The following is a 54638-nucleotide window of genomic DNA, read 5'->3' as shown; positions in this document are numbered from 1 at the left end:
TTTCATTCAACGGTAGTGTCTGCAACTAGGCACGGCAATTCGACGGACGGAAGACGAAAATGGTCGTCAGTCGTCCCTCATCGTCATACCAGCGAAAGCTGGCATCTCAGGCAGGCGAGCGCCCCGTTAACAGATAGCGCAAGGTGGCCCGCCTCCTTCTACTATCGCCTGAGACCCCAGCCTTCGCTGGGGTGACGGCTATGGGGCAGGTGGGAAGGGCCTTTGAAAGGCCGCTTCTGGTCGTTAGCGGGCTGTCTGCATCTTTGCGTCAGTGAACGCAAAGCAAGTTTTGATATGATACCTTTATTTTCGAGCGGGAGCCTCTACATCATGGCGTCATGCGCCGGGTCTAGGCCGGGCGCGCTGTGATGAAGAGGTATTCGATGCTGATCGACCGTTTGAACTGGCGCTATGCCACCAAGAAGATGAACCCGGACAAGGCCGTGCCCGAAGACAAGGTGGAGCGCATCCTGGAAGCGGTACGGCTGGCGCCGACGTCGAGCGGGTTGCAGCAGTTCGAGGTGATCGTCGTCACCAACAAGGATGTGCGCGAGAAGATCAAGACGATCGCCTGGAATCAGGAACAGGTGACGGACGCGTCGCACCTGATCGTCTTTGCCGCGTGGGACAATTATACGCCCGAGCGGATCAACCATATGTTCGATCTGGTCAATGACGAGCGCGGCTTCAGGAATGAGGGCTGGGAAGCCTATCGCCAGATGCTGCTGGGCACCTATCCGCAGCGCGACGCGGAGACGAATTTCGAACATGCCGCGCGGCAGGCCTATGTGGGGTTGGGTATCGCGCTGACGGCGGCGGCTTTCGAAGAGGTGGATGCGACGCCGATGGAGGGATTCGACCCCGCGGCGCTGGACGAGATACTGGATTTACGGGCGCGCGGATTGCGCTCTGTGGCGATCATGCCTGTGGGCTATCGCGCGGATGAGGGCGACTGGCTGGTGAACCTGAAGAAGGTGCGGCGGCCGGTCGAGCAGTTCATTACGCGGGTGGACTGAGGAGAAGCCGGCCCGGTGCCTGACGGATAGGGGGTTTCGCGGGGGGAGGCAGCGCCTTTCCCCTGCCTACGGGCCATAGGTGCCCAACTTGTCGGTTTCCGGCGGGCGGCAAGGCCCGCTTTGTCTCTGTCGACCTCCCCGGAAACGGGGAGGTTTTTTCATATCGGCATCCTGTGGTCCCGTCCGTGCGCATGTGCGCGGTCGACGACGGCGCACGCCTTGATCGGGCGGGTCGGGGGCGGCCGATGATGACCCTGTTTACCCCCGCGGCTGGCGACCAATGTGTCGTCCAGCCGCTTTTTCCAAGGAGCGATGATGCCCAATATTACCATCTATAATACGCGCGACGATTTCAAAAATGCGCTTCCGGGATCACATGTTGCTGGCAACCGCGTGATCGCCGGGGGCTTCGAATATGTCTATGTCGGAACGTCTATGACGTTGATTTCCGACCTTCCCGGCTGGACAGCTGTGCGACCGTCCTTCGCGCATTTCGGGGGTGACACCACCGGCGCCAGCGACGTGTCCAGTACCATCAACCAATGCCTGGCCGCCTATAAGGAATGTTATATCCCGGCCGATAATGTACAGCACAAGATCATCGCGGGCGTGACCCAGGCGGGCTGGATTCGCGGCACCCAGGGCAAGAGCCGGCTGAAGGCGGCCGGGACGGGTATCCCGATCCAGATGTCGGGCGAATGGCTCGGCGACATTTCGCAGAGGCGTAATTTTACGCAAGGGTTGGCGCCAGGGGACAAAACATTCACCATATCAGGTAGCATAGCGGGTTTGCAGGTCGGCAAATGGATATTGATCCATGGTGGCAACCCGCCCATCCCCAATCTCAACGGCGCGCGAACCGGCGAAATCGTCCAGATCGAAAAGATCGTCGGTAATGAGATCACGCTGATGCAGGGGGTCGCCTTTGCCTACCCGACCGGGCAGGATCGATACGTAACGCTGGTAAATTGGGCCAGGAATTGCGGCGTCGAAGGCGTGGAGATGGAGGGCAATGTGAATGCCTGGGTATCGGGCACGGTGCCCGAGCTTCCCATGATCCATTTCAAATTCTGCGAAGCGCCGGTGGCGCAATCCAACGAATTGCATCACCATAATTATACGGCGGTCAAGTTCACCGCATGTCATAGCCATATCGCCACGAACAATTACATCCATGATCTGAATTCGGCTGACGATGATGTCAATGGCGGCTTCGGTTATGGCATAGAAGAAGCAGCCGTCAATCTGGGCGGCATCATCTCCCACAATCGCGTCGAACGTTGTCGCAATGGTTACACCACAGGCGCAGGCCCGGCGGGCACGGCCAACTTCAACTTTGGCGTGCCGATGAACACGCTGGTTTCGTCCAATACCATGCAGAGCATGTTCCAGTCCGGCATTTCCAGCCATGAAGCGGGCTATTATCTCAACTTCATCGGCAATACGATCAATGGCTGTCGCGGCAACGGCATCGTCATCCGCGCGGTCGGCCATGTGGTGCAGGGCAATGTCATCAGCAACACCGTCGGCGCGGGCATCTCCGTCGTGTCGTCGCCGACCGGCGATGTGCGCGACACGACCGTCAACGGCAATACGCTGATGCGCACCAATTTGGGGGTGGTGCCGCAGGGCGGCGAAAACAACGCCAATCTGGGCGCGATCAATTCGACCGGGCCCAACCCGATCATCACCAACAATGTCATCCTCTATTCGGGCGGTCCCGCCGTCCGGGTCAATTATGTCGCGAACGGCATGGTGTGCGGCAACCGGGCCTATAATCCCTGTCAATTGACGAGCGTGGCCGAAAATCGCTTCGCCTTCGGTGCGGTCGCGACCAGCGGCACGGACGGTTATTGCATCGTCAGCGGCAACAGCCTGATCTGTACCGATGGCAAGACGGTCGACATGATCCGCAAGCCTGTGGGCGTCTATTTCGAAGGCGGCGACAATGTCGGGCGTGGATATACCGGGCTGGCGCTGGTCGGGGAGACGGCCGGCAACTATGCGCTGGAAGGCATGGGCGTGAACAAGGTCAATCTGGGCTGGCGCATCACGTCGGTCCAGTTAACCACCGGCGGTGTGCTCAAGCTGGACCAGGGAACCGCCAATATCAACAGCGGTATCCTGTCGGTGAGCAGCGAAACCGGATCGGCGGATACGGTGGAGACGATCCAGAACGGATTGGATGGCACCATGCTGGTGATCCGGCCGATCGGCGGTCAGACGCTGACCATCAAGCATGGCACGGGCAGCACAACCGACAATATCCGGCTGCGCGGCGGGGTCAATGCGGTGCTGAGGGACGCGACCAAGGTTGTCACGTTAATCCGCATCAGCGGTCTGTGGGTCCAGCCGCAATAAGGCGGAGCGATGATCGGGCGGCGCGGGTATCCGACCCGCGTCGTCCCCCTCTCGGATGAATTTCACTATCCTCTCCTCCCTGTGGGGAGAGGGTTTTTGCGTTTGGGGATGGTCTTATGAAATGGTTCGGGACGAAGGCGGCCCAAGGGGCTGTGCAGGATGCGCGGCCGGTGCTGGCGCGGGCCTGGGGTTCGGGCGCGGTGGCGTTGGGGGAGTGGCCGGCCAGCTATGAGGCGCAGTTGCGCGCGGGCGTGATGGGCAATGCGGTGGCCCAGCGGGCGATGCGGCTGGTGTCCGAAGGGGCGGGGGCCTGTGCGCTGAAGGTGCGGGGGGTGGACGATGCGGCGCTGGCGATCGTGGCCGCGCTGGTCGGGCGGGCTTCGGCGGGGCAGGGGCTGGTGGAGACTTTGGCCTGCCATCTGCTGCTGCACGGCAATGCCTATGTGCAGCTGATTGCCGGGGCGGAGGGCTTGCCGGCGGAACTTTATGCGCTGCGGCCGGAGCGGGTAAGCGTGGAGGCGGATGCGCGGGGGTGGCCGGCGGCGTACCTGTATCGGGTGGGGGAGAGCGTAACGCGCCTGTCGCCGCAGGATGGCGCGGGGCGGACGGGCGTGCTGCATATCAAGGCGCTGCATCCGCTGGACGATCATTATGGGCTGGGCTGTACCGGGGCGGCGGCGGGCGCGGTGGCGATTCATAATGCGGCAAGTGTCTGGAACAAGGCGTTGCTGGACAATGCGGCGCGGCCCAGCGGCGCGATGGTTTATGATCCGGGCGACGGGTCGGTGCTCAGCCCCGAACAGTTCGAGCGGGTGAAGCGGGAGATGGAGGCGGCCTTTGCCGGCGCGGCCAATGCGGGGCGGCCGATGCTGCTGGAGGGTGGGCTGAGCTGGAAGGCGATGAGCCTGACGCCGGCGGAGATGGATTTTGTGGGGCTGAAGGGGGCGGCGGCGCGGGAGATATCGCTGGCGTTCGGGGTGCCGCCGATGCTGATGGGGCTGCCGGGCGACAACGCCTATGCCAATTATCGCGAGGCGAACAAGGCGCTGTGGCGGCAGACGATCCTGCCTTTGGTGGCGAAGATTTGCGGCGGGTTGCGCCAAGGGCTGGACGATTGGTGGCCGAGGCTGGTGATCGAGCCGGATCTGGATGCGGTGCCGGCGCTGTCGGACGAGCGCGCGGCGCTGTGGGAGCGGGTGGCGGCGGCGGATTTCCTGACGCCTGAAGAGAAGAAGGCGATGTTGGGGCTATGACTTGTCCGGTCGTGATTTTCGAGCCGTGAAATGTTTCATTTCACTCAAAATCACTTTGTTTGCCGTGATTTTCGAGCCGTGAAACATTCCATTTCACGGCTCGAAAATCACTCAGGGCGCGTCGGGCGCGCGGGCGGGCAGGGAATCGAGGCGGCAAAAGCCGTTGTCCCAGTTCCAGCTGCCGCCCTGCACCACGCAGTCGCCGGCGCGGAACAGGCCGAAATGCCAGGCGAGAGCGGCGAGGATCACGAGGGCGAGGATGATCAGGACTTTGCGAGGGGCGCGTTTCATGGGCGCGCAGATAGGCATTGCGCGGCGCGAAGGGAAGGAGGGCGGGACATGAAAGAGGAGATGCTGGCGCGGCTGGTGGCGCAGGCGGAGGGGCGGCCGATGGATATCGTGACCGTGCGCGCGCTGATCGAGGAGGCGAGCGATCTGGGCGCGGGGCGGGCGCTGGAGCGGCTGGGTCTGGCGGATCGGCGCGCCGAAGGTGACATGCGGGAATTGCGCGAATTGCTGTCCGCCTGGCGCGACGCGAAGAAGGCGGCGCGCGGGGCGGTGATCGGCTGGGTCGTGCGGATCGCGATGGCGATGGTCCTGCTGGGGATTGCGGTGAAAGTGGGGCTGGTCGGGCTGGTGCGGGGGTGAGCGATGGAAGGCGATGTGCGCTTTGCCGGCTATGCGGCGATATTCGACCGGGTGGACCGGGGCGGGGACGTGGTGCGGGCGGGCGCCTTTGGCGCGATCGACCCGGCGGGGGTGCCGCTGTTGTGGCAGCATGGGCCGGGGCAGGTGATCGGCGTGGTGGAAAAGGCGCTGGAGGATAAGCGGGGGCTGCGCGTGATCGGCCGGGTGTCGCGGCGCACGGCGGCGGGACGCGAGGCGGCGGCGGCTTTGGCGCGGGGCGCGCTGGACGGGCTGAGCTTTGGCTATCGGGTGAAGGCTGCGCGCGGGGCGCGGCCGCGGGAGTTGCTGGGGCTGGAGCTGGTGGAGGTCAGTCTGGTGACGCATCCGATGCAGGATCTGGCGCGGGTGGTGGCGGTGGAGGGGTAGTATTTTCCCCCTCATCCAACTTCGCCTAAGGCCCTGCGGGCCAAGGCTGCGTATCCTTCTCCCCCGTGGGGAGAAGGCTTTTTATGTGACGCCCAGCCATTCGAGCGCGCCGGGGAGCGGATCGGCGCTATAGTCGAGTTGCAGGACGCGGCGGTGGCGCGGGGTGGTGGCGGCGTCGGAGGCGTGGAGGATCGGCGTGGCGTAGAGCCAGATGTCGCCGCGTTCTGCGAGGCAGGCATGGGTGCCGTGCCGGGCGACATGGGCGGCGACATCGCTTTCCGGGATGCGGCCATGGCGGTGGGTGCCCGGCGCGATCAGGAGCGGGGCATTGTCCGCGTCCACGGGGTCGAGATGGAGGCGCAGGGTCAGCATGCGGTCGAGCAGCGATTGCGGCGGGGCGACATGCTGGATGCCGGACTTGACGGTCCAGGGGCCAAAGCCCGGTGCGGCGTGGCGGTCCGTCACGGCGATGGTGCGGTCCTGATGCCAGCCGAGCGACCAGTTGGTCGTGGCGCTCTTGTCGAACAGGATGGCGCGGACCGGGCGGGTTTCCTGCCCCTGATGCGCGGCGGCGTGGCGGCCGATCGCGCCGCTGGGGGCGAGGATGGCGGCGAGGGCGGGCAGGCTGGCAAGGCGCAGGCCGGGATGGTCGGACGGCAGATCGGCGAGGGCGGCTTCGATCGTCGCGAGCGTGGTGGCGTTGAGCGCGGCGGGGATGTGCTGCGCGCCGTGGGTAGCGAGGGTGAGGGACATGGGAGGCTTATGGGCAAAGGGGTGAGTGGCGGCAAGGGCGCTGCTCCCCTCTCCAACTGCGTCTAGGCGGCTGTGCCGCCAAGACTTCGTATCCTCTCCCCCAAAGGGGCGAGGAAGATATGGGCGGTCCATCTGGGCCGCCCTTTTTTGTGGAGACGGGCATGACGGATCAGGTGACGGATGGCTTGGAAGCCAGCTTCGATGCGGTGTTGCAGGGGGAGCGGATCGATGGGCTGGAGGGGGAGATTGCGGCGCTGAAGGGGGCGTTGCTTGCCGCACAGCGGCCGGCGCTGGATGGTGTGAAGGGCGGCAGCGTCGATCCGGCGCGGGCGGCCTTTGTCGATCGATACCTGCGGCAGGGACATGAGGCGGGCGTGGAGCTGAAAAGCTTTTCCGGGGCGAGCGGCGCGGCGGGCGGATATGCGGTGCCGCGCGAGATCGACCAGCTGATCGGCACGACGCTGAAGGCGATTTCGCCGATCCGGTCGATCGCCAATGTCGTGCGCACCGGCACGGCGGGCTATCGCAAGCTGGTCACTTCGGGCGGTATCGTGTCGGGATGGGCGAGCGAGACGGGGGCGCGGGCCGAGACGGGGACACCGAGTTTCAACGAGATCGCGCCTCCCGGTGGTGAGTTGTTCGCCAATCCGGCGGCGTCGCAGGCCATGCTGGACGATGCGCAGTTCGATGTCGAAGCCTGGCTGGCGGGCGAGATTGCGCGGGAATTTGCGGTGGCGGAGGGGGCGGCCTTCGTCAGCGGCAATGGCACCAACAAGCCCAAGGGCTTCCTGACCTATACGACCACCAATGAGGCGGACAGCGTGCGGGCGTTCGGGTCGCTGCAATATGTGGCGGCAGGCGCGGCGGGCGGTTTTGCGGCGTCCAATCCGCAGGACAAGCTGATCGACCTGGTCCAGAGCCTGCGCGCGCCGTACCGGCAGGGGGCGAGCTTCGTCATGAACAGCGCCACGCTGGCGGTGATCCGCAAGATGAAGACGACCGACGGCGCCTTCATCTGGCAACCGGGGCTGAGCGCGGCGCAGCCGGCGACGCTGCTGGGCTATCCGGTGGTCGAGGCCGAGGACATGCCGGACATCGCGGCCAACAGCCTGTCGATCGCGTTCGGCAATTTCCAGATGGGCTATGTCATCGCCGAACGCAGCGAGACGAGTATCCTGCGCGATCCGTTCACCAACAAGCCGTTCGTGCATTTCTATGCCGTCAAGCGGATCGGCGGCGCGGTGGCGAATTCGGAGGCGATTAAGTTGATGAAGTTCGCCGCTTCCTGATGATGCGGGGGCGGTGCGCTGCCCCCTCATCCAACTGCGCCTAGCCAGCAAGCTGGCAAGGCTTCGTATCCTTCTCCCCCGTGGGGAGAAGGTTTGGGAGGGAGGCTTATAGGCTTCCTTCCCTTTTTGTTTTCGGGGGAGCGGCTGTGGCGATCACACATTGGGAGATGGCGGATCTGGTGCGGGAGGTCTGCATGGATGGCGGCGGCGGGCCGCTGATGCTGGGCGGGCCGTTGCCGGGCTATCGTGGCTTTGCCGAGGCGCTGAGCGCTGGGGCGACCTTTCCCTATGTCATTCAGGGCGTGGCCGATCCGGGGCAGTGGGAGGCGGGGCGCGGGACGATCGACGCGGGCGGGCGGCTGGTGCGGGTACCGCATGCGTCGTCGGCGGGCGGCGCTGCGGTCGATTTCGTCGCGGGCGAGAAGCATGTCGGGCTGGTGCTGCATGCCGACTGGGTGGCGCGGGTCGAGGGACATGGCCATGGCATCGGCGCGATCGACGGGCTGACGAGCGCGCTGGCGGACAAGCAGCCGGCCAGCGGCGAACTGAGCGCGATCGCGGCGCTGGCGACGAGCGGATATGGGCGCGGATTGCTGACCCGTGGGGATGGCGCGGGCGTGCGGGCCTATGTGGGCGCGCTGGGCAGCAGCGGCGATGTGCAGATTGCGAACGGGACGCTGACCGTCAATGCGACCGGCGCGGCCTTCACGTCGCTGTCGACCGAGACGATCACGGCCTATCGCAACGATGCCGCAGCGATCGTTACCGTGCGGGGTGACGGGGTTGCGGCGTCATTGCGCGCCTACGCCTATGGCACGAGTTCTGCGTCGATGCGCCTGTATCGCGCGCAAGGGACGCAGGCGGTGCCGGCCAATCTGGAGAGCGGCGCGGTGATCGGCGATGTCGCGTCCTTCGGCTATATCGGCGGCACGTTCGAGGAAGTGACGCGGATGCGCGCCACTTTGGTGTCGGCTACGCCCGGCAGTGCCAACAAGCAGGTGATGTTTTCCTGGCACGCGACGCGGGATGGATCGAGCGGCGCGCCGGCCACGCTGATGCGGCTGCAATATGGGACGATGGATTTTGCCGGCCATGTGCTGCCGCTGACCGACAATCTCTATGCGCTGGGCGGGGCGTCGACGCGCTGGAGCCTGGTCTATGCCGCGAGCGGGACGATCAATACGTCCGACGCGCGGGCCAAATGCGATCTGGGCGCAGCGGAGGAGGCGTTGATTGATGCCTGGGGCGCGGTGCAATGGCAGCGCTATCGTTTTGTCGAGGCGGTGGCGGAAAAGGGCGACAATGCGCGCTGGCATATGGGGCTGGTGGCGCAGCAGGTGCGCGACGCGATCGACCAGCAAATGGGCGAGGGGGCGGCGGTCCGATGGGGGCTCATCTGTCATGATCGCTGGGACGCGGAGCCGGAGCAGCGGGCGGAGGATGGCGCGCTGTTGCGGGCGGCGCGGGCGGCGGGCGACCGGTGGGGGCTGCGCTATGATGAATGTTTTGCGCTGGAGGCGGCGTGGCAGCGGCGGGCGATTGCGCGACTGGAGGCGCGCGTGGTGCTGCTGGAGGCGGGAGGCGGTCATGCTGGCGGGTGAGGCGCTTGGCGCGGGGGCGCTTGGCGCGGTGCGGGTGAGCGGCCTGTGGCGCGGGCCATGGGGCTGGGGCGTGCGGCCGGATCAGGATGTGCGGGTGCGCGTGCGGGACGGGGCGATGCGGCCCGAAGCGAATGGGGGGAGCAAGGTGCGATGAGCCTGACTGTCAAAGACCCGCAGGCGCGGGTGGATCATGCGATCGACTGGTCGGCCTATCTGGCGGGGCAGGATCTGGTCGCGAGCCTGTGGACGGTCAGCCCGCAGGAGGAAGGCGGGCTGGTGATCGAGGCGAGCGCGTTCGAGGCGCAGCGCAGCAGCGCGCGAATAAGCGGAGGCATGGTCGGGCGGGTCTATCGGCTGACCAATCGCGTCACTTTGTCCGACGGGCAGGTGGACGAGCGGTCGGTGACGATGCGGGTGGAGGAGCGCTGATGATCATGGTGGACGAGAGCGAGAGCGGGGCGCTGGCGGCATCGCTGGCGGAGTTGAAAGCCTATTTGCGGATCGAGACGGTGGGCGAGGATGCGGTGCTGGCGGGGTTGCTGCGCAGTGCGGCGGCTTTGTGCGAGCAGTTTACCGGACAATGGCTGGTGCGGCGCGCGGTGGGTGAGACGGTGGCGGCGGACGGAAGCTGGCAAAGGCTGGCGGCGCGGCCGGTGGCGATGATCGACGGGGTCGAGGCGGTGGATGCCGAAGGGGCGGCGCAGGCGCTGCCGGTGGAGGCTTATGCGATCGACATCGATGCGGCGGGCGATGGCTGGGTGCGGTCGACGCGGGCGCGAGCGGGCGAGCGGCTGAAGGTGCGATATCAGGCGGGGTTGGCGGTGGAGATGAATGGGCTGCCGGAACCGCTTCGGCAGGGGATCGTGCGGCTGGCGGCGGAGCATTTCGCGGCGCGGGGCACGGAGAGCGCGGCGCCGCCGGCGGTGGTGAGCGCGCTGTGGCGGCCTTTCCGGCGGATGCGGCTGAGGTGAGGGGGCGATTGCTGGCTTTGCTGGAGGCGCGGGCGGCGCGGCGGCGGGCGCGGATCGTGGCGGCGCTGGCGGATATGGGCGTCGAGGCTGTGGTCGAGGGGGATGATGTGCGGGCGTCCGGGCCGGGGCTGGCGGAGCGTTGGTGGCGGGACCGGGCGCTGCGGGATGTGGGGAGGGACGGGCGATGAGCGCGGAAGTGGCGGCGCGGGCGGCGGTGATCGCGGCCCTGAAGGCGGACAGGGCGCTGATGGATGGGCTGAACGGCCTGTTCGATGGTGAGCCGGGACGGGCGAGCGTGCCCTATGCCTTTATCGACGCCTGTATCGGGGCGGACTGGGGCGGAAAGGCTATGGACGGGCGCGAGGTTCGGCTGAGTTTGGCGTTGCGCGTGGGGGACGAGGCGGCGGCGCGGCTGGGCGGCATGATCGGGCGGGTCGATGTGGCGATGGCGGGGATGGGCGTGCATGATGGGTGGCGGATCGTCACCGCGCGGCTGGCGCGCTCTCGCGTTGCGCGCGATGAGGGAAAGTCGCCCGTGGGCTGGCGGGCGGTGATCGACTATCGGTTGCGGATGGTGCGGGAGGGGTGAGGCGCGTTGTTGTTGATTGGGTTGAGTGGGGGAAGGGAACGCCCGAATCCTGTAGCGCCATCCCCGCGAAAGCGGGGATCCACCTCCTTAGTGCTGCACTTGACGCAAGGTCAGGAGATGGGTTCCCGCTTTCGCGGGAATGACGAAAAAGGATGGATTGTGGTCATTCCCGCACGATCATTTTAACGTGCCTGATCGCCTTCGCAGATGTATTCACAGGCCCGTCAGCTAGATGGCTACCGCCCCAGCTTTCAGCCATTAGATGAATATGATCTGTCTTTTTATCATCCAAAAGTTTGATTTGCGCCAGAAATTCGGCGAGTCCTAATTGATCGAGGTATATCTCAAGCTGGTCGGCATCACTCATTTCAAAACTGATCATGCCACTCTCCGATAAAGTGAGCGGTCAGTCTGCCCACTATCTCAAATGTCCGCAAATGGTAGCTCCAAGACATTCTCCTCCCTTGCAGGGAGGGGAGAGATTGCACCTAAATTTGCGCGTCAGCGGGGCTGGCTGCTTTCGTCATATTCGCTGGCGATCTTGTCGACATATTCGCTGATCTGGTCGTCGGCGTCCGAATTGGCGGCAGCGTCCGACATCTTGTCGGCCTTGTCCGACGCGACGATGGCGGCGCGGAAGGCGGCTTCCTTGTCGGCGCAGGCCTTTTTCGATTCTGCCTGAAAATCGGCGATCGACAATTTCTTGTCGAGCGAGGGCTGGACCTGGGCGCTGAGGCATTTGGAAAATTCCTTGCGCCCGGTGCCGACGGCATCGGCGGACGGCGCGGCGGCCAGCATCATCATGAGCGAAGCAGCAACAATCATACAGACCTCTCCATAAGCGGCGCAGGACGGTTGCGACCTGATGGTCGGGCCGGCGCCGAGTCCCCTAATTTTTCGCGATTTTCCGGGTGGGAACAGGGTGTTCCGCGCGTCGGGATCGCTTGTCGGGAGAATGCGCCATGGGCGTCGAAAAGGGAAGTGCGTTTCTGTTGAAAGTGGGCGACGGCAATGTCCCCGCAACATATGCGACGGTGGCGGGCATGCGCACCACGCAACTGTCCGTCAATGGCGAGGCGGTGAACATCACCAGCAAGGATTCGGGCGGCTGGCGCGAATTGCTGTCGGGGGCGGGGGTGCGGTCGGTCAGCGTATCGGCGGCGGGGCTGTTCACCGGATCGGCGGCCGAGGTGCGGGTGCGTGGCCATGCGCTGGCCGGGACGATCGAAGATTATGAACTGAGTTTCGAGAGCGGCGAGCGGATGCGCGGGCGCTTTCTGGTGACGCGGCTGGACTATGCCGGCGATTATAATGGGGAGCGCAATTATGCGCTGAGCCTGGAAAGCTCCGGCGCGGTGGTGAGCGAATGAGCGGGGCGGCAAACCCTGCGCGCGGGGAAGCGGCGCTGGATCTGGACGGGGAGCGGCTGGCGCTGCGGCCGAGTTTCGGGGCGCTGGTGGCGGCCGAGGCGGAATTGGGGCCGCTGTTCGACCTGGTCGAGCGGGCGGCGGACGGGAAATTATCGCTGGCCGATCTGGTCGCGCTGTTCTGGCATTGTCTGGTGGATCGGGAGGCGCTGAGCCGCGAGGCGCTGGGCGAGGCGATCGTCGCGGTGGGGCTGGCGAAGGTGACGCCGGTGCTCAAGGCGATCCTGCAACAGATATTGGCGGGAAAATGACGCGCTTTGCCGATGCGGCGGGGCGGCTGGCGGGAGTGGCCGGGTGGCTGCTGGGCTGGCGGCCCGACGAGTTCTGGCGCGCGACCCCGGCGGAGCTGGCGGCGGTGCTGCGGGCGGCGCGGGGGGACGAGGGGGCGGGCGAGGGCGTGGATGGGGCGGAGTTGGGGCGGTTGATGGAGGTGATGCCTGACCATCCTTCCGTTCGAACTGAGCATGGCTGACGCGCCGCCAGAAGGAAGGCCCTTCGACAGGCTCAGGGCGAACGGACCTTGTTTTGAGAGGCAGTCATATGGACGAGGAAATCGAGACTTTGGTCGTGCGGGTGCGGGCCGATACGCAGGGGCTGAGCCGCGATGTCGAGGCGATGCGGGCAGGGCTGGAGGGGCCGCTGGGCGATGGGGCGGACCGGGCCGGGCGGCGGATCGAGCAGGGACTGATGAAGGCGGTGCGGACCGGCAAGTTCGGGTTCGAGGATCTGCGGCGGATCGCGGTGAGCGTGCTGGACGAGATTGCGGCCAGTGCGTTGCGGTCGGCCGTGGGTGGCGGCGGCAGTGGTGCTGGTGGGCTGGTGAGCCTGGGGGCGTCTTTGCTGACGTCGGCGCTGGGGCTGCCGGGGCGGGCGACGGGCGGGCCGGTGGCGCCGGGGCGGGCCTATATGGTCGGCGAGCGGGGACCGGAAATGTTCGTGCCGACGTCGAGCGGGCAGGTGGTGGCCCATGGCGGCGGCGCGCGGGACGTGCGGGTGAGCATCGCGGTGAACGGACGGGGTGGCGAGAGCGAGCCGCGCTTGCTGGCGCGGAGTGCGCGGCAGGTAGCGCGGGCGGTGAAGGGGGCGCTGGGCTGATGGGGAACTTGGGCTATTGGCTGGCGGACAAGCGGCGGGGGCAGGAGGCGCGCTGGATCAAGCGCTTCGCCGCGACGCACTGGACCGTCAATTTTCCGCGACCGATGATGGCGAGCGTCGTGACGACCGCGCCGGATGCTTTGCGGGTGGATGCAGTCTTTTACGGGTCGGGCGATCTGGCGGGGCTGATCTGGGACGCGGCGGACGGGTGGAGCCATCCCTTGCTGGCTTATGAAACGCGGCGGGATTTTCGGGATTGCACCCTGTCTTTTCGCTGGCGCAGCGGGGGCGTGCGCAGGCTGGACGAGACGCATGGGCCGACGCTGACGATCGAGGGGCGGGATGCGGAGGGCGCGCCGCGCGCCTGGTATGTGCGCTTGTGGAACTATGCGAGCGGTGCGCCGGAAGAGGCTGTCATCAGGCTGGATTTTTCCGCGCTGACGGGTGGCTTCGACCTGCCGGAGGATGATGACCCGGTGTGGGCGGGGGATGTGGACCGGATGTTCATATCGCTGGTGCCGCCTGGCTATGACGAGGGAGATACGCAATTTGCCGCTGCGATCGAGGGATGGGCGGAACTGAGCGACATTGCGTGCGAGGGCGCGGGATCGGTGCTGGCGATCGGCGACGTGATGCTGCCCGAACATGGGCTGTCGATGGCGACCGGTTATGACGATTGTTTCAACCAGACGCCCGAGCGGGTGGTGGGGGCGATCCATGCGCTGGGCTATCGCGGGGCGATCAACCATTATGTGGGGATGAGCCATTATTTCCGGCTCGAACGGCTGGGAGACGGGCTGTACGTGAGTTTGGCCGGCGGGGTGCTGAATGCGGCCTGCGCGGCGTGGCATCGGGACTTTGCGGTGCGGGCCAAGGCGCTGGGCTTCGATGTCATCTGGTCGCTGTCCTATGAATTGTTCGATGCGCATTGCTGGAACGACTGGAAGCAAAGGGCGGAGGATGGCGCGTCGGCGCTGACCGGATGGGTGCCGCCTTCGACCCTGCTGTCGCCGGCGCATGCTGGCGCGATGGCCTATTTGCAAGCGGTGGCGGGCGCCTTTGTTTCCATGGGGTTGGAGGCGGGGTTGCCGATCCTGTTTCAGGTCGGCGAACCCTGGTGGTGGGTGATGCCGGGGGATGGGCGGATATGCGTCTATGATGAGGCGGCGCGGGTGGCGCTGGGTGGGAGTCCGGTGTCGATCCCCAGTGTGTGGGGCGATCTGGATGTCGGGCAATGCGCTTTGCTGGATGCGGCGGGGGCGTTGCTGGCGGCATCTACGGCGGCGCTCTGTGCATCCGTGAAGGCGGTGGCGCCGGGGGCGGTGACGCATTTGCTGGCCTATCTCCCGACCATATTGGATCCGCGCGCGCCCGAAGCGAAGCGGGCGAACATGCCGGTGGGCTGGGCGGCGCCGGCGTTCGATATATTGCAGCTGGAGGATTATGACTGGGTCACGGAGGGACGGCCGGGCCTGACCGACACGGGCGTGGCGGCGGCGACGGCGCGGCTGGGCTATCCGATTGCCGAGCAGCATTATCTGGCGGGGTTCGTGCTGCTGCCGGAGCAGGCCGCGCAATGGGGGCTGATCGCCGGGGCGGCGCAGGCGGCGGTAGCGCGGGGGACGGCGCAGACCTTCATCTGGGCGCTGCCGCAAGTGTGTCGGGACGGCTTTACCTGCTTCAAAAATGGTGGGGAGGATGATGTGCAAGCCTTTGATGATATAGTCTTTCCGATTGCGATCGGGGCGCAGGCCAGCGTGTCGCCGGCCTTTTCGACGCAGATCGTGGAAAGCCCTTCGGGCCATGAGCGGCGCAGCGCCGACTGGGCGGATGCGCGGCTGTCCTATGATGCCGGGCCGGGGGTGCGGTCGGAGGCGGACATCGCTACGCTGATCGCCTTCTTTCGGGCGCGGCGAGGGGCGGCGCGCGGGTTTCGCTTCACCGATCCCTATGACGATCGCAGCGGTGCGCCGGGCATGGCGCCGGGGCCGATCGACCAGCGGCTGGGCGTGGGCGATGGGGTGACAGCCACGTTCCAGCTGATGCGGCATTATGGCGTGGGCGAGGAGGCGCAGGGGCGGATCATCACGCGGCCGGTGCCGGGCAGTATCCGCGTGGCGGCCGATGGCGTGGCGTTGGCGGAGGGGTGGAGCCATGCGGGGTTGGGCGTCATCGCGTTCGACACGGCGCCGGACGTGGGCGTGGTGCTGACTGCGGGGTACCGGTTCGATGTGCCGGTGCGCTTTGCCGAGGATCGGCTGGATATCAACCGCGCGACATTCGCGGCAGGCGAGGCGCCTTCGGTGATGCTGGTGGAGATACGGGAATGAGCGATCTGGAGCGGCTGAGCGAACCGCTGAATACGCTGGCTTTCTGCTGGCGGATCGAGCGGCGGGATGGGGTGACGATCGGGCTGACGAGCCATGATCGCGATCTGAGCATCGGCGGGCTGATCTATCGCGCGGCGCCGGGGATGACGCCGTCGGCGGTGCGCAGCGGCATCGGGCTGGAGGGCGAGGACAGCGATGTGGCGGGCGCGCTGTCAAGCGATGCGATCGGTGAGGCGGACCTCATGGCCGGGCGATGGGACGGGGCGGCGCTGGAATTGCGGCTGACGCAGTGGGAGGCGCCGGGCGCGCTGTGGCTGTTGCTGGCGCGGGGCGAGATGGGCGCGGTGGCGCGCAAGGGTGGGGCGTTCACGGCGGAGTTGCTGGGCGCGGCGGCGGTGCTGGGCGGGCCGGTGGCGCCGTCGACATCGCCCGATTGCCGGGCGCGGCTGGGCGACAGGGCATGTCGGGTCGATATGGCGGGACGGCGGCGGATCGTGACGGTCGAGAGCGTGGAGGATGCGGAGGTCGCCGTCGGGGGGCTGACGGCGGGGGCCTATGCGTTTGGCGCGTTGCGGTGGCTCAGCGGCGCCAATGCCGGGCTGGTGCAGGCGGTGATCGACAATGGCGCGGATGGCGTGACTTTGAGCGATCCGCCGGCCTTTGCGGTGGCGGCGGGAGCGCTGGCGCTGCTGAGCGAAGGATGTGACCGGCAATTGGCGACCTGCGCCGGGCGCTTTGGCAATGCGGCGAATTTTCGGGGCGAACCCTATCTGCCGGGGATGGATTTGCTGACCCGCTATCCGGGCGCATGAGTGGCGTCGTCGAGCGGGCGCGGGCGATGATCGGCGTGCCGTTCCGGCTGCATGGGCGGAGCGAGGCCGGGCTGGACTGCGTGGGGCTGGCGGCGGTGGCGCTGGGGCGGGCGGCGCCCGGCGCTTATGGGCTGCGCAGTGGCGATGTGGCACGGGCGGAGGGCTGGCTGCGCGCGGCGGGATTGCGGCCGGCGACGGTGGGGCGGCCGGGCGATCTGGCGCTGGTGCGGCCGGGGCCTTTGCAACTGCATCTGATGATCGGGACCGGGACGGGCTTCGTCCATGCCCATGCCGGCCTGGGGCGGGTGGTGGAGATGCCGGGGGTGTCGCCATGGCCCGTGATCGGCTGGTGGCGGGCCTGACCGGTTGGGTGCAAAATTCATGTCTTTGCGAGCATAGCTGGATTGGTTGGGCTTTGCCCGCCTTCGGCACGCTCCGCTCGCAATGACGATGTTGGGAGGGATATATGGCGACGGTGGTACTGACGGCGGTGGGGACGGCGCTGGGTGGGCCGATCGGCGCGGCGATCGGGGCGGTGATCGGTAACGTCATCGACAATCAGGTCTTGTTCAAACCCAAGGGACGCGAGGCTGCGCGTCTGGCCGATTTGCACGTGCAGACGTCGAGTTACGGGACGCAGGTGCCGAAACTGTTCGGCACGATGCGGGTGGCGGGCACGGTGATCTGGGCCACGGACCTGAAAGAGGTGAAGAGCAGGAGCGGCGGCGGCAAGGGGCGACCGAGCGTGACCAGTTACAGCTATTCGGCGAGTTTTGCCGTAGCACTGTCGGCGCGGGCGATCCGGTCTGTCCGGCGCATCTGGGCCGACGGCAATCTGCTGCGCGGGGCGGCGGGGGATTTCAAGACCGAACTGTCCGCCTTTCGCGTGCATTTGGGCGGGGAGGAGCAGCCGGTCGATCCGCTGATCGCGGCGGCGCAGGGCACGGGCGTGACGCCTGCGCATCGGGGGATCGGCTATGTGGTCTTCGAGGATCTGGCGCTGGCCGACTATGGCAATCGAATTCCGTCGCTGACTTTCGAGGTGGAGGCGGATGACGGGGCGGTGCCGATCGGGGCGATTGCTGATGGGCTGAGCGACGGGCGGCTGGGCGGTGCTGGGCTGGCTGGCGTGGATGGCTTTGCCGCGAGCGGGAGCGATGTGCGGGACGCGATCGCGCCGCTGGTCGAGGCCTATGGACTGGCGCTGCGGTCCGATGAGGCGGGGTTGCGGTTGGTGCCGATGGTGGCGGTGGCCGAAGGCGGGGTTGGCGCGCAGACGCTGGTGCGGCGGGTGAACGGGCGGGCGGTTGAGCCGGCCGAGCGATCCGGCGCAGCGGCCGATGCAGTGCCGGTGGCGCTGAGCCTGCGCCATTATGATGCTGCGCGCGATTTTCAGGCCGGGGTGCAGCGGGTGACAAGGCCGGGACCGGGGCGGCAGGAACTGGGCATGGAATTGCCCGTGGTGATGGCCGCGAACGAGGCGCGGGCGCTGGCGGCGGCGCGGCTGGCGGGGGGCTGGACCGGAAGGGCGACGATGGGGCTGCGCTGCGACTGGCGGGCGCTGATGTTGGAACCGGGCGCGGTGGTGACGGTGGCCGATGTGCCGGGGCTGTGGCGGATCGAGGAGCGGGAATGGGAGGTGATGGCGGTGCGGCTGGCGCTGCGGCGGGTGCCGGGTGCGGGCGCGGCTTTGCCGGCTGGCGCGTCATCGGGTGTGATCGTGCGGCAGGTGGATGCGCCGCATGGCGTGACGACGCTGATGCTGGCGGACCTGCCATGGCTGAAGGACGGGGTGGCGAACGCGCCGTTGCTGGTCGCGGCGGCGAGCGGCGGGGAAGGGTGGCGCAGTGCGGCGCTGTTCGTGATGAGCGAGAGTGGCGAGGCGATGCCGGTCGGGCGCAGCGGGTTGCGGGCGGTGATGGGCAGCATGGACGCGGCGTTGCCGGCGGGGAGCGCGACGCTGGTGGACCGGCGTCATGCGCTGACGGTGACCTTGCTGGCGCAGGAAATGGATCTGGGCGGCGCGGACGAGGCGGCCTTGGGGCAGGGGCGGAACCTGTGTCTGGTCGGGCGCGAATTGATCCAGTTCGAGACGGCGGAACGGATCGGGGCGGGGCATTATAGGCTGGGCGGGCTGCGCCGGGGGCTGCGTGGTACCGAATGGGCGATGGCGGGGCATGAAGCGAACGAGCCTTTCCTGCTGATCGAGGAGGATCGGCTGGTCGAGCCGCTGGCGGCGCTGGGGAGCGCGGGGGAAGCGGGCTCCATCCTGCGCGTGGCGGCGCTGGGCCTGGGCGATGCCGCGCCGGTAGAGGCGACACTGATGATCGAGGGCGCGGCTCTGGTACCGCCATCGCCGGTGCATCTGACGGTGCGGGTGAACGATGGCGGCTGGCGGATCGACTGGGTGCGGCGCAGCCGGGCGGGCTGGCGCTGGAGCAGTGGGGGCGATGTGCCATTGGCCGAGGAGGCGGAACGTTATGCCATCCGGCTGCTGGATGGCGGGGCGATGGTGCGCAGCGCCGAGAGCGCGGTGCCGCACTGGACCTATGATGCGACGATGATCGCGGCGGATGGAACCAGCGGGCGATCGCTGGTCGCGGAGGTGCGGCAGATGGGGACGCGGGCGCCGGGACGGACCGCGTCGATCGGCTTCATTGCCTGAACGGGATCAAGAGGAGGAACGAACATGGAAGAAACGGCGCGCTGGGCGATGCCGCTGCTGTTTGCGGGGCAGGCGCAGAAGGAAATCACGCATAATGAGGCGCTTGTGCTGATCGACGCGCTGTTGCACGGGCAAGTCGAAAGCGCCGACCTGGGCAGTCCGCCGGGCGATGCGCTGATCGGCCAATGCTGGATCGTCGCGGATGGGGCAGTGGGTGACTGGGCCGGGCAGGCGGGAACGATCGCGCTCTGGACCGAAGGAGGGTGGCGCTTCGTCATGCCGCGGGCCGGCCTGTCCGTTGGCGTGGCGGACCGCGATCATGCGCTTTTCCATGACGGGACAGAATGGCGGGCCGGTGCGATACGGGACGACGGCATATATCTGAACGAAGAAAAAGTGGTGGGCGAACGGATGGCGGCCATCCCGGCGGCCAGCGGGGGCAGCGTGATTGATGCGCAGGCCCGCTCTACGGTCGCCGCCATTCTGGAAGCCTTGCGCGGACATGGCCTGATCGCGACCTAATATTACGCTATTGTGCTTTTCTTGTTGCGGTGCTGCGTCAATAGTCTAGGATTCCTAGGCATTAGCTGGATAAGCCTCTGCTTGCCGGGCTAGTGCGTTATTTTTGCAACGGTTTCACTAATTGTGGACTTGCCATGAAACCTTCTCGCAGTTACAGGGTTTCAGCAGTCCTTCGTGACACTCTTGAAAGGGGAATTCAAATGCGGAAGCTTGCCCTCGCGGCTGCGCTTGCGACCAGTGCCCTGGCCACCCCGGCCTTGGCGCGTGATAACAGCTGGTATGTCGGCGTCGATGCCGGCGTGCTGCTGGTCGAAGACCAGAACCTGACCTTCGACGCCGTCCCTCCGGGTGGCTCGGCGGTTCCGTCGATCGATTACCACAAGGGTTATGATTTCGACGCCAACATCGGCTATGATTTCGGTGGTTTCCGCCTGGAGGCCGAAGCGGCCTACAAGCGCGCCAAGATCGACTTCGACAAGACCGGCGGCGGCTTCGGCGGCGCGGCTTCGGCTCTGTCGTTCATGCTGAACGGCCTGCTCGACTTCGGTCCCGATGACGGCCTGCAGGGCTTCGTCGGCGGCGGTGTCGGCGTGTCGCGCGGCAAGCTGGCTTCGGACATCGTGAACGACAGCGACACCGGCTTCGCCTGGCAGGCGATCGCGGGCGTTCGTTACCCGGTCACCAACAATGTCGACGTCTCGCTGAAGTATCGCTTCTTCAACCAGGATGACATCAAGCTCATCCCGGCACAGCAGAGCATCTACGGCCAGGCTGGTTCGAACGCCGAAACCAAGCTGCGCACGCACAGCCTGCTGCTCGGCCTGACCTACAACTTCGGTGGTGAACCGGCTGCTCCGCCGCCGCCCCCGCCGCCGCCCCCGCCGCCCCCGCCGCCCCCGCCGCCGCCTCCGCCGCCGGTTGAGGCCTGCAACCCTGGCCCGTACATCGTGTTCTTCGAATGGGACAAGTCGGACATCACGCCTGACGCCGCCACCATTCTGGACAACGCGGTTTCGGCCTACAGCAGCTGCGGCAGCGCCCAGGTCATGCTGGCCGGTCACGCTGACCGTTCGGGTTCGGCCTCGTACAACGTCGGCCTCTCGCAGCGCCGCGCTGACTCGGTCAAGGCCTATCTGGCCTCGAAGGGTATCCCTGACGGTGTCATCACCACGCAGGCCTTCGGTGAATCGAAGCCGCGCGTCGACACTGCCGACGGCGTCCGCGAAGTCCAGAACCGTCGCGTGGAAATCAGCTACGGTCCGGGTTCGGGTCAGTAAGCCGATCTCCATTCTTCGGAATGGGATACAGAATTGGGGGCCGGTCGCAGGATCGGCCCCTTTTTCTTTGCGTGGATGAGGCGCGGAATAGTGCGCGGGGCAAAGTCCGGGTGGACTTATACGTGCTGGGCGCTTGTTTTCGCGCGCAGGTGGTTTCGCTTCATGTCTTCGCTGTCGGTTCCGTGGTTGCGGCGCAATTGCCGTGCCGGCCCGGTCTTGCTTTCGGCGAGAGGACAGCCGGCATTCCAGGTGGGATGGCCCGCATTCGGCATCCATCTTCGGGCGGCTTCTCTGGCTCCCCGCCTTTGATAGGGTGATCAGCGCTGGACCATGACGGCAGAACCCTGCAATGAAATCCGGTAATCGAGTTCCTGCATGAAGATCGACAATGCCGTTCGGCGGGTAGCTGCACGCGCTTTTCAATCGTAGCCGCGGATAACAGGGCAAGTGTGACGGCGGACATCCAGATACGCGACGAGGCCGGTACACGACGAGGCTTGGCGCGACAAGGGAGGTGCGGGTGATTGGACGATTGGCGGTCGCGGGATATCGGTCGCTGCGCGATCTGGTGCTGGAACTGGACCAGTTCACGCTGATTACCGGGCCGAATGGCAGCGGAAAATCGAGCCTCTATCGGGCGCTGCGCCTCTTGTCCGAAGCGGCACAGGGGCGCCTGATCGGATCGCTGGCGGCGGAAGGCGGCCTGTCATCCACTTTGTGGGCTGGCCCGGAACGGTTCAGCCGCGCGATGCTGGCCGGCGAGATGCCGGTGCAGGGCACCAGACGATCGGGCGTGGTCAGCCTGCGCCTGGGATTTTCGAGCGAGGATTGCGGCTATGCGATCGATCTGGGCCTGCCTGACCCGGCCCATCCGTTCAAGCGCGATCCGGAAATCAAGGTCGAAGCGATGTGGACCGGCCCTTGCCTGGGCCGCGCGAACCTGTTTGCGGAGCGGCGCGGGCCGGCGGTCCATCTGCGCGGGTCGGACAGCGGCGTATGGAAATCTGTCCTGAATACTCTGCTGCCGTTCGACAGCATGGTGACGCATTGCGCCGATCCGGCCGACGGGCTGGAACTGATGCAGATGCGGGACCGGATGCGCGGCTGGCGTTTCTACGACATGCTGCGCACCGATGCGGACGCGCCGGCGCGGCGGCCGCAGGTGATGACCTATACCCCCGTGCTGGCGAGCGACGGCGCCGATCTGGCGGCGGCGATCGCGACCATCATGGCGATCGGCGATGATGAGGCACTGGCCGAGGTGGTGGACGACGCCTTTCCCGGTGCGCATGTCCAGTTGTCGGGCGAGGATTATGGCGTGGTGGAGATGCGGCAGCCGGGGCTGTTGCGGCCGCTGGGCGTGCAGGAACTGTCGGATGGGACCGTGCACTATCTGCTGCTGGCGGCGGCGCTGTTGTCGCCGCGACCGCCGGAGATCATGATCCTGAACGAACCGGAAGCAAGCCTGCATCCATCGCTGCTGGAGGCGCTGGCCCGGTTGCTGGTGCGGGCGTCGCGCCAGTGCCAGATCATCCTGATATCCCATAGCGAACAGTTGATCGACCATCTGCGCGCCCATCATGCGGTGCATCATATCGCATTGGACAAGAGGATGGGGGAAACACAGGTAGCGCAGGAGAGCGACGTCCGCTGGGTCTGGCCCAAGCGATAGGCGCTTGCAGGGCGGAATTATGCAGATGACATGCAATATCAATCTGTTCCGGCGTGACAAATCGATGCGGATGGGCAACAAAAAGCCGGTTGCCGCGTTCGCGGTCATATCGTCTTTTCCCTATCTCCGTCTTTCCCCTGGGAGCCTGTCATGAAATTTCCTGCCCTTCTTGCCGTCCTGCCTGTTGCCCTTGCCACGTCGGCCTGCGCGACGACGGCCGATACGCCCGCCGCGCCGACCGCTTCGGCCAAACTGGCCGCCGGTGACGGCGCAGCGCGCGGGACGGCGAGCGTGACCCAGGCGGCCGATGGCCTGCACGTGCTGGTCAAGGCGACCGGCGTGACGCCGGGCATTCATGCGGTGCATATCCATACGACCGGGCAATGCGCCGGCCCCGACTTCACCAGCGCGGGTGGCCACTGGAACCCGACCGCGCACAAGCATGGCAAGGATAACCCCTCCGGCCCGCATATGGGCGACATGCCCAACATGACGGTCGGGTCGGACGGCACCGGCGCGATCGAATATGTCGTGGCCGGCGGGACGATCAGCGAAGGCGCTTCGCCGCTGCTGGATACCGATGGCGCGGCGATCGTGATCCACGCGCAGGCGGACGATTATGCGACCGATCCCACGGGCAATGCCGGCGGGCGCGTGGCATGCGGCGTGCTGGCCAAGGGATGAGGATTGCGCTGCGCCGTTGATGGCGCGGCGGGTTTTATGGCGCCCGGATCGCGTCCAGAAATGGAAGCGGTCCGGGCGTTTTTTGTTTGGGGCGTAGCGCCGACAGGTGCTGATGCTTTCGATCAGTGCGGGGCATAATCCACGCACCGGACGGTAGATAGGGGCTATCGGGCGGACAGATCAGCTCTATTCTCCTCCCGTGGCAATTCGGGAGGGGGCGAGATGCGATTGGGGTCTGGAGCAGCGCGGTTGCTCATCGGGGTGCTGGCGATGGGCACGATGGCAGGCATGTGCGATGCCCGTATGCCCACAGACATTTCCAAGATCGAGGCGCGCGCCCTGCCGGTTGGACAGGTGAAGCGGCGGGTGATGGATCAACTCTCCGCCATCCTTACGGAAGAGCGGCCGTCGCGCAAAGGGCGGCCGAAGAGGTTGCTGACCGATATGGCTTTTATCACGAAGGCCCGCGCGACGATGGTTCCGGGCCTGTGCCAGATCGACAGGCTGACCCTGTTGTTTCGACCCGAGGGTGGCGAGACAGGCGATGCGGCCACGCCGGTTTCGGTGAATGGATTTGAAACGACCCATTATTATCATTTCAGGCGCCCGCTGTCTGAGCCCTTCAACACGATTGTCGATCGGGCCAAGGGGCAGGGCGACGCGCAGTGCCGGGGCGCCACATTGGCGGCTGATCCCTTTTTCTCCGCGCCCGACGATCAGGTCGCGGCCGATGGCTATTTGGTGGCGCATCGGGCGATGGACGCCATCGTTGCGGGCAATCCGCCTTTCTCCCTGTCCTGCGAACTCTATCCACTTGAAGCCGGACGGGGATGTGCCGCGGTGATCGGCGAGGTCCGGTCCGAGCCTGTATCGAGCATCGAGTCCTGTGAAACCGACCTGCCGGATCACAAGGCCGACCTATGCTATCGCGTCTATGTGGGCGATCGGTCGCTGCGCATTCTGGCGAGCGGTTACAGCTATGGCACCCATGCGCTGCCGCCCCTGACGGTGAAGCGGGTCGTGATGGATTCGCTCATCGTGATGACGCATGAGCGGGTGGATTAGGCGTCCGCAGGATAGTCCTCCACCGGGTGATAGCTCGCGCCGCCATGGCCGATGCGGCTTTCGTAGAGGGTGAAGCCGTCGACGCGGAAGGGTGAGCCGGTGAGCGCAGCGTGGCGGGCGATAAAGGGATCGACGAAGGCGCCGGTGCGGCCGAAGCGGGCAAGGGTGATGTGGGGCAGATAGGCGCGGCTTTCGGGCGGGAGGCCGGTCGAGACGCAGGCGCGGTCGGCCTTTTTATGCAGCCGTTCGAGCGCGTCGCGGGGCTGCACGCCGGCCCAGAGCGTGTCGACCACGCCCTTGCGATCGAAGCTGCCGACGCCGGACAGATGGATGTCGAACGGGGTGAAGCGGATGGCGGCGAGGGCGTCGGCAATGTCGTTCGCCCGGTGCCGGTCGACTTCGCCGATGAAGCGCAGGGTGAGGTGAAGCTGGGCGTCGTCCTGCCAGCGGGCGTAGTCGACCCCCATCATCAGCGAGAGGAGATGGGTGCGCTGATCAGCGGGCGGGCGGATGGCGACGAACAGGCGGTGCATGGGGGTCTATATAAGGGCGTTTGTGACAATTGCTTATAGGGTTTTGGAGGGACAGGTTACGACCTGTTCCGTCATCACGGCCCCTTGGGCAGGGTTGATCCGGGGCGCTTTCTACCGCCAGCGTTTGCGGAGAAAGCGGGATGCCGGGTCGAGCCCGGCATGACGAAAGAGGGGATGGCGGTAAACGGCCATTTGAAGGCGTTTAGCTGTTGTTTGCTAACACCAGAAAGCTGCCTGTGGACTGTCAATCCGAGACGGCAGGGGCGTAAAGATCAAAGTCAATTGGCAGACTGCGATCAGAGAGCAGCTTGAGCGTATTTGGTGCCAACGTCATTCCGCCGGTCCAGTCGTTGAAATATCCGCCGATGCTGATGTAGCAATGAAAGCGATTTGTAATCTCCGTCCATGCAGACATATCCTTAGTCAAGACGCACAGGACATCGTTGATTTGGCGATCCAAGTTTGGTGGACTTTCCCAATCTCCACCGAACTGCCACTTGCCGGTCTTGGCTTCCATCATCTTGCCATGAGTGGCGAGAAAAGCCTCTCCTTTGGCTACACCAAGCTGAGGTGTCGCTCCCAGAATTGCCGTCACTTCAGCAGGAATAAGGTCGTCGCCGTCTATCAGCAGCGAAACTACGGCACGTTGCAGGCTATCCATGCGTCCAGTTTATCCGGCAGCGTCAATTTGGGAAAGGCACATTACGGCAGCTAAGCTCGGCGTTCGCACCGGAACCCGCCATCCCACTCACCACCCATTCCCGACAACCCGTTGTCGCCATGCCGCACCCGAGCCCGTGACATTTGCTGTCCGGATCATGACGAAGCGTCCATTCGTGCGGGTTTGGCTTGAAGTCGGGCGCGGATGGGCCGATAATAAGTGAGTACCGGCACCGATGCCGGCAAAGGAGATGATTTTCATGGCCAATTGGTCCGATCCCCGTTCCGACAGCCCTGCCGGCATGGCGGGCTTTGGCGGCGCGACGGCGGCGCGTAGCGAGGCGTATGACGCCGGCCTGCGCAAATATATGCTGTCGGTCTATAATTATATGGCGAGCGGCGTGCTGCTGACCGGCATCGTGGCGCTGCTGTTTGCATCGAGCGGCATGGCGTACAGCGTGTTCGTCGGCCCCGGCATTCTGAAATATATCGTGATGTTCGCCCCGCTGGCGTTCGTGATGGTGCTGAGTTTCGGCATTAATCGCCTGTCGACCGGCGCGGCGCAGGCGCTTTACTGGGCCTATGCGGCGGTAATGGGCGTTTCGCTCTCCTACATCTTCCTTGCCTATACCGGCACCTCGATCGCGCAGACCTTCTTCGCGACGGCCGCCGCCTTCGCGGGCCTGAGCCTGTGGGGTTACACCACCAAGAAGGATCTGTCGGGCTTCGGCACCTTCCTGATCATGGGCGTGGTGGGCCTGTTCGTGGCGAGCCTGATCAACATCTTCATGAAGTCGAACGCGATGAGCTTGGTCATCAGCGGCGTCGGCGTGCTGCTGTTCGCGGGCCTGACCGCCTATGACACGCAGAAGATCAAGAGCATCTATGCCCATGTCGCGGGCACGGACATGATGGGCAAGTCGGTAGTGATGGGGGCGCTGAACCTCTATCTCGACTTCATCAACATGTTCCTGTTCCTGCTGCGCCTGTTCGGCGATCGTCGCTGATCGCATCGCGGATGTAATAGGAAAAGGCCCGGTGGAGCGATCCGCCGGGCCTTTTGTTTGGTGCGCGCCTTAGAGGCTCGTTTCACTCGCCACCCACCCCCTGCCCCTCTCTGGAAGGGAGGGCAGGCGTCAGGATCAGCCCTGCTTCTGCATTTCGGCGATGAGCGCGCCGTCGATGTCCTTCTGTCGCTTATAGGCGGGGCGTTCCCGCAGGCGGGCGGCGTAGGCTTCGAGCATGGGGCTGGAGGGGATGGACTTGAAACTGAGGCCCCAGTCGATCTGCGAGCCGACATAGACGTCGGCGGCGGTGAACTGCTCGCCACAAATCCAGCCATCGCCCGCGACAGCGGTTTCCAGCGCGGCGATCGTGTCTTCGAAGCTGCCATAGCCGGCGGTGCGTTCGCGGCCTTCGGGCAAGGTGAAGCCCATCGCCTTGTTGGTGACGGCGGCCTCGACCGGGCCGGCGGCGAAGAAGAGCCAGCGATAATAGGCATGGCGGTCGGCGGGCGCCGGGGCGAGGCTGGCGTCCGGGAAGGCGTCGGCCAGATAGGCGCAGATCGCGGCACATTCGGTGACGGTGCGGCCGTTGTGGACGATGGCCGGCACCTTGCCCATCGGATTGATGGCGCGATAGTCGGCCGCCTTCATGCCGTCGTCGCCATAGGCCAGGATCACGGTTTCATAGGGCGCGCCGACCTCCTCCAGCATCCAGCGGGCGATCTGCCCCCGCGACATGGGGTTGGTGTAGAAGATGAGGTCTGAGGGCATGGCTTCTCTCTCCTGAATCGGGATGGCGCGAGGGTGGCGCAAGCGCGGGCGCGGCGCCACCCTGTTTTGGGCCATGGCACCGGCATCGTCACATGCCTGTCGAAGGACTGCGCCTGTCGCGGAAGACACAAGCAGGGGCTTCGACACGCTCAGCCCGAACGGGCCTTTGGCGGTCAGGCTCTTAGCAGCCCACCCCCATGGCGCCGCCGAGCATGCCGCCAAGGCCGCCGCCGCATTTCTTCTTTTTCTTCTGCTGTTGCTGGCGGGCGGGGGCGTCTTCGTCATCGCCGCCGGCATCGCTCATCATGCTGCCCATGTCGGGGCCGTTGAGCATCCACATGGTGTTGGCGCGATAGCGGACGCGGGCGATCCATTCGGGCTTCCACGCGATCTTGGGATCGGCGGGGCGCGGGGGATAGGCGAAATTCGCTTCCGGGCCATAGGCGTAGAGGCTGCCCACCAGCATTTCTCCGCCCGCCTGCGTGACGGCGGCGGGGACGGTGCAACTGGTCTGGCTGGGTGGCATGACGATTTTTTGCGCGATCATCTTCTGCACGGCGGCGGGGGACATCCAGTCCCAGACCGGACCGCCGAACGCCTGTGTCGCGGAAGAGGCCCACCAGACCATGTCGCCATTGTCCTGCGCGCCGAAGGTCCAGGCATAATAGCCGGTCGCCTGCGGCAGGCCGTTCCAGCTGAGGATCGTGGCGCCGCCGGCGATCTGCCGCGCGGAGCCGGTGATGGCGGGCATGAAATCCTGTTTCAGGTTGAAGGCGATGTCCGGGCTGTAATTGCCGGCGATGCGATGGTCGCCGAGCAGGGAGCTGTTGGCGGAGACGGTCTTGCGCGTTTGCGTATTGGGCCAGTCGCCATAGGTCTTGCTGTTGGTGACGCGAACGTTCCATTCCTGCGGAATCGACGCGCCGGTCATGTAGAGGCCGGGCGGGATCTGGCCCTTTGCCACCTTGGCAAAGTCGATGACGACCGGCTGGCCCGCGCCGACCGTCGCGCCGCAGCCCCAATAGATGAGCAGGCGACCTTTGGGCCGTTCGCCGGGCATGGGCTGATCCTCGCTGGGGACGATGCGGGGGGTGACGAGAGGCACCGAGGCGCCAAGGCCGGCGCCGGCGGGCATGAAATGCTCGGCGGCGGGGGCGCCGCTGGCGGGCGCGCGGGTGGAGCCGAGGCGCAGGACGAGTTCGTGCATCGGCTTGTTGCCGCCGCCCATCATCATGCTCATGGCCGCGCCCATGCCGCCGCCGCCACCCGCCATGGCGGCCATGCCGGACATGGTGCCGGCGTCGATCGTGTAGCGGGCGATGGGGCCGGACGCCTGCTGACTGGAGCCGGGGGCGGCGAGGAGCGTGAAAGATACGAGAAGAAGCGCACCGCGAGCGGGGCGAGACGTCAGAATTTTGCGCACAACATCTATTCCTTGATCGTTACGGAAGAGATGCGACCTTTTTTCTGGATGCCGGCTTGTAGCAGAGTTTCAGGGGACGGGGGAGTCTACGATGTGAATACCGTTGCGAACAAGCAGGCAAAATCTATGGCCATGCGGCTGCCATCATGACATCAATGCGCTGATGAGTTGAGGAATATGGTGTGATGAGACGATCTTTTCTGGGCGGCCTTATGGCTGTGGTCGGACTGCCTAATGGGCAAGCCAACGAGAATGGCAAAACGGAAGGTAAGAAGCCGACTTTTCAGTTCCCGCCTATTCCGAAATGGCGACCGTCTTTCGTGCAGCCTTTGCCTACCATCATTGAAAGAATGACATATTATACTGACGACACCCGAGACTTGGTTTTGTTTGCCAATGGAACTTGCGTCGTATTAAACGATGGGCTTTCGGATCAGGATGCCGCAGATTTTGCGCTCAAGACGTTATCCGATATTTTCAACTACCATCCCGACATGGATCCCAAGTCAATGGATGATAGAAATATCATGGTCACATATAATCATCCGGCTACGAATGTGGTGGTGCGGGATATTGCGCAGACTCATTGGACCGAAATAGAAGAACGCCATATGGATGGTTTGGCGACGGATGAGGTGCTGTTCACGCCGCTTGGGCAAAACAAATTTAACGATTTTGGTAAGCAGGCTTTGCTTGGTCGAGCCTATATGTTCATGGATGCGCAATCGCCAAAAATAGTCGAGATCAAAAGGCATTCATGATCGGCCGCTTTGTTTGAGCAGTTTGGATTTTTCCTCTCATCCAACTTCGTCTAGGCCGCAGGCTGCCAAGGCTTCGTATCGTTCTCCCTCAAGGGAGAAGGTTTGCATGTGAAAAAGGGCGGCTCTTTCGGGCCGCCCTTTTCGTTTTGCGTGGGAAGACGCTTATTTCGTGCCTTCGGTCGTCTTGGCCTTGCCGCCCTTCTTACCCTTTTTGGGGGCGGCGGGGGTGATCTGGAAGGCGAGCGCCCCCACCCCGTCGGCATCTTCCTTCATATGGACATGGACTTCGCCGCCATGGACCAGCTTGCCGAAGAGCAGTTCCTCGGCCAGCGGCTGCTTGATCTTTTCCTGCATCAGGCGGCCCATCGGGCGGGCACCGTAGAGCTTGTCATAGCCCTTCTTCGTGAGCCAGGCCTTGGCATCTTCGTCCAGGGTGATGTGGACATCACGGTCGGCCAGTTGCAGTTCCAGTTGCAGCACAAACTTGTCGATGACGCGGGCGACGATTTCCGGCGGCAGATAGCCGAAGGGCACGATCGCATCGAGGCGGTTGCGGAATTCCGGGGTGAAGAGCTTCTTCACCGCGTCTTCCTGCACATCCTCGCGGGTCAGTTCGCCGAAACCGATCGATTCCTTCGCCATGTCCGACGCACCGGCATTGGTGGTCATGATGAGGATGGTATTGCGGAAATCGACGGTCTTGCCGTGATGATCGGTCAGGCGGCCGTTATCCATCACCTGCAACAGGATGTTGAACAGGTCCGGGTGCGCCTTTTCGATTTCATCGAGCAGCAGGACGCTGTGCGGATTCTGGTCCACCGCATCGGTGAGCAGGCCGCCCTGATCATAGCCGACATAGCCCGGAGGCGCGCCGATCAGGCGGCTGACCGAGTGGCGTTCCATATATTCCGACATGTCGAAGCGTTGGAGCGGAATGCCGAGCAGGGTTGCGAGCTGGCGCGCCACCTCCGTCTTGCCGACGCCCGTGGGGCCGGAGAAGAGATAGTTGCCGATCGGCTTGTCGGGATCGCGCAGGCCCGCGCGCGACAGCTTGATCGCGGAGGACAGCACCTCGATCGCCTTGTCCTGACCGAAGACGACGCGCTTGAGGTCGGTGGTCAGCGATTCCAGTACGCTCTTGTCGTCGGACGACACCGTCTTGGGGGGGATGCGGGCCATGGTCGCGATGACCTGCTCGATCTCCTTGGGCGTGATCGTCTTCTTGCGCTTGGACGGCACCACCAGCATCTGCATCGCGCCGACTTCGTCGATCACGTCGATCGCCTTGTCCGGCAGCTTGCGGTCGTTGATGTAGCGGGCGCTGAGTTCCACCGCCGCCTTGATCGCGTCCGGCGTATATTTGACGTGATGATGATCCTCGAACGCGGAACGCAGCCCGGCGAGGATCTTGATCGTGTCCTCGATCGTGGGTTCGTTGACGTCGATCTTCTGGAACCGGCGCAGCAGGGCGCGGTCCTTTTCGAAATGATTGCGGAATTCCTTGTAGGTGGTCGAACCGATGCAGCGGATCGTGCCGCCCGACAGCGCGGGTTTCAGGAGGTTGGACGCATCCATCGCGCCGCCGCTGGTCGCGCCTGCGCCGATCACCGTGTGGATTTCATCGATGAAGAGGACCGCGTGGGGCATCTTTTCCAGTTCGGTGACGACCGCCTTCAGCCGTTCCTCGAAATCGCCGCGATAGCGGGTGCCGGCCAGCAGCGCGCCCATGTCGAGCGAGTAGATGACCGCTTCCTTGAGGACATCGGGCACTTCGCCCTCGACGATCTTGCGTGCCAGGCCTTCCGCGATGGCGGTCTTGCCGACGCCCGGATCGCCCACATAGAGCGGGTTGTTCTTGGACCGGCGGCACAGGATCTGGATCGTGCGATCCACTTCGGCGGTGCGGCCGATCAGCGGATCGACCTTGCCCCGGCCGGCCTTCTCATTGAGGTTGACGGTGAATTGTTCGAGGGCGCTGTCCTTCTTGGCCTTGCCGTCCTGCACCTTCTTTTCCTCCTCGGAAGCGCCCTTCGTCTCCTGACGCTCGGGCGTGGGCGTGCCCTTGCCGACACCATGGCTGATGAAGCTCACGGCATCAAGGCGGCTCATATCCTGCTGTTGCAGGAAGTAGACGGCATAGGATTCGCGTTCGGAAAAGAGCGCGACGAGGACGTTGGCGCCCGTCACTTCATCCTTGCCGGACGACTGGACATGGAGGATGGCGCGCTGGACCACGCGCTGAAAACCGCTGGTGGGGGAGGGGTCCGACGCCCCTTCGACCTTCAGGCTGTCGAGTTCGGTGTCGAGATAATGGGTGACCGCGTCGCCCAGCTCGCCCAGTTCCACGCCGCACGCCTGCATGACCTTTGACGCATGTTCGTCATCAATCAATGCTAGGAGGAGATGCTCCAGCGTGGCATATTCATGTTTGCGCTCGGACGCATGCGTCAGCGCATTGTGCAGGGTGGTTTCAAGAGCGGGTGCGAATGAAGGCATGTCTGTTCTACTCCTGGCCCGAAACAGGGGCGGTGTTGAACCCTATGTCGGCATTGCTCGACGCGGGATCAAGGCCGTGGCCTTGACCAGCGGAATTGCCTGACTGCCGCAGCCCAATGGAGCCTTTCAAGGCGCAGGGGGCGTGGCAATGGTTCATCGTCTGAATAACGCCTCGGCACTTGCCTTATGGTTAACGGCGTTGTCTTTCGTCCGCCGGGTGCGCGCGATTTCCGTTTCGAGGGCGGCGATGCGGGCATCCAGTTCGGATACGGACAATGGCCCCAGATCCTGTTTCAGCAGGCGGGTCAGCGGATCGTCGCCCTTGTTCGGCAGATCGTCATCCAGGTCCATGACGCCAATGTTGACCCAGTTGGCCACTCTGTCAATAAGGGCACGAGTTCCGCATCGAGATTTTTGATGCGGTGCAACATGGTTAACGGCTGGGGGCAGCGATATGGCGGATTTGGGCGCAGTGCCGGACGAGATGACGGCGATCGCGATTCCGACGCCGGGCGGGCCGGAGGCTTTGGTGGCCGAGCGGCGCCCGGTGCCGGTGCCGGGCGCGGGCGAAGTGCTCATCAGGATTGCTGCCGCGGGTGTGAACCGGCCGGATGTGTTGCAGCGGCAGGGCAAATATCCGCCGCCGCCGGGCGCTTCTGACATTCCGGGGCTGGAAGTGGCGGGCACGATCGTCGCGGCCGGCAGCGGCGCGGATGCGCTGGTCGGGCAGAAGGTCTGCGCGCTGCTGGCGGGTGGAGGCTATGCCGAATATGCGGTTGCGCCGGCGGGGCAGTGCCTGCCGGTGCCGGACGATTATGATCTGGCTGAGGCCGCCGCGCTGCCGGAGACGCTCTTTACGGTTTGGACCAATTTGTTCGAGCGCGCCTATGTCGTGGCGGGCGACACGGTGCTGGTCCATGGCGGGACCAGCGGGATCGGCACGATGGCGATCCGGCTGTGCAACCTGTTCGACGTGACGATCATCGTGACCTGCGGGTCGGACGAGAAATGTGCGCAGGCGAAGGACTGGGGCGCGGATCATGCGATCAATTACAAGCGCCAAGATTATGTCGAGGCGGTGAAGGCCATTACCGGCGGGCAGGGCGTAGCCGCCGTGCTGGACATGGTCGGGGGCGATTATGTGCCGCGCAACCTGTCCTGTCTGGCCGAGGATGGCCGGCATGTGTCGATCGCCGTACTGGGTGGGGCGAAGGCGGAGGTCTTCATCCCCGCAATCATGCAGAGGCGGCTGACGCTGACCGGATCGACGCTGCGGGCGCGATCGGTAGGCTTCAAGAGCCTGGTCGCGGATGAACTGATGCGGACGGTCTGGGGCTTTGTCGGTGAGGGGAAGTTGCGCCCGGCGATGGACCAGAAGTTTGCGCTGAAAGACGCGGCCAAGGCCCATGCACGCATGGATGCCGGCGAGCATTTCGGGAAGGTCGTGCTGTTGGTTTGAGGGGGAGGCATGCGAATCGTAGGCGCGATCATCGCTGTTTCATTAGCGTTCTGCCTATTTTTCGGGCTTCGGTCTGGGAAGATGCTCGTGAAAACTCTTCCGGACGCAAGCCGGCGAAATAGTCCGGTCTATTTTTGGTCGATCGCCGTTTTATATGCCTTTTTAGTCTTGTTGGGGTTGAGTGAGTTTCTCTCTTAGGTTTCATTGCCTGCGATATTATTTTTCTACGTCATCCCAGCGAAAGCTGGGATCTCACTGACTTATCGCCTCTACAGAATGAAGAAGTGGGATGCCAGCTTTCGCTGGGATGACGGAATTGGAAGCTTGGTGTAAAACCCCCGGAAATCGTAGTATTTTCGTCATATTTCCTGCGAAATTGTAACATTGCGGCGTTAAGGATTCGGTCCCGAGGACAAGATCTTTGGGGATCCTATCATGAACGCCATCACCCGCCTGCCCTTCCTGAGCGATATGGAAGAGGGCGTCGACGACCGCTTTCATATCCCGGAGCGGGAGGGCAAGCGGCGCCGCTATCGCACCATCTGGATATCGGACATCCACCTTGGTACGCGCGGCTGCAATGCGGCGATGCTGATCGACTTCCTCGACACTGTGGACAGCGACACTATCTATCTGGTGGGCGACATCATCGACGGCTGGCGCCTCAAGAAGCGCTTCTACTGGCCGGCCAGTCACAATGACGTCGTATGGCGTCTGATGAAGCGGGCCAAGCGCGGCACGCGGGTCGTGTATATTCCCGGCAATCATGACGAGATGTTCCGGCAGTTCACCGGCATGAGCTTTGGCGGGGTGGAAATAAGGCGCAAGGCGATCCACCAGACCGCCGATGGGCGCAAGCTGCTGGTGCTACATGGCGACGAGTTCGACACGATCATGCTGGCGCATCGCTGGCTCGCCTTCGTGGGAGACGCGGCCTACACCACGCTGATGCGGCTCAATGTCGTGGTCAACGCCGTGCGGCAGCGCATGGGCCTGCCTTATTGGTCATTGAGCAAAATGGCCAAGCACAAGGTCAAGAACGCCGTGTCCTTCATCTCCCGCTTCGAGGAAGTGGTGGCGCATGAAGCTGGCAGCCGCGGCGTCGACGGTGTGGTCTGCGGGCATATCCATAATGCAGAAATGCGTGAGATCGAGGGCATCCAATATTATAATGATGGCGACTGGGTGGAAGGCTGCACCGCGCTGGTCGAGCATGGCGACGGGCGGATGGAAGTGCTCCACTGGGCCGACGAAATCGCCAAGCGCGAGCAGGAAGAGCAGGCAGCACGGGCGCGGATGGCGGCTTGAGGCCGGCATTTGGATGAAATGACGAATGACTGGAAGGTTCGTCCCATGCGCATAGCGATCGTGACTGATGCCTGGAGCCCGCAGGTCAATGGCGTCGTGCGGACGTTGCAGACGATCCGGGCGGAACTGGAACGGATGGGCCATGTGGTCGAGGTGATCTCGCCCGACCTGTACGGCTCCATCCCCTGTCCGACCTATCCCGAAATCCGGCTGGCGCTGGTGCGGTCGGCCGTGGTGGGGCAGGCGATCGCCGCGATGCAGCCCGATGCGGTGCATCTGGCGACGGAAGGGCCGCTGTGCCTCGCCGCGCGGCGCTGGTGCCTGCGCAGCGGCGTGCCTTTCACCACTGCCTATCATACCCATTTCCCCGACTATGTGGCCCAGCGCACCGGTCTGCCGGCGGCCTGGTTCTGGCGCTATATTCGCTGGTTTCATGGCCCGGCGCAGGCGGTGCTGGTGTCGACCCGGTCGGTGCGCGAGCAGCTGCGCGCCCATGGCGTCCCCAATGTCCGGCCATGGGGGCGGGGGGTGGACCTGACCGCCTTTACGCCGGATGCGCTGCCGCTGGCGCTCTTCAATGACTTGCCACGCCCTATCCAGCTGTATGTCGGCCGCGTGGCGGTGGAAAAGAATCTGGAGGCGTTTCTGGCTACCGATCATCCCGGCACTAAGGTGGTCGTGGGCGATGGCCCGGCCCGCGCCGCGCTGGAGCGCGCCTATCCGCAGGCGCGCTTTCTGGGGCCGATGTTCGGCGCGGATCTGGCTGGAGCCTATGCGGGGGCGGATGTGTTCGTCTTCCCCAGCCGCACCGACACGTTCGGGCTGGTGATGATCGAGGCGCTGGCCTGCGGGACGCCGGTCGCGGCCTATCCCGTCACCGGGCCGGTCGATATCGTGACGCCGGATACCGGCGCACTGTCGGATGATCTGGGTACCGCGATCGGGCAGGCACTGACCTGCGATAGGACCGCCTGCGCTGCCTATGGCCGCAGCTTCAGCTGGGAACGCAGCGCGCAGGAATTCCTGTCCGGGTTGCACGCCATCGACCCCGATGTCATGGAAAGCGCGGCCTGACGCTTTTCTTGGGCGTAATTCCTTGCCGGAAGCGCTGGGATGTTCTATCTCTGATCCGTCGTGGCCGCCCTGATTGGGCGGCCCTTATCGTTTTTACGCCGGAGAAGACCCCGTGTCCCAGCCTCTCATGCCCCATGCGACCGCCAGCTGGCTGGTCGACAACAGCGCTCTGAGCTTTGACCAGATCGCTGAATTTTGCGGGCTTCACATTCTGGAAGTGCAGGCGATCGCCGACGACACCGCCAGCATCAAATATACCGGCCGCGATCCGGTGCGCGCCCATGAAATCACCATGGACGAAATCCACAAGGGCGAAAGCAACCCCGACTATAAGCTGAAAATGCTGAAAGGTCCGGAGCCGGTCCGTCGTACCAAGGGGCCGCGCTACACGCCGGTCAGCAAGCGTCAGGACAAGCCGGACGGCATCGCCTGGATACTGCGCAATCATCCGGAAATTTCGGACGGCGCCATCGGCAAGCTGATCGGCACCACGCGCACCACCATCGCCGCGATCCGCGACCGCACCCACTGGAACATCAGCAACATCACGCCGAAAGACCCGGTCACACTGGGCCTTTGCTCGCAGCGCGAACTGGACGGGCTGGTGACGAAGGCGGCGAAGAAGGCCGGCATCGAGGCGCCGACCGATTCGCGTCTGGATGGCGACCGTGAGGCGCTGATCGAGGAACTGCGTCGCGAGCGTCAGGACGCCGTGCGCCGTGCCGAAGAGGCGCTGAAGACCGAGTCCGAATTTATTTCGGCCGCCGCGACCATCATCGACCCCTTCAGCAACAACAAGGGCGAGGTCTGATGCCGTAGCGTCATCGGTCGCCTGTTACAGGCGGGCCATGATGCAGTCATCAAAAGGGCCGCGCGGGGGAACCTGCGCGGCCTTTTTTGCTGTGGTTGACGCTTGCGTAAAGCAACGGCGCGCCATAGACTTCATGCCATGGAGAGCATGGAAAAAATCTGGAGAGAGCGGTACCAGCACCCGACGGTGTGGGACCAGACATTCGCCCCGATGTCGATGGGAGAGATGGTCGAGAAGAGTGCGTTAGCGCATCCCGACGCTCCGATGATCGACTTTATGGGCCGGCATTTCAGCTATGGCGCGATGCTGGAACAGATACGCCACATCGCCTGCGGCCTGCAAAAAATGGGCGTGCAGAAAGGCGACCGGGTCGGCCTGTACCTGCCCAACACCCCCCATTATGTCGCGGCCTATTATGGCGCGCTGATGGCCGGCGCGATCGTCGTCAACTTCTCCCCCCTCTATACCGCCGCCGAACTGGAGCATCAGGTCGAGGATAGCGGCACCAAGATCCTGTTCACTCTCTCGGCCAAGGCGCTGTTGCCGACCGCGCTGGAGGTGCTGGATCATAGCACGCTCGAAACGCTGATCGTGGGATCGGTCGCGGAGATGCTGCCGCCGGTCAAGTCGCTGCTGTTCCGCTGGTTCAAGGCGAGCGAAAGCACGCCGTTGCCGGACGATCCGCGTATCATCCGTTATGACCGGCTGATCGCCAATGCCGGCGCCTGCACCGTGCCGGCAATCGACCCGGTCAACGACGTCGCGCTGCTGCAATATACCGGCGGCACCACCGGCACGCCCAAGGGTGCGATGCTGACGCACCAGAATCTGACCGCCAATGCGCGGCAGGCCCAATCCATCGACCCGCACCAGAATGAACCGGACCGGATCATCGCGGTGCTGCCCTTCTTCCACGTCTTCGCCAATACCTGCACCTTGAACCGCACCGTGCTGAACGGCGGCGAGATGGTGATGCTGCCGCGCTTCGACGCGGCGCAGGTGCTGGCTGCGGTGCAGCGGGTCAAGGCGACGTCGCTGCCCGGCGTGCCGACCATGTTCCAGGCGCTGCTGGATCATCCCGCCATCCGCAACATCGACTTTTCCTCGCTGCGCGCCTGTATTTCGGGTGGCGCCCCATTGGCGCTGGAATTGCGACAGAAGTTCGAGGCCGCGACGGGCGCCAAGCTGGTGGAGGGCTATGGCCTGACCGAAACCAGCCCGATCGTCTGCACCAATCCCTATGAGGGGCTGAACAAGACCGGGACGGTGGGCCAGCCGGTGCCGGGCACACGAGTCAAGGTGGTGGACCGCGAAGATCCGACCCGTTCCCCGCCCGAAGGCGAGCCGGGCGAATTGCTCTTTGCCGGGCCGCAGGTGATGAAGGGCTACTGGAACCGGCCGGATGCCGATGCCGAAGTCTTCGTTGGTGAGTTCGTCCGCACAGGTGACGTCGGATTGGTGGACGAGGACGGCTATGTGAAGATCGTCGATCGCCTGAAGGACATGATCGCGGTCGGCGGCTTCAAGGTCTTCCCCAGCCAGGTGGAATCGGTCCTTTATCATCATCCGGCGGTCAAGGAGGCGCTGGTGATCGGCGTGCCCGACCATTATCGCGGCGAACAGCCCAAGGCCTTCGTCACCCTGAACGAGGGCGCGGAGATGGACGGCCCGGCCCTGAAGGACTGGCTCAACCCGCAACTGGGCAAGCATGAGCGGGTGTGCGCGGTGGAAGTGCGCGCGACCCTGCCTAAGACGCTGGTCGGCAAGCTGTCGCGCAAGGAGTTGGTGGCCGAGGAACGGGCAAAGGCGGACGCCGCGCGCGCGGAGGCTGGAACCGCGGCCTGATCCTCCCTATCTGTGCGGCCAAACATGGATAGGGAATCGATCATGGCGCAGGATATCGCAACGCTGGCCGGGGGCTGCTTCTGGTGTACGGAGGCGGTCTATCAGAACCTCAAGGGCGTCGAGGGCGTCGAGAGCGGCTATATCGGCGGGACGTTGCCCGACCCGACCTATGAGCAGGTCTGCTCGGGTGCGACCGGCCATGCCGAAGCGATCCGCATCAGCTATGACCCGGCGGTCATCAGCTATGCGGATTTGCTCGACATCTTCTTCGCCACGCACAATCCCACGACCCTGAACCGGCAGGGCAACGACGTCGGCACCCAATATCGCTCCGCCATCTTCCCGCATTCGGCGGAGCAGGAAAGCGAAGCCCGCGCCGGCATAGACCGCGCGCAGGCGGACCAGAGCGATCCGATCGTCACCGCGATCGAAGCGGATGCGCCCTGGTATCCGGCGGAGGATTATCACCAGAAATATTGGGACCGGGTCGGCGACCAGAACCCCTATTGCATGGCCGTCATCCCGCCCAAGCTGGCGAAACTGCGCAAGGGTTTTGCGGCGCGGATCGACGGGTAAGGGCAGGAGCGTTTGGTTTAGGCCATGAGTGGACATGTTCCCCCTCCCGTTGACGGGGGTGGACTGGACGTCGCAACAGCCCATCCCTCTGCGACTAACGCGCTGCGCGCGTAAGTCTCGCTGCCCCTCCCGCAGGCGGGAGGGGGATGGCAGGAAGCCACCCAATTCTGTGCTGCCCCCACGGCTCGTCGCCTTTCCCGCCGTCCTTAGCCTGCGGTTAATCTGCGCCATGTCATAGCTGGCCGGGCACAGGAACATGTCGGGGGACTGAAGATGAAGACACGGATATTCATGGCTGCGCCGCTGCTACTGCTGGCATTGCCCGCTTGCGTGCGCACGGTCGCCAGCGTGGTGACCGCGCCGGTACGGGCAGGGTCGCAGGTGGTCGACTGGACCACGACCAGCCAGGATGAAGCCGACCGCAATTACGGCCGCAAGATGCGCAAGCAGGAAGCCCGCGACGGCAAGGCCGCCAAGAAGGCCGAAAAGGAACGGCGCAAACAGTGCCGCGAGGCCGGCTACGACAATTGCGGGTGAAGCTGGCCTGAACGCTGTTGTCGTCTTTTGATGGAGCAGCGGCGCAAGGCCGGCAGGGGTGGATTGCAAAAATCTGTTTGATATGATCCGGTGCGATGACGCGCTCTTTCATTCTGCTCGCTTTCGCTTCGGCCTTCGTGTCGGGATGTGCCCACTCGCCTTCTCCACCCCTTAAGGTAGCGGCCCCTGACGAGGCGCTCGCAGGCGAACTTCGGGCGGAAATCTGGAGTGATCTCCAGTCAAATGCCATGATCGGAAACGGCAACGAACTCGCTGCTCGATGGGCAAATGCGGGAAGCGACCGCAGCGATGCCCCTCAGTTGCACATTCAAAACCTTGTTTGCAGTGGACGCCCGACCTTGCTCCACTGCTATTTCGGGCTTCTTCGGGACGGTGGGGTGGTGCCCTATCTTGGCGAGCCGGCACCAGACAGGCTGGCGTGCGACGCGCGCTTCCGTCGCTTGGGATCAGGCGGCGGCTGGTCCATTCCTCGCCTGCCGCCGGGACCGAGAGGTGGTCACAGCAGAATCACGATCAAGTGTCAGCCTGATACCTGAATCTCTGCAAGTGGCGGTTTTCAGGTACATTCAGCCAGCCATCGCTCAGGCCGCCGCCCTCCGCAACCGATCGTTGATCGCCGCGCCGATGCCATCATCAGGGATCGGTGCCACGGCAATCCGCCCGGCGGCGCTGGCGTCGGCGATATGGAGCGCCGCGAACAACTGGGCCGCTGCCTCTCGCAAATCCGCCTCCTGGCTCAAGTTGATGTGGCAGGGCATCAGGCCGAAGCCGATCAGATATTCGTCCTTCTCCGCCCGCAGCGCGTTCAGCCGCACCGGCTTGGACGGCGCATAATGACTTTCCAACTGGCCGGGCGCCTCGATCTTCGCGTCGCTGCCAATCACGACTGGCAGGCCGGTCGCTTCCTCCAGCATGGCGGCCGTCACCGGGCCGGGGCGCAGCAGGCGGATGCGGTCGGTTTCCGGCGCGGCGATGGTGGATTCGAGGCCCTCGCTGGTCGGTCCTTCGTCCAGGATCATGCGGATCTTGCCGTCCAGGCTGGCCAGCACATGGTCGGCGCGGGTCGGGCTGATCGACCCGCTGCGATTGGCGGAGGGGGCGGCGAGCGGACAGCCGCTCTCGCGGATCAGCGCGCGCATCGCCGGATGGGCGGGCAGGCGCAGCGCCACCGTGGGCAGGCCGGCGGTCACCAGCGGCGACAGGCCGCTATCGGCCCGCACCGGCAGCACCAGCGTCAACGGGCCGGGCCAGAAGCGCTCCGCCAGCATCTCGGCCGATGGCGAAAAATCCGCCAGCCGCTCCGCCATCGCCCGGTCGGCGACATGGACGATCAGCGGATTGAAGCTGGGTCGCCCCTTCGCACTGTAGATGGCGGCGACGGCGTTGGTGTCGGTGGCGTCGGCGGCGAGGCCATAAACCGTCTCGGTCGGCACGGCCACCGGTTCCCCCGCTCGGATCAGCAACGCGGCCTCACGCAAGGCCTCACTGCCATAACGGACGGACTTGGTGGAAAAGACTGGATGGGCGATGGTCACAATCCCCGCGCTATAAACCCCGATTCAGGCGATTAAAAGGCCATTGCGTCAGCGCCATGACAGGCAAGGCTCCCAGGAGCGCATATGCTTGCGAGCACGCGAATCCGCGGCTAAGCCGCCGCCATGAACGACGCACTCTTGACCCGCATCGCCGAGGCGCTGGAGCGACTGGCCCCGCCGCCGGCCATCTCCGCCGATCTGACCGCGCACCCCGCCTATGTGTGGGATGGCGCAGCGATCCGGGCGGTGGAGGCATTTGCGCCGGTCGATTATGATCTGCTCACCGGCATAGACGCGCAAAAGGGCCAGTTGCTCGACAATAGCCGGCGCCATGCGGCCGGCCATGCCGCGCATGACGCGCTGCTCTGGGGCGCACGCGGTACAGGGAAGTCGGCGGTGGTCGCCTCGGTTGTCGGCCAGTTGCAGCGGGACGGGCAGGATATCGCCCTGCTGCAATGCGCGATCGACGAACTGGCCAGCCTGCCGACGCTCTTTTCTCTGCTGCGCAGCACTAATCGGCCTTTCATCCTGTTTCTGGACGATCTGGGCTTTGACGAGGGCGGGGTGGGGGATGCCCGCACGCTGCGGTCCCTGTTGCAGGGCGGCACGGCCGCGCGCCCGGCCAATGTCCGCCTCTATGTGACGTCCAACCGCCGCCACATCGTGCCGCGCCATCTGTCGGAACAGGATGATCCCATCAACCCGCGCGACGTAGTGGACGATCGGATGGCGCTGTCCGACCGCTTCGGCCTCAGCCTTGGCTTTCACGCGCTCGATCAGGACGCCTATGTCGCGATCGTTGCGGGCTATGCGGGCAAGCTGGGGGTCAGCTTCGACCCGCTCGATGCGATCCAGTGGGCCACCCAGCGCGGCAGCCGCTCAGGCCGGGTCGCCTGGCAATATGTGGTCGAACTGGCCGGTCGGCATGGTCTGACGGTTTGATAGAAAAAGGGGCGCTGCTGACCTGTCAGGAGCGCCCCTTTTTCTATGCAGGCTTCGTATATTACTGGGCCTTGGTCACGCGCCACACCACGCCGCCGACATCGTCGCTGACCAGCAGCGCGCCCTTGGCGTCGGCGGTGACATCGACCGGGCGGCCATGCGCAGCGCCATCCTTGTCGAGGAAGCCGGTCAGGATGTCGATCGGCTTGGCCTTGCCCGCCTCGCCATCGGCAAAGCCGACATAGACGACCTTGTAGCCAGCCGCCGGCTTGCGGTTCCAGCTCCCGTGCAGGCCGACGATCGCGCCGTCCGTATAGGGCGCGCCCAGTTGCAGCTTGTCGGCGAAGGTCAGACCCAGCGGCGCCACATGATTGCCCAGCGCATAATCGGGCCGCTTGGTATATTCGCGGATTTCCGGACGCTGCGGCTGGACGCGGCGATCCTCATAACCGCCCCAGTAATTCCACGGCCAGCCGTAGAAGGCGCCGAATTCCACCCGCGTCAGATAGTCGGGGACAAGATCGCCGCCCAGCATGTCGCGTTCATTGACCACGCCCCACAATTCGCCGCTCTTCGGTTCGAAGGCGAGGCCGACCGGGTTGCGCAGGCCCGACGCGAAAATGCGCTTGTAGCCGTTTTTCGGGTTTACCTCGAATACCAGAGCGCGGTTCTTCTCGACCTCCAGCCCATTGTCGCCGATATTGCTGTTGGAGCCGACGCCGACATAGAGCAGCCCTTCGGGGCTGGCGACCAGGCTCTTGGTCCAGTGCTGGTTGGGTGCCTGAGCGGGCAGATCGATGATCTTGCGGCCCTTGTCAGTGATCTTGGTATCGCCTTCCTTATAGGGGAAGGCCATCAGCGCGTCGGTATTGGCGACATAGAGCGTGTCGCCGATCAGTGCCATGCCATAGGGGGAGTTGAGGCCGGTCAGGAACGCCGTCTTCGTCTCCGCCTTGCCATCGCCGTCGACGTCACGCAGCAGGGTGATGCGGTTGGCCGACGGCACGCCGGCGCCCGCCTTGTTCATCAGGAAATTCATCACCTTGTTGACGAAGCCGCCCTGCGGACGGGGCGGGCTGTTGGTTTCGGCCACCAATATGTCGCCATTGGGCAGGCGCAGCAGGGATCGGGGATGGGCCAGCCCCTCGGCATAGCGAACGACGCTCAGCCCCTTGGCCGCGACCGGTGCTTCATTCGCGGCCCACGGCTTCACCTCGGCGATGTTCACCGTCGGTAGCATCTCGTTCTTCGGTGTGGTGAACACCGGTTCCTTGCCCGTGTCCGCGCCCGGCGCCAATTGAGCCGTATTGCCCTGCGCCAGATAGAGGAAGGTGCCGCCGCCGAGCAGCAGCAGGATCGCGGGGATGGCGATGATATGTTTTTTCATGACCCCACATCTATGCGGACGCAGGATCGGGAGCAAGAGGCTGGAGGGCGCTGTTTTGCGCCTTATTGGCCCCGTTCGCGGAGCCAGAGCAGCAGCGCGATGACGATGCCCGCGCCGGTGCCCGCCAGCAGGCCGATGCTCGGCTGCCCCATCAGTCCGCCGCCGATCGTCCCGGCCAGGATCAGGAAGGCGATGATCGCGCCCGCGCCGGTCGGTTCTTTTCTGCCCTTGCTCATTCCAGCTCCCTTGCCATGATAGGGGCGGCAAGGCCAGATGCTTTGGTGGCGGGCCGGCGCCAAAGCGATGCTGGCCCGTTTCAGGACCGTTCGTTCCATTTCGGGAATGCTGTCCCGTACCGGGACTTCCCTAATGGTCCATTGACTCTTCTACCCCGCCTGCGCCGTCAAAGCATTGAAATGGCATGGGGATTGAAAGGGCTGCTCCATAACAAAGTCGCCAAGAACAATCGGGGGTTGCAATGCAGGTTCCATATCTTTCGGATCGAAAGAGCTATGATGACGCGGCCGAACTGATGGCCATGTTCGGCGACAATGCCGGCTATGAAGCCGCCGCGCGTGCCGACCGCAGTCTGGACATGGGCAACCACATCCATTTCTGCCACTGGCGCCAGATCGAGCGACTGATCGTGCTGCTGACCTACGACCAACCGCTGGGCACCATCCATTGAATTGAGGCGACGTCGGATTGCATTCATGCGTCATTGCGAGCGCAGCGAAGCAATCCATGGTGCGCGAGGTGGATTGCTTCGCTGCGCTCGTAATGACGATGCTGTTTAAAGTGTCGCTTACAGGCGCAGGCCGGCGGTTTCCGGCAGGCCGGCCAGGATGTTGAGATTCTGGACCGCTGCGCCGGCCGCGCCCTTGCCCAGATTATCGAGCGCCGCAACCAGCCGCGCCTGACCGCTTGCCTCGCTGCCGAACACGAACAGGGCCAGCCGGTCGGTTGCGCCGACATGCTCCAGCGTGACATTGCCCATGGCCGCGCTTTCGTCCGGCGATGCGACGCTGACGATCTGCGATCCGGCATAGGCACCCGCCAGCGCAGCATGGATATCGGCCAGCGTTGGCGCGCCGGGCATGGCGCGCAACTGCAACGGCACTTCCACGATCATGCCGCGATAGGCATTGGCTACCGCCGGCGCGAATATCGGCGGATGGGTCAGGCCCGAATAGCGGGTCATTTCCGGCACATGCTTGTGGCCCAGCGCCAGCCCATAGGGGCGGAAGGCGCTAGGCGCGCCGGCTTCGCCTTCATATTCCGCGATCATCGCCTTGCCGCCGCCGGAATAGCCCGACGCGCCCGACACCGTCACCGGCCAGTCGGCAGGCAGCAGGCCAGCCAGCACCAGAGGACGCACCGGCGCCAGGAAACCGGTCGGCCAGCAGCCGGGGTTGGCGACGAAGCGGCTGTTCGCCAGCACATCGCGATGGCCCGGCTCCAGTTCCGGGAAGCCATAGGTCCAGCCATCGGCCACGCGATGCGCGGTCGATGCGTCGATAACGCGGGTGCGATCATTGTCGATCAGCGACACGGCTTCGCGCGCGGCATCGTCCGGCAGGCAGAGGATGACGACGTCGGCGGCGTTCAGCGCATCGCGCCGCGCATGGGCATCGCGCCGCAGTTCCTCCGGCACGGTGATGAGCGACAGTTCCGGGCGACCGGCCAGCCGATCGGCGATTTCGATGCCGGTGGTGCCATGGCCACCGTCGATGAAAACCTTCGTGCTCATGCGCTGATTCTCCGCCGCGCGATAATGGGTTGCGGGTGTGTGTCGGCAAGGCGCGCGACGACGTCCGCCAGCGGTTCCTGAACGACGGCCATCCAATGGGCATTGGCATGCAGCAGCGTCTTGCCATCGGTCATGATGCCGACATGGCCGGGGAAGAAGATCAGGTCGCCGCGCTGGAGCGCCGCGTCGCTGTCGATCGGTGCGCCGATTCCTTCGCATTGCAGGTCGGTGTCACGCGGCACGACGATGCCGGCCTGTCCCAGCGCGACCTGCACCAGACCCGAGCAGTCGATGCCACGATGGCCGCGCCCGCCCCATATATAGGGCTGGCCCAGATAGCGTTCAGCCGTAGCGACCCAGTCGGCCGGCTTTGTATCAGCCGGTTCGGCGTGGCGGCTATGGATATAGCCTTCGGCGCAGGCGATGAAATTGCCCTGCACTTCGCCCGAGAAGAGCGCGCCGCCTGGCCAGTGGTCGGCGATCGGTGCCTTGATGTCCGGCGCGCTGAACAGCGGTGCGCTTTCCACCTTGATGCGGTGGCTTGGCGTTTCCAGCAAGTCGAGCGCGTCGCGGCGGATGTAGCCGACATAGCCGTCATGGCCGCAAAAGCCCCAGGCCCAGTCGGTCATCACGTCCAGCGCATGGAATGTCTCACCGCGCAGCAATTCGCTCACGGCCTCGGCCGTGGGCGAGGTGCCCGACACGATAGCCGCACCGGGTGCGACGCAAGTCAGGGGAACCGCCTTGGCATAATGGGCAGAGAAGAGCACGCCAGCCAGCGCCAGATCGGCGAGGTCACCGCGCGCCGCATGAACGCGGCGGTCGAGCGCCACCGACCGGCCATCCAGCTTGAACCGGGTTCTTTCAGGCGGAGCGTTCCGCGCGGAGTTGATCGTGCCTGTCATCGCGGCCGGTTCCTGCGATGAAATGGTGAAAGGCGTCAAGGAATTCCGCCCCTTTTGACGTCCGGGTGATGAAAATATTGCGACGATCGGCCACATCGCGCTCCCGGCGGAGATAGCCGAGCGCCGAAAGCTTGTTCAGCGCGCGGGTGATAACGGGCTTCGAAACATGCAGCGCCTCCGCCAGACCGCGCACCGTATGCGGGCCGGACCCGATATAGACGGTCATCATCAGGGCCATCTGGCGGTTGGTCAGGTCGGGTTTGCCCGATCGGACATAATCGACCAGCGTGCGCATCCACTGTCCCAGGGGTTGAAGGGCGGGGCGCTCGGTTTCGGTGAGGCTATGCGCGTTCATGCCCCCTTAACGCATGATTCCCAATCCGGTTGCGTAACGGAAGGGGGTTGGTCGCAGCCTTTATGCGTTACGTCCGTAGCGCTGTTGCAACAGCCGGAAAACGGAGCGCAGGCCCAGCGCCTCACCGCCCTTGGGCCGGCCCGGCTTTGATGCAGGGCGCCATGCGAAGGTGTCGAGGTGCAGCCATGGCGTATCATCCGGCACGAACCGCTTCAGGAACAGCGCGGCGGTGATCGCGCCGGCAAAGCCGCCTTCGCCCGCATTGTTGATATCCGCCACATCGGATTTCAGCATGTCGGCATAGCCATCCCACAGCGGCAGGCGCCAGGTCGGATCGTCTACCTGGGTGCCAGCCGCCGCGATATCGGCCGCCAGCGCCTCGTCATTTGTAAACAGGGCGGGCAGGTCGGGGCCGACCGCGACGCGCGCTGCACCGGTCAGGGTCGCGAAATCCACGATCAGTTCGGGCTTCTCTTCGCCCGCGCGGGTCAGTGCATCCCCCAGAACCAGCCGCCCTTCGGCATCGGTATTGCCGATCTCGACGCTCAGACCTTTACGCGTGCGCAAGATGTCGCCGGGGCGGAAGGCATTGCCCGCAATCGCATTTTCCGCTGCCGGGATCAGCAGGTGCAGCCGCACCGGCAGCCGCGCCCCCATGATGAGTTGCGCCAGCGCCAGCGCATGGGCCGCGCCGCCCATATCCTTCTTCATGATCCGCATGCCCGAAGACGGCTTGATGTCGAGGCCACCGCTGTCGAAGCAGATGCCCTTGCCGATGATGGCGATGCGGGGATGGGCGGCATCGCCCCAATGAAGTTCGATCAGGCGCGGGGCGAAGCTCTTGTCCGCCGCCTTGCCGACGGCATGGATCATCGGGAAGCCCTGTTCCAGTGCGTCGCCCTTGACGGTGGTGACGCTGGCGCCAAAGGCTGCGCCCACCTTCTCCACCGCCGCTTCCAGATCGGGCGGCCCCATGTCGGCGGCGGGGGTGTTGACCAGATCGCGGACCAGCGCGACCGCCTGCGCCAGTTGCACGGTGGCACTGGTCCGCGCGACGTCACCGGTCAGCAGTACGCGCGCCCCGGCCGGCGCCTCCTCCTTGCGGTAGCGGTCGAACCGATATTGCGCGGTCAGCCAGCCCAGCGCCGCTGCGCCGACTGATCCTTCGGTCAAGCGGTAGCTGCCCTCCGGCAACGTCTCGGCCAGCCGGGCGAGGCACCAACTGCCCAGGGCCTCCCGATTGGCGACCCCGGCCACGACCGACCAGTCGCCATCCTGCGCACCCGGCACGATCGCATGCTCATGCGCCAGCCCCTTGAACTTCTGCGCCATCAGCAGGGCGCGCACGGATGCGGGGCGGCTGGCCAGCCAGTTGTCGAAGCTCTTCGCATCGACCAGCCGGATCGCATGGGCGGGCTGCTGGTTGTCGGTTTTGAGCAGGTCGGAAAAATCGGTCATGACGCGGATGTACGGGAAAGGGATCGCTTCTGGGAAGCGCAATTTTTCATCGCTGCCCCGCCACGTTCGGCCCTTTCTTCATTTGCGATGTGAACCGGCCGGGCCTAGCTTCGTTAGATAACAAGCAAGGAGATGGACGATGATTCATGGTGATGATCGCAGCCTGCAAGCGGCAAGGGCGCGCGCCTATGCGCTGGCCGAAAGCGGGCAGTTCGACAACAGCAATGCGGTCCAGCAGGCGCTGGTCGCTGAAGGCTGGTCCAACGCCGGGCGCGCGCTCGACAGCGACTATGCCCGAAAGGCGATCGGCGAGAAATGCCGCGCGGCTGCAAAGGCACATTGATGCAGGGTAGACTGATGGTTCCGGCGGCGGTCCTGCTGATCGCCGCCTGTTCGCCTTCGCACGATCAATCGGCCGTCAACGCCGCAGAGAATGAGGCCGCCGCGCGTTTCGCCGACAAGATGGCGGGCACGCCGCAGCCTGCACCGCCGGCCAAACCCTTTGCGCAGGCGGACAAGAGCGAATTTCTCGAATTTTCTTACGCCTATCCGGCGCAGGCGGCTGCGATCCCGTTTCTGGTCGACAAGTTCGGCAAGGACGCGGCATCGTCCAAAGCGGATGCGCTCAAGATGGCGAAGGATGACAGCGCGGCGATGAAGGAATCGGGCTATCCCTTCCGCCCACACAGCGTGGAAACGAAATGGCGGGTGGAGGCGGACACGCCGCGCTTCCTGTCGCTCGAATCCGAATCCTACGTCTACACCGGCGGCGCGCATGGCATGACCGGCTATGACGTCGTGTTATGGGATAAGGCGCGCCGCCGCGAAACCAGCGTCAAGGCGGTGATGACTTCGCCAGCGGCCTTCGCAGCGGCGATCCGCGATCCCTTCTGCAGGGAACTGGACCGACAGCGCGCGGAAAAGCGCGGCGAACCGGTGGTGCGCGGCGATGACGACTTCACCAAATGTATCGACCCGATGTCCGAAACATTGGTGCCGACTTCCAGCGACGGCAAGCTGATCGACGCCATGACCGTGGTGGTTGGCCCTTATAGCGCCGGTCCCTATGCGGAGGGCAGCTACGATGTGAAACTGCCGGTCGACGCAGCCATGCGCAAGGCTATCAAGACCGAATATCAGGACGGGTTCGTGACGCCCTGATCCGTCTAGCCGGAATATATAAAGCCGTCATCCCAGCGAAGGCTGGGATCTCTCTTGTTCTTCGGGACGTCGCGCCAGCAGAAGTGAGATGCCAGCCTTCGCTGGCATGACGGTGAAAAGGTTAAGCCGGCACGCCGTAAAGATCATGATCATCGGCATCCTCGATCAGCACATCGAACATGTCGCCGGCCTTCCGTCCTTCGCCGACATCGCGCAGGAAGACATTGCCGTCGATTTCCGGCGCATCGGCCTGGCTACGGGCGGTGGCGCCGATGCTGCCATCTTCCTCGTCCGGCTCGCCCACTTCATCGAGAATGACGGGCAGGACGCGACCGACCTTCGCCTGCAACTTGGCGGCGCTGATCGCAGCGGTCTTTTCCATGATCCGCTGATAGCGTTCTTCCTTGACCTCTTCGGGCACGGCGCCCGGCAGGTCGTTGGCCGCCGCCCCCTCGACCGGTTCGAAGCGGAAGGCGCCGACACGGTCCAGTTGCGCCTCGTCCAGCCAGTCCAGCAGATATTGGAAGTCCGCCTCCGTCTCGCCGGGGAAGCCGACGACGAAGCTGGAGCGGATCGCGATGTCCGGGCAGATGTCGCGCCATTTGGCGATCCGGCTCAGCACCTTGGCTTCATTGGCCGGACGCTTCATCGCCTTCAATACGCTGGGCGAAGCATGCTGGAACGGAATGTCGAGATAGGGCGTCAGCAGCCCGTCGGCCATCAGCGGGATGACCTGATCGACATGGGGGTAGGGGTAGACATAGTGCAGCCGCACCCAAGGCGCCTTGCCCTCGGCGGTGCGCAATTGCCCCAGTTCGCGCGCCATGTCGGTCATATGGGCGCGCACTTCGCGGCCCTTCCACATGCGCGGATCATGGCGGGTGTCCACGCCATAGGCCGACGTATCCTGGCTGATGACCAGCAATTCCTTGGTGCCGGCCGCGACCAGCTTTTCCGCCTCGCGCAGCACTGCGTCTATGCGCCGCGACACCAGATCGCCCCGGATCGACGGGATGATGCAGAAGGAGCAGCGATGATTGCAGCCCTCTGAAATCTTGAGATAGCTGTAATGGCGCGGCGTCAGCTTCAGCCCGCCCTCGGGCACCAGGTCGACAAAGGCGTTGGGGATGGGCGGCGATGCGTCATGAACGGCATTGACCACCTGCTCATATTGATGCGCGCCGGTGACGGCCAGCACCTGCGGGAATTTCGCGCGGATTACATCCGCCTCGTCGCCCATGCAGCCGGTCACGATGACGCGGCCATTTTCGGCCATCGCCTCGCCGATTGCTTCGAGCGATTCTTCCTTGGCGGAATCGAGGAAGCCACAGGTGTTGACCAGCACGACGTCGGCGCCGGCATAGTCGGCGGACATCTGATAGCCGTCGGAACGCAGCTTGGTCAGGATACGTTCGGAGTCCACAAGGTTCTTGGGACAGCCGAGCGAAACCATGCCGATTTTCGGCGCGTCTGGGATTTTGGTTGCCATGATCGCCGCGCACATAGGGATTTTTTCGGCAAATGTCACGGGGGCGTGAAAGCGCCCGTGGCTGCGCACTACCGCCGCGTTTCAGCCGCCTTTCAACGTCCGCCGGTAATCGCTTGGCGTCAGGCCCACATGCTGGCGGAAACTGGTCGCGAAATGGCTGGGGGAGGCAAAGCCGGTGGCCAGCGCGATATCGGTTACGCTGCGCCGACTCGATGCCAGCAGCGCCTTCGCCCGGTCGATCCGGCGCGCGATCAGAAATTGATGCGGCGTGGTGCCGAACGCCGCTGAGAAGGCGGTCAGGAACAGGTCCGGCGACAGGTCGACCCAGCCGGCCATCTCGCGCAGCGACAGGCTGTTGTCCAGTTGATCGTCCATCGCCGCCACCAGTCGCGCACGCTGCGCCGCGTCCAGCCGGTTGCGGGGCGGGCGGGGTGTCGGCGCCCGGCCTTCGCCATAATGATCGACCAGATGCAGCCGCAATATCTCCGCTAGCGCATCGCGGGAGAGGCGGGCAATATCATCGTCCCGCCCCGCCACCGCCGCCAGTTTCTCCACCAGCGCATGCAGAAAGGGATCGCGAAAGCCGATGCGGGGCCGGATCTCCAGCCCCTTCATCAGCGTGCGGGGAATGGTCAGTTCGCAAAAGCCGACCGTCTGCCCTCTGGCCAGCGCGGCATAACGATGGTCCGCCGGGATCACCCAGATATCGCCGATTTGCGGCAGCAACCGGCCGGACGGGCCGTGGCTGAACAGGCTTTCCATCGAATCCATCCGCCCTTCGCGATGGACGACGAGCGTGTGGTGCCGTTCCTGAAAGCTCCAGTCGGTGGGCCGGGTAATGGCTTCGCGCACGAACTGGATGCCGACCCCCTGCATGGTCAGCGTCTGGCGAGATAGGACGTCTCGAACGGGTGCCGGCCGGTCCTGGGACATAGGCGACTCCTCAACAGCGTTAGCAGAGGATTAAGCCACGGATTTTTCGAAAGCGAAACGATTTTTGGAAGGCGGGCGATCATGGCGGCAATTATTGGCTGGGTCATGGATCAACCAAAGGAGCCTGCCATGACCGACCATAGCATTAAGGGAAAGACCGTCCTCATCGCCGGTGGCGCGAAAAATCTGGGCGGCCTGATTGCCCGCGATCTGGCGGCGCAGGGCGCGCAGGAAATCGTCGTCCATTATAATAGCGAGGCGACCCGCGCCGCGGCAGAAGAAACGGTGGCGGCGGTCGAGGCGGCAGGGGCCGTCGGATATGCGTTGCAGGGCGACCTGACCACGGCCGATGCCGTCCGCGCCCTGTTCACCAATGCAAAGGAGGTGATGGGCCGTATCGACATCGCCATCAACACCACCGGCATGGTCATCAAGAAGCCGTTCCCCGACATTACGGAGGAGGATTATGACCGGATCTTCGCGATCAACAGCAAGGCGGCCTTCTTCTTCATTCAGGAAGCGGGCAAGCATCTGTCGGATGGCGGCAAGCTGACGACGATCGTGACGTCGCTGCTGGGCGCCTTCACCGGCCTCTATTCCATCTACGCGGGGTCCAAGGCGCCGGTCGAGCATTTCACCCGTGCCGCGTCCAAGGAGTTCGGCGCGCGCGGCATTTCCGTCACCGCGATCGCGCCGGGGCCGATGGAGACGCCCTTCTTCTACGGGCAGGAAAATGCGGAATCGGCCGCCTACAACCAGTCGGCGGCCGACCTGTCGAAGTTCACCAAGACCGGCCTCACCGATCCGGTCGACATCGTGCCGCTGGTCCGCTTTCTGGTGAGCGAAGGCTGGTGGATCACCGGCCAGACGATCCTGGCCAATGGCGGCTATACCACCAAGTGAAAGGAAAAGGGGCGCGCCGTTGCGGGCGCGCCCTTGCCTAGTTTTCCGTTATCGACCGGTCACATCTTGTAGGACAGGCGCAGATAGCCGAACTGGCCCGGCACATCATAGCTGGTGGTGTCGAAATTGGCGCCGTCGCAGGTGCCGCACAGCGGCGGGTCGCGATCGAACAGATTGTTCACGCCGATCGTGAAGCGCGCGCGATGGTCCATCCAGCCGGGCGAGAAATAGGCCTGAACGTCGCCATAGAAGGTCGCCTTCATGACATTGCCGTCGCTTTCCGTCACCTTGCTCAGATAACGGCCGGTGAAGGACAGGCCATAGGCTTCAGTCGAATAGTCCAGCGTCGCGTTCGCCTTGAAGTGCGGATAGGCCTGATCGCTCGACCCGCAGCGTTCCGTGCCGGCGCATTTGATCGTCGGCGCACCCAGATCCGCTGGCGGCTTGATGTTGTACTTCAACAGATAGGCGGCGTTGATGTTCAGGCCAACCGATCCGTTGCCAACCATCTTCGAGCGATAGGTCAGCGTGCCGTCGATCCCGTCCGTCTCGATCGCGTTCAGGTTCTGGAGCACGCCGTCGATGCCCGCGACTGCGCCGCTGCCGGTGCGGGTGATCGCGGCGCAACTGATCGGATCAGCCTCGAACGCGCAGCGCTGGAGCGTCAGCGTCGCGGGCACCGAGTCGATCGCATTCTTCAGCGTGATCGTGTAATAATTGACCTCGATGCTGAACTGGCTGGCGAAGCTGTCGCGCGCCCAGGCGGGGCTATAGACGCCGCCCGCCGTCCAAGTCTTGGACGTTTCCGGCTTCAGGCCGGCAAAGCCCTGCGAGAAGACGCCCAACTGGCCGCCCTGCGGTTCGGCATAGCTGCCGCTGGCCGGCACGCCATTGGCGATGCAGTTGGCCCGCACGGTGGCGTTGGTCTGCCAGGCGCTGCCCGCCACATTGGTGCAGGGGTCGTTGATCGTCGCGTCGGTGCGCGACCGGCCGGCATACAACTCGCCGATGCTGGGCGCGCGCAGGCTTTCGGCATAGCCGCCGCGTAGCAGCAGGTCGCGGGTCGGCTTCCACAGACCCGACACGGTATAGGTCGTGTTGCTGCCAAAGCTGCTGTAATTGGAATGGCGCACCGCGCCGTCCAGCTCCAGCTTGTGGAAGAAGGGCGTGTCGGCCAAAATCGGGATGCGCAATTCGCCGTAAAATTCATCGACGTTGAAGCCGCCGCGCGCGGGACTTGTCGGTACGTCCGCGCCAAGGCCGGCGGTGATCAGCGGATCGGGCGTATAGCTGGCCTGCTGGTCGCGATGTTCGTAGCCTATGGCAAAGCCAACCGCGCCGGCCGGCAGGTCGAACAGGTCGCCCGACAGGTTGGCGGTGACGTCCCACAATTCCTGCTCGCTGCGGTCATGCTCGTCGAAGGTGACATAATCGAGCATCGCTTGCGTGATGGAGCCTGCGCCGCCGAAGATGTTGAACGGCACGCAATCGCCGGTGCAGTCGGCGACCGGGCCGAGTGCGCGGGCCAGCTTGGCGGCGTTCAGATTGCCGGTGAAGGTCTGGCGCGCATTATTGGTGCCATAGCTGCCATTGACGTCCCAATACCATTTATGGTCGCCGACATCGAACGTGCCTTCCAATGTCGCCGCCATGGTCAGCGTGTCGACTTCCTGACTGAAGATGCGCGGCCCGCCTTCCACGAAGCGGCGACGGATGGTCGAATAATTGGCCGGGCTGCCATCCGCGCCCGACGACAGCGTCACGCCGAACGGGTTGAAGGGATTGGTGGCATCGACCGATATGGTGTCGAGCAGATTGCCGTTGCCCGCATCCGGCCCGATGAACAGCGGCAGGAATGCCGCCTGCGTCGTGGATTCGCGATGCTGGTAGACCAGCCGGGTGCGCAGGCTGACGGCGTCGGAAAATTCGAACTTGCCGTTCAGGAAGGCGCCATAGCGTTCCGACGGGGTCAGCAGATAATTATAGGGCGCGAAATTGAAGGAGTCGGTCGCGGAACTGTAAGCGCGATAGTCGCTGAGCACAGGATTGCGACCGATCACCGGGCTGCCCAGCGTCAGGCTTTGTCCCAGCACATCGTAGCGGCCG

General features: G+C 64.6%; 59 protein-coding genes (1 of these 59 cut by a window edge). 39 read left to right on the top strand and 20 right to left on the bottom strand.

Going from position 1 to position 54638, the window contains the following annotated elements; genetic code table 11:
- The first annotated feature begins 368 nt into the window (after positions 1-368).
- The 3 genes from RQH62_RS08360 (at position 369) to RQH62_RS08350 (ending at position 4630) form a co-directional block, all read left to right on the top strand.
- Positions 369-1016 (top strand): NAD(P)H-dependent oxidoreductase, encoded by a 648-nt coding sequence (locus RQH62_RS08360; protein ID WP_311268308.1) that lies wholly within the window; start codon positions 369-371, stop codon positions 1014-1016.
- Positions 1017-1328: 312 nt separating this feature from the next.
- Complete coding sequence (locus RQH62_RS08355; protein ID WP_311268307.1) at positions 1329-3377, top strand: right-handed parallel beta-helix repeat-containing protein; 2049 nt, start codon at positions 1329-1331, stop codon at positions 3375-3377.
- Positions 3378-3493: 116 nt separating this feature from the next.
- A complete protein-coding gene (locus RQH62_RS08350; RefSeq protein ID WP_311268306.1) occupies positions 3494-4630 on the top strand; it encodes a phage portal protein in 1137 nt (378 codons plus the stop codon).
- A 111-nt stretch (positions 4631-4741) separates the two neighbouring features.
- On the opposite strand, the gene RQH62_RS08345 is transcribed toward RQH62_RS08350, so the two are convergent.
- A complete protein-coding gene (locus RQH62_RS08345; RefSeq protein WP_311268305.1) occupies positions 4742-4921 on the bottom strand; it encodes a hypothetical protein in 180 nt (59 codons plus the stop codon).
- 48 nt (positions 4922-4969) lie between these two features.
- On the opposite strand from RQH62_RS08345, the gene RQH62_RS08340 reads away from it, so the two are divergent.
- A complete protein-coding gene (locus tag RQH62_RS08340; RefSeq protein ID WP_311268304.1) occupies positions 4970-5278 on the top strand; it encodes a DUF6127 family protein in 309 nt (102 codons plus the stop codon).
- Positions 5279-5281: 3 nt separating this feature from the next.
- A complete protein-coding gene (locus RQH62_RS08335; RefSeq protein WP_311268303.1) occupies positions 5282-5683 on the top strand; it encodes an HK97 family phage prohead protease in 402 nt (133 codons plus the stop codon).
- Positions 5684-5764: 81 nt separating this feature from the next.
- Here RQH62_RS08335 and RQH62_RS08330 read toward each other — a convergent pair whose 3' ends face one another.
- Positions 5765-6436: a phytanoyl-CoA dioxygenase family protein gene (locus RQH62_RS08330; protein ID WP_311268302.1), complete on the bottom strand. Its 672-nt coding sequence runs from the start codon at positions 6434-6436 to the stop codon at positions 5765-5767.
- Between the two features lie 161 nt (positions 6437-6597).
- On the opposite strand from RQH62_RS08330, the gene RQH62_RS08325 reads away from it, so the two are divergent.
- The 7 genes from RQH62_RS08325 (at position 6598) to RQH62_RS08295 (ending at position 10886) form a co-directional block, all read left to right on the top strand.
- Positions 6598-7725 (top strand): phage major capsid protein, encoded by a 1128-nt coding sequence (locus RQH62_RS08325; protein WP_311268301.1) that lies wholly within the window; start codon positions 6598-6600, stop codon positions 7723-7725.
- 146 nt (positions 7726-7871) lie between these two features.
- Positions 7872-9326 (top strand): tail fiber domain-containing protein, encoded by a 1455-nt coding sequence (locus RQH62_RS08320; RefSeq protein ID WP_311268300.1) that lies wholly within the window; start codon positions 7872-7874, stop codon positions 9324-9326.
- Entirely contained in the window at positions 9313-9480 is a 168-nt protein-coding gene (locus RQH62_RS08315) for a hypothetical protein (RefSeq protein WP_311268299.1), read from the top strand. The genes RQH62_RS08320 and RQH62_RS08315 overlap by 14 nt, the downstream gene beginning before the upstream one ends.
- Positions 9477-9755, top strand: coding sequence for a hypothetical protein (locus RQH62_RS08310; protein ID WP_311268298.1), 279 nt, complete (start codon positions 9477-9479; stop codon positions 9753-9755). The genes RQH62_RS08315 and RQH62_RS08310 overlap by 4 nt, the downstream gene beginning before the upstream one ends.
- Before the next feature lie 5 nt (positions 9756-9760).
- Positions 9761-10297, top strand: coding sequence for a hypothetical protein (locus RQH62_RS08305; protein WP_311268373.1), 537 nt, complete (start codon positions 9761-9763; stop codon positions 10295-10297).
- Positions 10294-10485, top strand: a complete 192-nt coding sequence (locus RQH62_RS08300; RefSeq protein ID WP_311268297.1) for a hypothetical protein — start codon at positions 10294-10296, stop codon at positions 10483-10485. The genes RQH62_RS08305 and RQH62_RS08300 overlap by 4 nt, the downstream gene beginning before the upstream one ends.
- Positions 10482-10886: a DUF3168 domain-containing protein gene (locus RQH62_RS08295; RefSeq protein WP_311268296.1), complete on the top strand. Its 405-nt coding sequence runs from the start codon at positions 10482-10484 to the stop codon at positions 10884-10886. Before RQH62_RS08300 ends, RQH62_RS08295 begins: the two co-directional genes overlap by 4 nt.
- 163 nt (positions 10887-11049) lie before the next feature.
- Here RQH62_RS08295 and RQH62_RS08290 read toward each other — a convergent pair whose 3' ends face one another.
- Complete coding sequence (locus RQH62_RS08290; protein ID WP_311268295.1) at positions 11050-11268, bottom strand: Imm32 family immunity protein; 219 nt, start codon at positions 11266-11268, stop codon at positions 11050-11052.
- A 119-nt stretch (positions 11269-11387) separates the two neighbouring features.
- On the bottom strand, positions 11388-11711 hold the full coding sequence (locus RQH62_RS08285) for a hypothetical protein (RefSeq protein ID WP_311268294.1): 324 nt from the start codon (positions 11709-11711) through the stop codon (positions 11388-11390).
- Between the two features lie 137 nt (positions 11712-11848).
- On the opposite strand from RQH62_RS08285, the gene RQH62_RS08280 reads away from it, so the two are divergent.
- The 13 genes from RQH62_RS08280 to RQH62_RS08220 all read left to right on the top strand — a co-directional run bounded on the left by RQH62_RS08280 (position 11849) and on the right by RQH62_RS08220 (position 24435).
- The gene (locus tag RQH62_RS08280; protein ID WP_056690040.1) at positions 11849-12256 is read left to right on the top strand and encodes a phage major tail protein, TP901-1 family; all 408 of its coding nucleotides are present in this window, start codon (positions 11849-11851) and stop codon (positions 12254-12256) included.
- Complete coding sequence (locus tag RQH62_RS08275; protein ID WP_311268293.1) at positions 12253-12564, top strand: gene transfer agent family protein; 312 nt, start codon at positions 12253-12255, stop codon at positions 12562-12564. The genes RQH62_RS08280 and RQH62_RS08275 overlap by 4 nt, the downstream gene beginning before the upstream one ends.
- Entirely contained in the window at positions 12561-12785 is a 225-nt protein-coding gene (locus RQH62_RS08270; RefSeq protein ID WP_311268292.1) for a phage tail assembly chaperone, read from the top strand. Before RQH62_RS08275 ends, RQH62_RS08270 begins: the two co-directional genes overlap by 4 nt.
- 68 nt (positions 12786-12853) lie before the next feature.
- A complete protein-coding gene (locus tag RQH62_RS08265) occupies positions 12854-13408 on the top strand; it encodes a tail tape measure protein (protein ID WP_311268291.1) in 555 nt (184 codons plus the stop codon).
- Positions 13408-15738, top strand: coding sequence for a DUF2460 domain-containing protein (locus RQH62_RS08260; RefSeq protein WP_311268290.1), 2331 nt, complete (start codon positions 13408-13410; stop codon positions 15736-15738). Before RQH62_RS08265 ends, RQH62_RS08260 begins: the two co-directional genes overlap by 1 nt.
- Positions 15735-16550 (top strand): DUF2163 domain-containing protein, encoded by an 816-nt coding sequence (locus RQH62_RS08255; protein WP_311268289.1) that lies wholly within the window; start codon positions 15735-15737, stop codon positions 16548-16550. The genes RQH62_RS08260 and RQH62_RS08255 overlap by 4 nt, the downstream gene beginning before the upstream one ends.
- Positions 16547-16912 (top strand): peptidoglycan endopeptidase, encoded by a 366-nt coding sequence (locus RQH62_RS08250; RefSeq protein ID WP_311268288.1) that lies wholly within the window; start codon positions 16547-16549, stop codon positions 16910-16912. Before RQH62_RS08255 ends, RQH62_RS08250 begins: the two co-directional genes overlap by 4 nt.
- A 104-nt stretch (positions 16913-17016) precedes the next feature.
- Entirely contained in the window at positions 17017-19215 is a 2199-nt protein-coding gene (locus RQH62_RS08245; protein ID WP_311268287.1) for a phage tail protein, read from the top strand.
- A 24-nt stretch (positions 19216-19239) separates the two neighbouring features.
- A complete protein-coding gene (locus RQH62_RS08240; RefSeq protein ID WP_311268286.1) occupies positions 19240-19737 on the top strand; it encodes a DUF2793 domain-containing protein in 498 nt (165 codons plus the stop codon).
- 200 nt (positions 19738-19937) lie between these two features.
- Entirely contained in the window at positions 19938-21014 is a 1077-nt protein-coding gene (locus tag RQH62_RS08235; protein ID WP_311268285.1) for an OmpA family protein, read from the top strand.
- A 532-nt stretch (positions 21015-21546) separates the two neighbouring features.
- Positions 21547-22686, top strand: coding sequence for an AAA family ATPase (locus RQH62_RS08230; protein WP_311268284.1), 1140 nt, complete (start codon positions 21547-21549; stop codon positions 22684-22686).
- A gap of 150 nt (positions 22687-22836) precedes the next feature.
- Positions 22837-23370: a superoxide dismutase family protein gene (locus tag RQH62_RS08225; RefSeq protein ID WP_311268283.1), complete on the top strand. Its 534-nt coding sequence runs from the start codon at positions 22837-22839 to the stop codon at positions 23368-23370.
- Between the two features lie 222 nt (positions 23371-23592).
- A complete protein-coding gene (locus RQH62_RS08220) occupies positions 23593-24435 on the top strand; it encodes a hypothetical protein (RefSeq protein ID WP_311268282.1) in 843 nt (280 codons plus the stop codon).
- Here RQH62_RS08220 and thpR read toward each other — a convergent pair.
- Both thpR and RQH62_RS08210 read right to left on the bottom strand, forming a co-directional pair.
- Positions 24432-24968, bottom strand: coding sequence for an RNA 2',3'-cyclic phosphodiesterase (gene thpR, locus RQH62_RS08215; protein WP_311268281.1), 537 nt, complete (start codon positions 24966-24968; stop codon positions 24432-24434). The two genes, RQH62_RS08220 and thpR, sit on opposite strands and share 4 nt — an antisense overlap.
- A gap of 244 nt (positions 24969-25212) precedes the next feature.
- A complete protein-coding gene (locus tag RQH62_RS08210) occupies positions 25213-25629 on the bottom strand; it encodes a DUF4279 domain-containing protein (RefSeq protein WP_311268280.1) in 417 nt (138 codons plus the stop codon).
- A 259-nt stretch (positions 25630-25888) separates the two neighbouring features.
- On the opposite strand from RQH62_RS08210, the gene RQH62_RS08205 reads away from it, so the two are divergent.
- Positions 25889-26635, top strand: a complete 747-nt coding sequence (locus tag RQH62_RS08205; protein WP_311268279.1) for a Bax inhibitor-1/YccA family protein — start codon at positions 25889-25891, stop codon at positions 26633-26635.
- A gap of 135 nt (positions 26636-26770) precedes the next feature.
- On the opposite strand, the gene RQH62_RS08200 is transcribed toward RQH62_RS08205, so the two are convergent.
- Together RQH62_RS08200 and RQH62_RS08195 are read right to left on the bottom strand one after the other, a co-directional pair.
- Complete coding sequence (locus RQH62_RS08200; RefSeq protein WP_311268278.1) at positions 26771-27403, bottom strand: glutathione S-transferase family protein; 633 nt, start codon at positions 27401-27403, stop codon at positions 26771-26773.
- 181 nt (positions 27404-27584) lie between these two features.
- Positions 27585-28826: a hypothetical protein gene (locus tag RQH62_RS08195; protein ID WP_311268277.1), complete on the bottom strand. Its 1242-nt coding sequence runs from the start codon at positions 28824-28826 to the stop codon at positions 27585-27587.
- Between the two features lie 185 nt (positions 28827-29011).
- Here RQH62_RS08195 and RQH62_RS08190 point away from each other — a divergent pair, with 185 nt between their 5' ends.
- Entirely contained in the window at positions 29012-29587 is a 576-nt protein-coding gene (locus RQH62_RS08190) for a hypothetical protein (RefSeq protein ID WP_311268276.1), read from the top strand.
- 162 nt (positions 29588-29749) lie between these two features.
- On the opposite strand, the gene clpA is transcribed toward RQH62_RS08190, so the two are convergent.
- Positions 29750-32083 (bottom strand): ATP-dependent Clp protease ATP-binding subunit ClpA, encoded by a 2334-nt coding sequence (gene clpA, locus RQH62_RS08185; RefSeq protein WP_311268275.1) that lies wholly within the window; start codon positions 32081-32083, stop codon positions 29750-29752.
- A 153-nt stretch (positions 32084-32236) separates the two neighbouring features.
- On the bottom strand, positions 32237-32434 hold the full coding sequence (locus tag RQH62_RS08180; protein ID WP_120252083.1) for a DUF1192 domain-containing protein: 198 nt from the start codon (positions 32432-32434) through the stop codon (positions 32237-32239).
- Between the two features lie 103 nt (positions 32435-32537).
- Between RQH62_RS08180 and RQH62_RS08175 the strand changes: the two genes are divergently transcribed.
- The 7 genes from RQH62_RS08175 (at position 32538) to RQH62_RS08145 (ending at position 39693) form a co-directional block, all read left to right on the top strand.
- On the top strand, positions 32538-33542 hold the full coding sequence (locus RQH62_RS08175) for an NAD(P)H-quinone oxidoreductase (protein ID WP_311268274.1): 1005 nt from the start codon (positions 32538-32540) through the stop codon (positions 33540-33542).
- A 435-nt stretch (positions 33543-33977) separates the two neighbouring features.
- Complete coding sequence (locus tag RQH62_RS08170) at positions 33978-34850, top strand: UDP-2,3-diacylglucosamine diphosphatase (RefSeq protein WP_311268273.1); 873 nt, start codon at positions 33978-33980, stop codon at positions 34848-34850.
- A gap of 45 nt (positions 34851-34895) precedes the next feature.
- Complete coding sequence (locus tag RQH62_RS08165) at positions 34896-35924, top strand: glycosyltransferase family 4 protein (RefSeq protein WP_405053530.1); 1029 nt, start codon at positions 34896-34898, stop codon at positions 35922-35924.
- A gap of 127 nt (positions 35925-36051) precedes the next feature.
- Complete coding sequence (locus tag RQH62_RS08160; RefSeq protein ID WP_311268372.1) at positions 36052-36735, top strand: DUF1013 domain-containing protein; 684 nt, start codon at positions 36052-36054, stop codon at positions 36733-36735.
- A 138-nt stretch (positions 36736-36873) separates the two neighbouring features.
- A complete protein-coding gene (locus RQH62_RS08155) occupies positions 36874-38580 on the top strand; it encodes a long-chain fatty acid--CoA ligase (protein WP_311268271.1) in 1707 nt (568 codons plus the stop codon).
- A gap of 42 nt (positions 38581-38622) precedes the next feature.
- A complete protein-coding gene (msrA, locus tag RQH62_RS08150; RefSeq protein WP_311268270.1) occupies positions 38623-39156 on the top strand; it encodes a peptide-methionine (S)-S-oxide reductase MsrA in 534 nt (177 codons plus the stop codon).
- Positions 39157-39429: 273 nt separating this feature from the next.
- Positions 39430-39693: a hypothetical protein gene (locus tag RQH62_RS08145; protein WP_311268269.1), complete on the top strand. Its 264-nt coding sequence runs from the start codon at positions 39430-39432 to the stop codon at positions 39691-39693.
- Positions 39694-40295: 602 nt separating this feature from the next.
- On the opposite strand, the gene RQH62_RS08140 is transcribed toward RQH62_RS08145, so the two are convergent.
- Entirely contained in the window at positions 40296-41249 is a 954-nt protein-coding gene (locus RQH62_RS08140; protein WP_311268268.1) for an L-threonylcarbamoyladenylate synthase, read from the bottom strand.
- Positions 41250-41372: 123 nt separating this feature from the next.
- On the opposite strand from RQH62_RS08140, the gene RQH62_RS08135 reads away from it, so the two are divergent.
- On the top strand, positions 41373-42191 hold the full coding sequence (locus RQH62_RS08135; RefSeq protein WP_311268267.1) for an ATP-binding protein: 819 nt from the start codon (positions 41373-41375) through the stop codon (positions 42189-42191).
- A gap of 61 nt (positions 42192-42252) precedes the next feature.
- Here RQH62_RS08135 and RQH62_RS08130 read toward each other — a convergent pair whose 3' ends face one another.
- The gene (locus tag RQH62_RS08130; protein WP_311268266.1) at positions 42253-43578 is read right to left on the bottom strand and encodes a sorbosone dehydrogenase family protein; all 1326 of its coding nucleotides are present in this window, start codon (positions 43576-43578) and stop codon (positions 42253-42255) included.
- 62 nt (positions 43579-43640) lie between these two features.
- Positions 43641-43814 carry a hypothetical protein gene (locus tag RQH62_RS08125; protein ID WP_311268265.1) on the bottom strand — a complete coding sequence of 58 codons (174 nt, stop codon included), beginning with the start codon at positions 43812-43814 and terminating at the stop codon, positions 43641-43643.
- Between the two features lie 242 nt (positions 43815-44056).
- On the opposite strand from RQH62_RS08125, the gene RQH62_RS08120 reads away from it, so the two are divergent.
- Positions 44057-44266 (top strand): hypothetical protein, encoded by a 210-nt coding sequence (locus RQH62_RS08120; RefSeq protein ID WP_311268264.1) that lies wholly within the window; start codon positions 44057-44059, stop codon positions 44264-44266.
- A gap of 117 nt (positions 44267-44383) precedes the next feature.
- Here the strand turns inward: RQH62_RS08120 and argC are convergent, their stop codons facing one another.
- From argC to RQH62_RS08100, 4 genes are read right to left on the bottom strand one after another with little or no spacing between them, the layout of a single operon-like run.
- On the bottom strand, positions 44384-45328 hold the full coding sequence (gene argC / locus RQH62_RS08115) for an N-acetyl-gamma-glutamyl-phosphate reductase (RefSeq protein WP_311268263.1): 945 nt from the start codon (positions 45326-45328) through the stop codon (positions 44384-44386).
- Positions 45325-46233 carry a C40 family peptidase gene (locus tag RQH62_RS08110; protein WP_311268262.1) on the bottom strand — a complete coding sequence of 303 codons (909 nt, stop codon included), beginning with the start codon at positions 46231-46233 and terminating at the stop codon, positions 45325-45327. Before RQH62_RS08110 ends, argC begins: the two co-directional genes overlap by 4 nt.
- On the bottom strand, positions 46193-46588 hold the full coding sequence (locus RQH62_RS08105; protein WP_311268261.1) for a MarR family transcriptional regulator: 396 nt from the start codon (positions 46586-46588) through the stop codon (positions 46193-46195). The genes RQH62_RS08110 and RQH62_RS08105 overlap by 41 nt, the downstream gene beginning before the upstream one ends.
- A gap of 60 nt (positions 46589-46648) precedes the next feature.
- Entirely contained in the window at positions 46649-48046 is a 1398-nt protein-coding gene (locus RQH62_RS08100) for a leucyl aminopeptidase family protein (RefSeq protein WP_311268260.1), read from the bottom strand.
- Positions 48047-48185: 139 nt separating this feature from the next.
- Between RQH62_RS08100 and RQH62_RS08095 the strand changes: the two genes are divergently transcribed.
- Complete coding sequence (locus RQH62_RS08095) at positions 48186-48389, top strand: hypothetical protein (RefSeq protein WP_184265413.1); 204 nt, start codon at positions 48186-48188, stop codon at positions 48387-48389.
- Positions 48389-49207: a DUF4163 domain-containing protein gene (locus RQH62_RS08090; RefSeq protein ID WP_311268259.1), complete on the top strand. Its 819-nt coding sequence runs from the start codon at positions 48389-48391 to the stop codon at positions 49205-49207. The genes RQH62_RS08095 and RQH62_RS08090 overlap by 1 nt, the downstream gene beginning before the upstream one ends.
- Positions 49208-49328: 121 nt before the next feature.
- On the opposite strand, the gene rimO is transcribed toward RQH62_RS08090, so the two are convergent.
- Together rimO and RQH62_RS08080 are read right to left on the bottom strand one after the other, a co-directional pair.
- Entirely contained in the window at positions 49329-50711 is a 1383-nt protein-coding gene (gene rimO, locus RQH62_RS08085) for a 30S ribosomal protein S12 methylthiotransferase RimO (protein ID WP_311268258.1), read from the bottom strand.
- Between the two features lie 66 nt (positions 50712-50777).
- Positions 50778-51629, bottom strand: coding sequence for an AraC family transcriptional regulator (locus RQH62_RS08080; RefSeq protein WP_311268257.1), 852 nt, complete (start codon positions 51627-51629; stop codon positions 50778-50780).
- Between the two features lie 129 nt (positions 51630-51758).
- Between RQH62_RS08080 and RQH62_RS08075 the strand changes: the two genes are divergently transcribed.
- Positions 51759-52532, top strand: coding sequence for an SDR family oxidoreductase (locus tag RQH62_RS08075; RefSeq protein ID WP_311268256.1), 774 nt, complete (start codon positions 51759-51761; stop codon positions 52530-52532).
- Positions 52533-52591: 59 nt separating this feature from the next.
- On the opposite strand, the gene RQH62_RS08070 is transcribed toward RQH62_RS08075, so the two are convergent.
- Positions 52592-54638, bottom strand: partial view of a TonB-dependent receptor domain-containing protein gene (locus tag RQH62_RS08070; protein WP_311268255.1) — the 3' portion only. Its footprint extends 779 nt past the window's final position; 2047 of the gene's 2826 nt are visible here — the last part of the coding sequence; its start codon lies off the right edge, out of view; its stop codon occupies positions 52592-52594.

This window comes from Sphingobium sp. WCS2017Hpa-17, from assembly GCF_031843765.1.
Taxonomy (GTDB): Bacteria; Pseudomonadota; Alphaproteobacteria; order Sphingomonadales; family Sphingomonadaceae; genus Sphingobium.
Note: the sequence above shows the minus strand (reverse complement) of the source record. Positions and strands in the feature narration are given on the sequence as shown.

Excerpts from the sequence above, each read along its gene's own strand:
- RQH62_RS08360 (WP_311268308.1), top strand. The coding sequence starts at position 369 with ATGAAGAGGTATTCGATGCTGATCGACCGTTTGAACTGGCGCTATGCC.
- RQH62_RS08355 (WP_311268307.1), top strand. The coding sequence starts at position 1,329 with ATGATGCCCAATATTACCATCTATAATACGCGCGACGATTTCAAAAAT.
- RQH62_RS08350 (WP_311268306.1), top strand. The coding sequence starts at position 3,494 with ATGAAATGGTTCGGGACGAAGGCGGCCCAAGGGGCTGTGCAGGATGCG.
- RQH62_RS08345 (WP_311268305.1), bottom strand. The coding sequence starts at position 4,921 with ATGAAACGCGCCCCTCGCAAAGTCCTGATCATCCTCGCCCTCGTGATC.
- RQH62_RS08340 (WP_311268304.1), top strand. The coding sequence starts at position 4,970 with ATGAAAGAGGAGATGCTGGCGCGGCTGGTGGCGCAGGCGGAGGGGCGG.
- RQH62_RS08335 (WP_311268303.1), top strand. The coding sequence starts at position 5,282 with ATGGAAGGCGATGTGCGCTTTGCCGGCTATGCGGCGATATTCGACCGG.
- RQH62_RS08330 (WP_311268302.1), bottom strand. The coding sequence starts at position 6,436 with ATGTCCCTCACCCTCGCTACCCACGGCGCGCAGCACATCCCCGCCGCG.
- RQH62_RS08325 (WP_311268301.1), top strand. The coding sequence starts at position 6,598 with ATGACGGATCAGGTGACGGATGGCTTGGAAGCCAGCTTCGATGCGGTG.
- RQH62_RS08315 (WP_311268299.1), top strand. The coding sequence starts at position 9,313 with ATGCTGGCGGGTGAGGCGCTTGGCGCGGGGGCGCTTGGCGCGGTGCGG.
- RQH62_RS08310 (WP_311268298.1), top strand. The coding sequence starts at position 9,477 with ATGAGCCTGACTGTCAAAGACCCGCAGGCGCGGGTGGATCATGCGATC.
- RQH62_RS08305 (WP_311268373.1), top strand. The coding sequence starts at position 9,761 with ATGGTGGACGAGAGCGAGAGCGGGGCGCTGGCGGCATCGCTGGCGGAG.
- RQH62_RS08295 (WP_311268296.1), top strand. The coding sequence starts at position 10,482 with ATGAGCGCGGAAGTGGCGGCGCGGGCGGCGGTGATCGCGGCCCTGAAG.
- RQH62_RS08290 (WP_311268295.1), bottom strand. The coding sequence starts at position 11,268 with ATGATCAGTTTTGAAATGAGTGATGCCGACCAGCTTGAGATATACCTC.
- RQH62_RS08285 (WP_311268294.1), bottom strand. The coding sequence starts at position 11,711 with ATGATTGTTGCTGCTTCGCTCATGATGATGCTGGCCGCCGCGCCGTCC.
- RQH62_RS08280 (WP_056690040.1), top strand. The coding sequence starts at position 11,849 with ATGGGCGTCGAAAAGGGAAGTGCGTTTCTGTTGAAAGTGGGCGACGGC.
- RQH62_RS08275 (WP_311268293.1), top strand. The coding sequence starts at position 12,253 with ATGAGCGGGGCGGCAAACCCTGCGCGCGGGGAAGCGGCGCTGGATCTG.
- RQH62_RS08270 (WP_311268292.1), top strand. The coding sequence starts at position 12,561 with ATGACGCGCTTTGCCGATGCGGCGGGGCGGCTGGCGGGAGTGGCCGGG.
- RQH62_RS08265 (WP_311268291.1), top strand. The coding sequence starts at position 12,854 with ATGGACGAGGAAATCGAGACTTTGGTCGTGCGGGTGCGGGCCGATACG.
- RQH62_RS08260 (WP_311268290.1), top strand. The coding sequence starts at position 13,408 with ATGGGGAACTTGGGCTATTGGCTGGCGGACAAGCGGCGGGGGCAGGAG.
- RQH62_RS08255 (WP_311268289.1), top strand. The coding sequence starts at position 15,735 with ATGAGCGATCTGGAGCGGCTGAGCGAACCGCTGAATACGCTGGCTTTC.
- RQH62_RS08250 (WP_311268288.1), top strand. The coding sequence starts at position 16,547 with ATGAGTGGCGTCGTCGAGCGGGCGCGGGCGATGATCGGCGTGCCGTTC.
- RQH62_RS08245 (WP_311268287.1), top strand. The coding sequence starts at position 17,017 with ATGGCGACGGTGGTACTGACGGCGGTGGGGACGGCGCTGGGTGGGCCG.
- RQH62_RS08240 (WP_311268286.1), top strand. The coding sequence starts at position 19,240 with ATGGAAGAAACGGCGCGCTGGGCGATGCCGCTGCTGTTTGCGGGGCAG.
- RQH62_RS08235 (WP_311268285.1), top strand. The coding sequence starts at position 19,938 with ATGCGGAAGCTTGCCCTCGCGGCTGCGCTTGCGACCAGTGCCCTGGCC.
- RQH62_RS08225 (WP_311268283.1), top strand. The coding sequence starts at position 22,837 with ATGAAATTTCCTGCCCTTCTTGCCGTCCTGCCTGTTGCCCTTGCCACG.
- RQH62_RS08220 (WP_311268282.1), top strand. The coding sequence starts at position 23,593 with ATGCGATTGGGGTCTGGAGCAGCGCGGTTGCTCATCGGGGTGCTGGCG.
- thpR (WP_311268281.1), bottom strand. The coding sequence starts at position 24,968 with ATGCACCGCCTGTTCGTCGCCATCCGCCCGCCCGCTGATCAGCGCACC.
- RQH62_RS08210 (WP_311268280.1), bottom strand. The coding sequence starts at position 25,629 with ATGGATAGCCTGCAACGTGCCGTAGTTTCGCTGCTGATAGACGGCGAC.
- RQH62_RS08205 (WP_311268279.1), top strand. The coding sequence starts at position 25,889 with ATGGCCAATTGGTCCGATCCCCGTTCCGACAGCCCTGCCGGCATGGCG.
- RQH62_RS08200 (WP_311268278.1), bottom strand. The coding sequence starts at position 27,403 with ATGCCCTCAGACCTCATCTTCTACACCAACCCCATGTCGCGGGGGCAG.
- RQH62_RS08190 (WP_311268276.1), top strand. The coding sequence starts at position 29,012 with ATGAGACGATCTTTTCTGGGCGGCCTTATGGCTGTGGTCGGACTGCCT.
- clpA (WP_311268275.1), bottom strand. The coding sequence starts at position 32,083 with ATGCCTTCATTCGCACCCGCTCTTGAAACCACCCTGCACAATGCGCTG.
- RQH62_RS08180 (WP_120252083.1), bottom strand. The coding sequence starts at position 32,434 with ATGGACCTGGATGACGATCTGCCGAACAAGGGCGACGATCCGCTGACC.
- RQH62_RS08175 (WP_311268274.1), top strand. The coding sequence starts at position 32,538 with ATGGCGGATTTGGGCGCAGTGCCGGACGAGATGACGGCGATCGCGATT.
- RQH62_RS08170 (WP_311268273.1), top strand. The coding sequence starts at position 33,978 with ATGAACGCCATCACCCGCCTGCCCTTCCTGAGCGATATGGAAGAGGGC.
- RQH62_RS08165 (WP_405053530.1), top strand. The coding sequence starts at position 34,896 with ATGCGCATAGCGATCGTGACTGATGCCTGGAGCCCGCAGGTCAATGGC.
- RQH62_RS08160 (WP_311268372.1), top strand. The coding sequence starts at position 36,052 with ATGCCCCATGCGACCGCCAGCTGGCTGGTCGACAACAGCGCTCTGAGC.
- RQH62_RS08155 (WP_311268271.1), top strand. The coding sequence starts at position 36,874 with ATGGAGAGCATGGAAAAAATCTGGAGAGAGCGGTACCAGCACCCGACG.
- msrA (WP_311268270.1), top strand. The coding sequence starts at position 38,623 with ATGGCGCAGGATATCGCAACGCTGGCCGGGGGCTGCTTCTGGTGTACG.
- RQH62_RS08145 (WP_311268269.1), top strand. The coding sequence starts at position 39,430 with ATGAAGACACGGATATTCATGGCTGCGCCGCTGCTACTGCTGGCATTG.
- RQH62_RS08135 (WP_311268267.1), top strand. The coding sequence starts at position 41,373 with ATGAACGACGCACTCTTGACCCGCATCGCCGAGGCGCTGGAGCGACTG.
- RQH62_RS08130 (WP_311268266.1), bottom strand. The coding sequence starts at position 43,578 with ATGAAAAAACATATCATCGCCATCCCCGCGATCCTGCTGCTGCTCGGC.
- RQH62_RS08125 (WP_311268265.1), bottom strand. The coding sequence starts at position 43,814 with ATGAGCAAGGGCAGAAAAGAACCGACCGGCGCGGGCGCGATCATCGCC.
- RQH62_RS08120 (WP_311268264.1), top strand. The coding sequence starts at position 44,057 with ATGCAGGTTCCATATCTTTCGGATCGAAAGAGCTATGATGACGCGGCC.
- argC (WP_311268263.1), bottom strand. The coding sequence starts at position 45,328 with ATGAGCACGAAGGTTTTCATCGACGGTGGCCATGGCACCACCGGCATC.
- RQH62_RS08110 (WP_311268262.1), bottom strand. The coding sequence starts at position 46,233 with ATGACAGGCACGATCAACTCCGCGCGGAACGCTCCGCCTGAAAGAACC.
- RQH62_RS08105 (WP_311268261.1), bottom strand. The coding sequence starts at position 46,588 with ATGAACGCGCATAGCCTCACCGAAACCGAGCGCCCCGCCCTTCAACCC.
- RQH62_RS08100 (WP_311268260.1), bottom strand. The coding sequence starts at position 48,046 with ATGACCGATTTTTCCGACCTGCTCAAAACCGACAACCAGCAGCCCGCC.
- RQH62_RS08095 (WP_184265413.1), top strand. The coding sequence starts at position 48,186 with ATGATTCATGGTGATGATCGCAGCCTGCAAGCGGCAAGGGCGCGCGCC.
- RQH62_RS08090 (WP_311268259.1), top strand. The coding sequence starts at position 48,389 with ATGCAGGGTAGACTGATGGTTCCGGCGGCGGTCCTGCTGATCGCCGCC.
- rimO (WP_311268258.1), bottom strand. The coding sequence starts at position 50,711 with ATGTGCGCGGCGATCATGGCAACCAAAATCCCAGACGCGCCGAAAATC.
- RQH62_RS08080 (WP_311268257.1), bottom strand. The coding sequence starts at position 51,629 with ATGTCCCAGGACCGGCCGGCACCCGTTCGAGACGTCCTATCTCGCCAG.
- RQH62_RS08075 (WP_311268256.1), top strand. The coding sequence starts at position 51,759 with ATGACCGACCATAGCATTAAGGGAAAGACCGTCCTCATCGCCGGTGGC.